Here is a 57,478-nt window from a genome sequence, read left to right on the forward strand (position 1 = left end):
CAAATCAACCAATTCATATAAAATAAACCGGTATCAACAAACTTGGCACACTATTGAGTTCTCAAACAACAGACACACCCGGCACCACCACAACCAACCAAACGGTCGCGGATCGCTCCGGAGCAACTTTTCAAACTTACCGGATCCCGTGGATCTTTGCAAATCAACGTTTCCGCGATTTTCGATCCAACAGGAAGGTCCCCGCCCATCCGCGGCGCGCCTATCAGCGTGCCATTTTTGGGCTGTTTTCTAAGGGGTTGGTCGCTATTTTTCCGCTTCAGCGGCGGCGACTCGAATTACTTTACACACCCTGGGGGGCCAGCGCAAATTGGCTTCCGGACGCCCCCTCAGCCGTGGGATCAGCCGCCGAGCCAGTGCCCTCCGCCGCCCTCCTCCCCTGCCGGAGTCCTTTTGTAAAGACCAACTAGACAGAACGGTCTGTCTCACATAAATTTCAAGGACGATCTCCGTCCTCACGGGCAGCGGTCAGTTATCGCTGAAGCAGAACGGCGCATCAACGTGCACGCCATGAAAGAGCCAAAAATGACTGCAACACACTTTGACCGTTTCGTAGCCGAAGCCCTCACAACCGACCGGGAAACCGACACCGGCCTGAGCCCGGACGAGCTCTACGGCCTGTACACCAGCTGGAGCCTGATCAACAAGCACCAGCCCGAGACCCCGGAAGCCCTGCGGGCAGGGCTTCTGGCACTCGGCATCGATCCTGACAACAACGAACTGTCCATGACCGGGCCGGCAGCAGCGGACTACATCCTCGCCAGCGCGCCCAGCCTCATTTAGCCCGCCGCACAGCGGAAGCGCCGCCGCAATGGCTCTTGCCGCTGTGCTTTGCATGCAATCCTGCAGTTACAGCCTCCCTGGCTACCGAGGCCATACGCTTGGGTACTGCCCGTGCCAGCTGAGGGGCAGGGGGCCAACCCGCTCCCGCTGCCAGGTTCATACGAAAATACGCGCGACGCCCGTCTGGCCCGCGCAGGAAACGCAAGGTATTAAATGGACGACCTGTCCGCCATTTCCGCAGGCACCTTACTGGGCGGCAGATACCGCGTCGTGGAGCAGATTGGCTCCGGGGCCATGGCCAATGTCTACCGCGCCACCGATGAATCCCTCGGCCGGGATGTGGCCGTCAAGATAGTCATCAAATCCACGCCGGCTGTAGCACTGCAAGACACCGTCGGGGCGCTGCAGGACGACGACGCCGAAGTGACCGTCCTTGCCCGGCTGAATCACCACAGCCTGGTCACGCTCCTTGACGCCGGGGTGGACAGGAGTGAACCAGGGCGGCCCCGCATTTACCTCGTCATGGAGCTGGTGGAGGGTCCGGACCTCAAGCGCCGGCTGGAGGAAGGCCTTCTCTCGCCCCGCCATACGGCGCAGATTGGCTACGACCTCGCCGACGCGCTGACGTACATCCATGACAATGGCGTGGTGCACCGCGACGTCAAGCCCGGCAACATTCTCGTCTTCGACTACAGCCATGATGCCGCCCGGATGCGCGCCAAACTGACGGACTTCGGCATCGCCCTGATGTCCGACGCACAGCAATACGGCACGGGCGGCGTCCTGGGAACCGCGGCCTACCTCAGCCCGGAGCAGGCTAAGTCCGAACCGGCGGGTCCTGCCAGCGACGTGTACTCCCTCGGCTTGGTGCTGCTTGAGTGCCTCACTGGTGAACCCGTGTTCCGGGGCGACCCGCTGCAGAGCGCCTTGGCGCGGCTGATCGATGATCCTCCCATTCCAGACGATCTCGACCCTGAGTGGCAACAGCTTCTGGCGGCCATGACGGCGCGGGAGCCGCAGCATAGGCCCTCCACGCGAGAGGTTGCCCAGGCGCTCGAGGACCTGGCCGTCAACATCCGCGGCAGACACAAGGTGGAAACCACCCCCAATTAGCGCCCCCGCAGGACCAGTTTTTCCCCAGCATCCGCCGCGAGGATGGGCGCAGTCCGCAAGCGCGTTTCTTTGGGGGGGACATGAGTTTCACGGCCAGCACTCTTTCCGACCGGCATGACGACCGGAATGACCACCGCGATGCCCACCGGGGCCTGTCGTGAGCCCCCTGAACGTCTACGTGAACGAGGGCTTCGTTCCCATGGTGGACGGGGCCCTGGTGTACCACCGGGGATTTGGTGACCGGCTGACCCGCAGGGAAGACCCGAAGCCGGCACTGGCTATTAGCCCGCGGGTGTTCACGGCCGCCGGCCAGGTGGTTGCCAGCCGGAGCTATCCCCTTGCCGCACCGGTTCCTCCCCGCGGCCGGCCCGCCCCGCTGCGGCCGGACCCCGCTTTCCAGCGGCAGTATCTGGCCAGGCGCGCGTACTGGGCCAGTTTCTTCCCGGACCGGACGCTCATCGCCGAAACCGGCAGCACCATCAGCATCCTGCTGCACAACAATCTGCCGCAGCCCCATGAACTGCGGTTCCACGGCGCCGGGCAGGCGGGAGCGGACGTGACGAGCGGGACCGTCGCCCCGGGGAAGTCAAAACTCCTGGAGTTCCCTGCCCCGTTGCCCGGCACGTACCTTTTTACCGATCCCGGCAACCAGCCTGTGGAGAGGACCCTGGGCCTGTACGGAGCGCTGGTGGTCATCGACCCCGGCTACGCATGGCGGCTCGCCCCGGGCGGAGCAGAGTTCGAACGCCAGTGGCTCTGGCTGTGCCACGACGTGGAGTCGAACTGGGCCCGCATCGCCTCCAGGGGGCAGACGGTCAACCCGATCACCACCCCGGCCGTGCCCCGGTACTTCACCCTCAACGGCCATGCCGGATTCCAGTCACTGGCGGTCAGCACCAATGAGGAACTCAATTTACAGCGCAAGCAGGACACGCTTCCTTCGGGCCATCCGAGGGAAACCGATATGCGGAACTTCAGCGCCTCCCCCGCCCCGGGCGCCGTGCGGACCGGCCAGCTGGTGAGGATGGTCAACGCCGGCATCGCGGACCACCAGTTGCACTACCACGGCAATCACGTGTGGACAGTGCGCGCCAACGGCATTGACTTCCCCAGGTCAAACGGAAGGGTCAGCCCCCAGGGGGACGTCATTCTCCAGCAGTGGGAGGACACTGTTCAGCTGCAGCCGCTGGAACGCAAGGAAGCGATGCTTCCGGTCCGGCGCCCGCCCGAAGTGGTGGATCCCGTCTGGGACGCCCGGACCGAGGACTGGACGTATCCGATGCATTGCCATGCGGAGCCGTCGCAGACTGCCGCCGGCGGCATGTACCCCGGCGGCCTGGTGGCCGACTGGGTGCTGGCGGCGGCACCAGCCCCCGAATCGGGCTTGCCCCCCACGGCGGAGGACCAGGCCCACCACACGTTTCGAAGCCAGGTGGACTTCGCCTCCGACCAGCCCCACGAGGGCAGCCCCGAGACTGAGTTTCGCCAGCGGCCAGACGTCTCGGTCGAGCTCGATTTCTTCAACAGGGAACTCCGATTCCCAGACGGCTCGGAGCACGATGTGTGGAGCTTCGAAGACGAGAGGTCCGGACGCGGGCTACCGGGTCCGCTGGTCCGGATGACGGAGGGCCAGCTGTTCCACGCCACCATAAAGCCGAGCAAGCGTGTCCACACCATCCACTGGCACGGCATCGAACCGGATCCCCGCAACGACGGCGTGGGCCACACCTCGTTCGAGGTGTCAGGTGAGTACACCTACCAGTGGCGGCCGGATGTTGCCGAACGAGGCAATCCCAACCGGGGCTCCGCCGGCACGTACTTCTACCACTGCCACGTCAATACGCCCCTTCACGTCCAGATGGGCATGTTCGGGGCAATCATCATCGATCCGCGGGCGGATCCCGCGGCCCCGGTCCCGGCAGGGACCCGGCGACATTCCTTGGAAGGTCCGCTGTACGACATCGCCACCGAGACGCTGATCGCACCGTATTCGATCGATCCGCGGTGGCATGACATGAACCACGCCGCAGGACTGTCCGGTGAGGACGCGGGACTGAACCGCTTCGAGCCCAAGCACTTCTTTCTCCTGGGCGGCGCGATCGCCAGCAGGCCAAGGGGCGACAGAGTGTGGGCCGTCTCGGCCATGAAGGCAAATGTTGTGGCAGGCACCAAAAAACCCACCCTGGTGCGCATGGTGAACGTGGACTACTTTCCCACACTCACACGGTTCATGGATGCGGCGGGACGGCCGGCGCGCATCGCCGAACTGATCGCGCACGACGGCAGGCCGTTCTGGAACACACCCACCCCGACAGGCCCGGCCGTTCAGCCCTCGGTGGCCGGCCAGCCGCTGCTGACCAGCGTCATCAAGTCCGGGGCGGCCGAGAAGTTCGACTTCCTGCTCCGCCTGCCGGCGCCCGGAAAATACACCATCGCCATCGATTTCCTGCACTGGATCACGGGCGCCGTTCTAGCAACGCGGACGGTGACAGTGACTGCCAGCTGACCTGGGCTGCCGCGGCTGCTAGTGTGACGAAATGGAAGCAATCATGGTTCGGCCCAGGAACGGCAAGATGATCGCCGGAGTCTGCGCAGCCCTCGCGGCACGCTTCGGGGTTCCCAAGGCACTCGTCCGCATCGGTTTCGTACTTTTCGGCCTGTTTGGCGTGGGGGAACTGGCCTACATCGCGCTGTGGATCATCATTCCCAAGGAGAAATAGCCGAGCTGGCTAGGAACCGGCCGCACCAGGGGCGGCCGGAGGCAGGGACTACTTACGACGCCGGCCCTGCGGCTTGTGGCCGATCGTCACCGCCGGAGCGTCCCACAGGTCCGCAACGCTGCCAATCCGCCGCATGCGGGCAATGGCCAGCACCAGCTTGGCGCAGGCCAGCGCGTTCGTAATCGGGTCTGGGTGCTCGACGGGCGGCAGCTTCAAGGCCGCCAGCACGTCGTTGACGCTGTGCTTGGGCAGATCCAGCTCATGCTGGGCGAGCCAGAGGGCACAGTAAAAATCCTTGGCCGGCAGGTCCAGTCTCAGCCGGTCGCTCGCCTTCAGCATCACGTCGGCGTTGTAGGTGGCGTTGTAGGCGACCATGTGGTCCTCGCCCGTGAAGTGCAGGATTCCCTCAACGGACATTTCCCAGTCGGCGGCGGCGGAGACGTCCCCCGCGGAGATGCCGTGGAAGTCGGTGTGCAAGGAGTCGAAGTGCTCCAGGCCGGGCGGGGGTTTGATCAGCCAGGAGGCCCTGTCTTCGATGCGTCCGTTGCGGACCTTCACCAGGCCGACGCCGCACACCGACGCGCGATCGCGGTTCGCCGTGGCAAAGTCAACGGCGGTAAAGCTGATTCCTGGCACTACTGGCCTCCCCCGGGCACGCCAGTGGGATCGAGGCGCCGCTGCTTGGCCTTCCCACTACGGGAACATCTTCGCAGATCAGATGCGGGATTTCCTTGCGAACGCGATTGTGAACCGGACAGGATCGTGAACAGCCGGGTCAGCGCTCCAGCAGGTTCTTAAGGTTTCGGACGAAGACCTTGTTCCGCCGCGGCACCATGAAAGCCATGGCCGGTGCCATCAGCAGGGCCAGCCCGCCCGGCGGCATCTCCACGCTGCGGGTGAAGCGGGTCCCTTCCGGCGCCGATTCCACGGTGTAGGTGACCAGGGGGTGGAGCCCGGCCAGCTCTGCGCGGTAGACCAGGCGCTCCCCCTGCGTCACGTCCAGTGCAGTCACAGTGCCCTCAGTCTTGCCCATGAACGGCTTGAAATGCAGGGGGTAGGTCTTACCGACCGCGGGGACGGGATCGGTGGCCGGATCCACCGACTCAACGTCCACGTGCCAGTTGGGTTCGTTGCGAAGATCCGCGACGTACGCGAAGACTTCCTCCGGCGGCCGCCGGATGACCACACTTTCAACCGACCTGACCACGGATCCTCCTCCGCCCGTCAATCCCGCCGTTTTCTGGCTCCAAGTTTACGCTCGTGCGCGCTCCGGATGCAGCGCCCTGCTCCAGAGCACGGCACCGGTGGCGTTGCGGAGACTCACCGTGAAGACGTCATCCTCGTCGAGGTCCACATGGCCAAAGAACTGGCTTTCGCCGGTGCGCGGGGACTGGTTGGCGTAGGCTCCGGCTTTGAAGAACGCCACCTCCGGGCCAAAGGTGCCGTCCATCTGGCTGGGCCCGAAAGTTCCGGCGTTGATGGGACCGGCCACGAATTCCCAGAAGGGATCGAAGTCCTGGAACGCGGCCCGCTCCGGCGAGTAGTGGTGGGCGGCGCAGTAGTGTACGTCGGCCGTGAGCCAGACCACGTTTTTAACCCGGTTGCGCTTGAACGCGGACAGCACTCCGGCGATCTCGAGTTCCTTCCCCAAGGGGGCGCCGGCGTCGCGGTTGGCGAGGGACTCCTGGTTGACCGGACCGTCCGGCACGATGATGCCGAGCGGAAGGTCGGCGGAGATCACCTTCCAGGTGGCCGTGGACCTGCTGACTTCCTTGATCAGCCAGCGGGCCTGCTCCTCGCCGAGGATGTGGGTGAGGCTGGTTTCCTTGCCGTCCGTGTTGGGGTCTTTGAAGGTGCGCATGTCCAGACAGAAGATGTCCAGCTGCGGGCCGCGGGAGATTTTGCGGTAGACGCGGGCCGGTTCAAAGCCGGTGCTGCCGTCGCTCAGCTGGGCGATGGGCTGGTATTCCTGCCAGGCCTGGCGGCCGCGGGCGGCGAGGACATCAACGCGGCGTTCGGTGTAGCGGGGGTCTGTGAGGATCTCCCCCGGGTACCAGTTGTTGGTGGTTTCGTGGTCGTCCCACTGGGCGATCACCGGAACGTCCGCGTACATGTCCCGGACGTTGCGGTCCATCATGTTGTAGCGGTGCCGGCCCCGGAACTCGTTGAGCGTCTCAGCGACCTTGGACACCTCCTCGGTGACGAGGTTGCGCCAGATCCGCCCGTCCGGTTCGGTGACCTGGGCGGCGATGGGGCCGTCGGCGTAGATGGTGTCGCCGGAGTGGATGAAGAAGTCAGGCCTGGTGGCGTGCATGGCCGCGTAGCCGCGCATGCCGCCGATCTCCTCGTTGATGCCCCAGCCCTGGCCGGCGGTGTCGCCGCTCCACACGAAACTCTGCCGGCGGGGTGCGCGGCCGCTGCTGAGCAGCCCGGTTCCGGGCGCGGTGGTGAACGAGCCGCGTGCGGTTTCTCCGGCGTGGCCGTCGCGGTCCTCGAAGTGCATGGTGAGGGCGAAGCGCGTGCCGGCGGGGAGGTGCCGGGCGTTGATCTTGGAGGTGAAGTCGGTGGCCTCGCTGGCGGCCGTCCCGCGGAGCACCCGCTGGAAGGCGCGGGAGCCTCGGAGCGGGGACCCGCCGTCGTCGACCGCCAACAGGCTGGCCACCAGTCGGCCGGGTCCGGACGCGCGGGACCACAGGACGCCGGAATCAGAGGTGACATCGCCGGTGGCGATGCCGGATGGAAGGGTCAGCCGGTTGCGGACCAGCGCGACGCCGGACGGGCTTGCATGCGCGGCGGTGGACGAGCTTGTCGAAACCGCGGGGGCGACGGCGGCAGCACCGGCAGCGGCGAGGGCACCTTTGAGGATATTGCGGCGGGTGAAAGGAGTCATGGGGCCATGGTCGACGGCGCGCATGAACCGTCGGGGACGGCGATGTGAACGCCTGAATGCTGCAGGGTTACCCCCCACTGTGAGGGCAGGCTGCGCCGAGGCTATTTAATAGACTGCTATTGAATATCTATTTCTCTTCCCAAGAGATCGAAACAGAGGCTAATAACCTGCACCTAGGCATTAATCGAAGTCGAAAATGCCGACAGCTGACGCTTAGTTAGTAAGTGACAATGAGTGGATTAGTGCATCGCACTGGGGTACAGAATTGAGGTGACCGTCACCGGTAAATCCGGAGTTAATGAGCTGCCCGGCGGTGCGACCATCATCACCGCGCGGACAGGAAGTGACCCTGACGAACATCCGCACCGGGGAAAGCGTCACCTACGTGATGACCGGTCCCACAAATAGACGGGAGGCTGGCATTTCTGCCAGCCACCCGCCGTCGTCCGTTCCCGCCTCTAAAAGGAAGACGTCAGCGTGTCCGGACGTCATCCACAAAGGGCACCTGGGCGACGTATTGCTGGTAGAGCTTCAATGCCTCGTCGATAGCGATGTGGCCAAAGCTCAGGGTCGTCTGCAGGCCTTCCAGCTGCGCATTTGCTGCCTCGGCCGCGCTCACCTTCTCGGCGAGCGCGTGGGAATTGGCGAAGTTCGTGGCCAGAGCCGCGGCGACGGAGAAAATCACCGCGGCCAGGCAGAGGAACCGCCACACTATGGAGTCGTCGTCCAGCGAGAAGATCCCGCGGACCGCCTCCGTGAACCCCGTGCCGCCGACTGCCGGGCCGGCGGTGAGCACGGCGGCCAGCGCGCTCCCTACAATGCTGATGTTGGAGAGCTTGTTGCGGCGGGGCCGCTCCCGCCCCAGATAGGAGCGGATGGTCTGTTGCTTCTGGTCGATGCGGTCGGACAGCCTTTGCCGCGTATCCGCTGATTCATCCATGGTCTGGTACAGCCTTTCTCCCCCCGTCGACATTTTGCGTTCAGGATCCCACCGCCCCGATATCCGGTCCAGAGCCCGAGAGGTTCGGTGCCGCCCAACCCGCCCCTGAAGGTCGACCCCGACGTCGCCGGAAACCGTCGAGTTCGCCGGAAACTTCCCGCGAACTGGCAGGCTTCCGGCGACCTCGCCGAGCACAGCAAGGAGCCAAGCCACGCCGGACAGGCTTGTCTCACTGTCCGGGGAGCCTGCCCTTGTGTAGTTTTAGTTTTCAAGTGACGGGACTGCAACGGAGCAGGACCGCCAGGCCTGACGCGAGCACCGGACGAGAGGCGACAAATATGGCAAAGACATCGGGTGTGGCACCACGGCTGGCCAAGGCGCTGGCCATCGTCCTGGGCACGGAGGAGATTCCCATCCGGCTGCGGGCGTGGGACGGATCGGAAGCGGGGCCGGCCGATGCGCCGGTCATCGAGTTCCGGTCGAGGCGGGCGCTGCGCCGGATGCTGTGGTCGCCCGGGCAGCTGGGCCTGAGCCGGGCGTATGTGGCGGGGGAAATTGAGGCCCATGGCGACATCTTCGCCGCTTTCGCCGCGCTGAGTTCCGCGGGCAAGTTCGCCGAGCCCGGCCCCTTCCGCAAGCCGACGGCACGGGAACTCGGGACGCTGCTCACCACCGCTGTCGGCCTCGGCGCAGTGGGTCCGAATCCCGCGCCGCCTCCCGAGGAGGCAAAGGTGGAAAAGCACGGACGGCGGCACTCGAAGAACCGCGACGCTGCGGCGATCTCCCACCATTACGACGTCGGCAACGACTTCTACCGCTTGGTCCTCGGCCCGACGATGGTGTACTCCTGCGCGGTCTACGACAGGGAGGACTCCAGCCTCGAGGCGGCCCAGGAAGCCAAGCTCGACCTGGTCTGCCGGAAGCTGGGGCTGCAGCCGGGCATGCGCGTGCTGGACGTCGGCTGCGGCTGGGGCAGCTTTGCCCTGCATGCCGCCGAGCGCTACGGGGTGAATGTTGTTGGCGTCACCATCTCCACCGAGCAGGCGGAGCTGGTCCGGAAGCGCGTGGCAGATGCAGGACTGACCGAGCGCGTGGACATCCGGATCCAGGACTACCGCGACATTGACGACGGGCCGTTCGACGCCATCAGCTCCATCGGCATGTCGGAGCATGTGGGCCGCGAGCAGCTCCCCCGTTACGTCTCGCAGCTGCACAGCCTGCTCCGCACCGGCGGCCGGCTGCTCAACCACGCCATCTCCTGGAACGCCGGTCCCGCCGACGATGACCCGGACTCCTTCATTCCCCGCTACGTCTTCCCCGACGGCGAGATGCTGAGCCTTTCCGAGGTGGTCGTGGAGCTGGAGGCCGGCGGCTTCGAGGTGCTCGACGTCGAGGCACTGCGCCGGCACTACGCCCTGACGCTCCGGGCCTGGGTGCGGAACATCGAGGAACACTGGGATGAGGCGGTGCGGCTCACCTCTGCCGGCCGGGCGCGCGTGTGGCGGCTGTACATGGCGTCCAGCGCGCTGGGGTTCGAGAACGGTCTGACCGGCGTCAACCAGGTGCTGCTGCAAAAGCCCGGAGGCGCCGAGCCGCCGCTGCGGCTGCGGGAGTGGACCGGCGGCTGACCCCGTAGCTGCTCCCCCGGTTGAGCTTGTCGACCCCCTGCACCGCCGGGTGAGCTTGTCGAAACCAAGGAACAACAGAACATAAGGAGAATCCCATGGCCACCATCCTGATGGTCGTATCCGCCGCCGACTCGCTGACCATGAAGGACGGCAGCCAGCACCCCACCGGGTTCTGGGCGGAGGAGCTGGTGGTGGCACACCGCACCCTGATGCAGGACGGCCATATGGTTGACTTCGCCACGCCCGGCGGCATCAAGCCGACGGTGGACAAGGTCAGCCTGCAGGCGGAGGCCGCGGGCAGTGAGGAGAGGGCGGAGGACTTCCGCACCTATCTGGACATGATCGACGTCGACCTGTTCGCGCCGCTGGTGCTGGCCGACGTCGACACCTCCGCGTACGACGCGCTGGTCCTGCCGGGCGGGCACGGCCCCATGGCCGACCTGTTCAAGGACAGGGACCTGGGCCGGATCCTTGTCGAGGCCAACGGGGCGGGCAAGATCATCGCCCCGTTCTGCCACGGCCCCGCAGGCCTGCTGAGTGCCACGGCCGACGACGGCGCGTTCGCCTTCGCTGGCCGCCGCCTGACTGTGTTCAGCAACTCCGAAGAACTGGGCGGCGGCACCGGCCACAACACGCCATGGCTGGTGGAGACGGCGCTGCGCGAGAAGGGCGCCGCCGTGGAGACCGGCCCGGACTGGGCCAGCTTCGTGGTGCGTGACGGCAACCTGATCACCGGCCAAAACCCGCAGTCCAGCGAGGACGTGGCCAGGGAGGTTCTCAAGGCCCTCAACGGGGGTTGAGTCTGTCGAGACCAACGGCGCGGGGCCCTCGATCTCGACAGGCTCGATCAGCGGGCCCCGGTGGTTGAGCCTGTGAACCCAGGCGAGCTCAGTCGCCCATGCCGGGATGGACCGGCACGAAGTCGATCTTGTTTCCGGGGCTTGTCTTCTTTTTCGGCGACCGCGAGAACCCCTTTGCGTCCAGGTGGTTCTGCGCCCGGTACTCGGCCAGGGCGTCGTCGTAGGCCTTGTTGAGCCGCCGGCCGGACACCTGCTCCGCTGTGCCGTCGGCAAAGGTGATGGAGATCTGGACGCTGTCGGGAAAGTGCCGGTTCATCCGGATGAAGCCTTCGGCATCCTGCTGGAGATTGATCATTGTTGTCCGCCCTAAGTAGTTGTGGCTTCCAGTCTCCCGCACTTTTCACCGTCATGGACGAGGCCCCGCAGGCATGCGCGACTCGCCTTTTTCGTGCCGCACGGAGAGGGCGTCGGCGGCGAAGAGCATTTTGCGGCCCATGGCATCATCTGGCCATACCCAGACCACGGAGCCATCGGGCATGACGTCATCAATAACGCCCGCCCCTGCGATTCCACCTGCTTCAAAGACCACTCGTTCGCCCACCGTGTAGCCACGTGCTTGCCTGGGGCCTGCGTCTGGATCCGTTTCTCTGCCGGCACGAAGGCCGTCGATCGCCGAAACCGGGACTGCGTCTGCTGTGTTGATAACCCCGCCCTTGAGGCGGTTGCTGTCCGTAACGGAACTTGAAGATTCTACTGACATATTGGATTTAGCCTCATTGAGTGTGTGCGGGAACGGCGGCAGCCGGAGCGGAACTCCCCCGGTTAGGCGATGGCTGGGCCTAAAGGACAACGCTGTCTTGCCCACTCTTGGAAGAATGGCTCAACAACCATCATACGGATTGTCAACAATCGACGATAGAGGCTATTGAAATTATTGTGCGAGGTGCAGGCCTCGTCTGCGACGCCTGCATGGCGTGTTAACTGATGGGTGCCTCTGCGCATAGTGTCCAGTGTGCGGGCCTGCCGTTTACCGCAGGCATCACGTCACCCTCGGCGATGAATCTCGCGTCGAGGTCTTATCCGCTGACCACCAGCCTGTCTGCGGGCAATGATGACCAGTCAGGGAGGCCACGCGGGCGTCAGAGGTCGCCAACGAGGCCAAAGGTCTTTTCTTCATGTTGTTCCTTCGGTGGGTATTGATAGAAACAAGCGGTCAGAACGTGTCTGCGTCGATGACGAAGCGATAGCGCACATCACTGGCCAGGACGCGTTCATAGGCGTCGTTGATTTTGCTAGCCGGAATGACCTCCACCTCGGCCCCGAGCCCGTGGGCGGCACAGAATTTGAGCATCTCCTGGGTCTGCCGTATCCCGCCCATCTTGGATCCGGCGATGCTGCGTCGGAAGCTGACAAGTGACCAGGCGCGTTGCGTCAGCGGTTTCGATGGCAGCCCCACGAGGACCATGGTGCCGTCCAAAGCAAGCAGCGAAAGGTACTCGTCGACGTCGATATCAGCGGAGACCGTGTTGATGATCAGATCAAAATGACCCCTCAGAATTTCGAAGGTGGAGGGGTCGGACGTGGCGTAGTAACGCTCCGCCCCAAGCCGGAGCGCGTCCTCCTGCTTCTTGAGCGACTGGCTGAGTACTGTGACCTCCGCGCCCATGGCTGCGGCGATCATTACACCCATATGGCCGAGCCCGCCCATGCCGATGATGGCCACGCGCTTGCCCGGTCCGGCATCCCAGGTGCGCAGCGGTGAGTACATGGTGATGCCGGCGCACAGCAGGGGTGCGGCGGCGTCAAGCGGAATGCCGTCAGGAATCCGCAGGACATAGTCCTCGTCCACCACAATGCTGGTGCTGTAGCCGCCGGCTGTGGGCAGGCCGTCCCGGCCCACAGAGTTGTAGGTGCTCGTCGCCCCCGCCAGGCAGTACTGTTCCTCGCCGTCACGGCAGTTGGCGCAGTCACGGCAGGAATCCACAAAGCAGCCCACGCCCACACGGTCCCCCACTGCATGTCGCGTCACCCTGGCTCCAACGGCCTCCACGACGCCGGCAATCTCATGCCCCACGACCACCGGGTAATTCACGCTCGCCCAATCGCCCCGGGCCGTGTGGATGTCGGAGTGACAGATGCCTACAAACTTGATCGCGATCTGCACTTCGAACTCACCGGGCTCGCGGCGTTCGATGGTGCCTGGCTGGAGGGGCGCCGTTGCTGAAGAGGCGATATATGCCTTGGCGAAAGTGGGCATCGTGGTTCCTTTGCTACAGGTTCATTTCTACAGTGGCAGCGGGCCCGCGACGCACGCCTGAGGGTTTGCCAGGTGCTCAGGACGGAGAATCTCGTTGAGTTCTTCGGCCGTCAGTAGGCCGCGTTCGAGGACGAGGGAGGTGACGCTGCGTCCAGTGAGAGTGCCTCGCGGGCAATCGACGTTGCAGCGTCGTACCCGATGAGCGGGATTTCTCGGTCATGTCTCAATCCTTGTGTCGATTGCTCCGTACGTGCCCTTTTGGACGCTCAAAACGGCACCTACGGAGCAATCGATGGGTTAGTTGGTTGGGGAGGGTTCAGGAAACGGAGACGAACCCGAGGTTCTTGTCCACGACGTTCTGCAGTGGCTGGCCCTTGCAGTAGCGTCTCAGGTTGTCCACGAACAGTTTGGAGAGATCATCGAGATAGTCTTCGGTGTCACCGCTCATGTGCGGGGTGATGATGACGTTCTCCATGCTCCACAGTGCGTGGCCGGCAGGGAGAGGTTCGGGATGCACAACATCAAGGGCAGCTCCGGCAATGGAGCCGGAGGCCAAGGCTTCAGTCAGGGCCTCCGTATCAACGAGTTCCCCGCGCCCTACATTGATGAGACGCGCAGACGGCTTCATGGCAGCCAGGACGTCGGCGTTGACCAGTCCCCGGGTCTCAGTGGTCAGCGGTGCGGCGAGTACGACGTAGTCGTAGTCGTGGACAGTGCTGGCCAGGTCCGGGGAGGAGTAGATCCGGCCAAAATCAGCATCACCGGTCCGGCTCGTGCGGCCGGCACCGCTCACCTCCACGCCCACGGCGCGGAACAGCCGTGCGATCTCACGGCCAATGGACCCGGTGCCCACCACCAACGCGCTTTGACCCTGGATCTTGCGGGTGACCCGGTGCTGCCAGCGCTGTTGCTGCTGCAGCCTGAACGAACCCTGAGAGTCCTTGGCCATGTCGAGCACAAAGCCAAGCGCAAACTCAGCGATGGCCCTGCTGAGGACCCCGCGGGAGTTCGTGTAGGTCACATCGCTGCGGATCAGCTCGTCGAAAAGCAGCTGGCTGACGCCCGCCGCAGAGACATGGACCCACTGCAGGGACGATGCCGCATCCCAGTTCTCGCGTAGAGCCGGCGAGAACGAGTGCCATTGGTACAGCACGTCCGCGCCGTCCAGCGCCTCGGCAAGACCGTCCGCTTTGGTCAACCGGACCTCGGCCAGCTGCTCGATCTCGGAAAGCCGGGGCGGCAGCGCCTCCCGGTAAAGGGCCGCGACGACGGGCCGCTCGCGTTCCGCGGCGGCGGTCATGACGCCGTTGCCGCGGTAGCGTTGGCCGGCTGCTCCGCGGCCAGGGCGAGGGTGTTGATCGCAGTCAGGACGGCTGCCGTGAATTCCGACGTCGACGACGTGCCGCCGACGTCGCGGGTGCCGAAGCCGTCGCGCAGGGCTGACTCGAAGGCGGCCTGGAGGTGCGCTGCTGCCTCGGGGTGGCCGAGGTGCTCCAGCATCATGGCTCCGGACCAGATCTGCCCCACCGGGTTGGCCAGGCCCTTGCCGGCGATGTCCGGCGCCGATCCGTGAACCGGCTCGAAAAGGGACGGGAAGTCGCCCTCCGGGTTCAGGTTTGCGCTGGGCGCCAGGCCGATGGAGCCCGTCACAGAGCTGCCAAGGTCGGACAGGATGTCGCCGAAAAGGTTGGAGGCCACGATGACGTCAAAGGTCCAGGGTTTCAGGACCAGGTGTGCCGCCAAGGCGTCTACCAGCTCGCTGGTAAGGGTGACCTCCGGGTACTCGCGGACCGTTTCGGCCACGACCTCGTCCCAGAACGGCATGGTGTGCACGATGCCGTTGCTCTTGGTGGCCGAGGTGAGCTGTCCGCGTCTCGTCGCCGCCAGCCGTGCCGCATAGTGCGCTGCCCGCAGGACGCCCAGACGGGTGAAGACGGTGGTCTGCATGGCGCTTTCCTCGGGCAGGCCACGGTACATCCGGCCGCCGATTTCGGAATATTCGCCTTCGTTGTTTTCCCGGACGATGAGGAGATCGATGGGGTTCTTTACCGCTAGCGGTGACGCGACGCCGTCGAGCGTTTTGACCGGACGGAGGTTGATGTACTGCTGGAACTCACGGCGGATGGGGATCAGCAGCCCCCAGAGCGATTCCGCATCGGGGACCTCTGGTGAGCCCACCGCGCCAAGGAAGATGGCGTCGTGCGCGGCGAGCTGCTCCAGTCCGTCCTCGGCCATCATCCGACCGTGCCGGGCATAGTATTCGCATCCCCAGTCGAAATACGTGAACTCCAGGTCCAGCGCGTGGAGTTCCGCGATGCGCTCGAGGCAGTCGATGGCGGCGGGGACTACTTCGTTCCCGATGCCGTCACCGGGGATAACAGCGATCTTGTGTGTGCTCATGACATTTTCCGCTCTGGCAGGACGCCCGGCAGCTGTTGCCAGCGGGCACCGGATCCTCGAAGGTTGACGATGGTGCTTTTAGGCTCTGTCATCTCGTGGACGGCATACCTGACGCCTTCGCGCCCCACTCCGGACTTCTTAAATCCGCCAAAGGGCATCGAGTCGATCCGGACGTCGCTGGTCTCATTGATCACCACGGCGCCCACGTGCAGCTTCTCCGCGATGTCCAGTGCCTGGTCAATGGACTGGGTGAACACGCCGGCCTGAAGGCCGTAGTCGGAGCTGTTGGCGGCGTGGACAGCGTCCGCGATACTGATGAAGGGCAGGATGCTGACGACGGGGCCGAACACTTCGTCCCGGATCACCTTGCAGTCCGCGGGCACATCGGTCAGGACGGTCGGCTCGTAGTAGGCGTTCCGCCGTGTCCCTCCCGCATGGACGGTCGCCCCGGCGGCCTTGGCCTCTTCCACCCATTCCTCGACGCGCCGTGCTTCGGCCTCGGAGATGAGCGGTCCCACGTCGGTGCTGCGGTCGAGCTTCGGCCCGGTTTTGAGGGCCTCTGTGCCGCGAGTGACGTGTTCCAGGACTTCCTCGAACAGCGAGATGTGCACGTACACGCGCTGGACCGAGAGGCAGTTCTGCCCGGCCACGCCGAAGGCTCCGGCCACGATGGCATCCGCCGCCTGGATCGCATCCGCGTCGGCGCAGACGATCGTGGCGTTGTTCCCGCCGAGCTCGGAGAGGATCTTCTTCGCCCCGGCCGCGGCAGCGATGCGCTCCGCCGTCGCAGGGCCGCCGGTGAAGGAAATCAAGTCCACCCGGTCATCCGTGACCAGCGCTTCGGCAACTCCCGGCCCGCTTACGATCGCCGCGATGCGTCCGGACGGGACGCCCGCTTCGAGCAGCAGCTGGACAAGGGCCAGCGCGATCAGCGGAGTGCGGGCTGATGGCTTAAGTACGACGCCGTTGCCTCCGATGAGGGCCGGGCCCAGCTTGTGAGCCACCAGGTTCAGCGGGTCGTTGAACGGCGTGATGGCCGCAACGATCCCCACCGGCTTGCGGCTGTACCAGCCGATCTTGTTGGCACCGGCCATGCTGTCGTCAAAGCCCAGCGTCTCCCCGGTCAGCTCGCCGGACGCTGCGGCCGAGAGCCTGAAGGTCTCAATGCAGCGGCGGACCTCGCGCTCGGCTTCGGTGATGGTTTTGCTGCTCTCCGAAGCAATGATGTTGGCGAACCTCTCAGCCTGTTCCGCCAGCAGCTGAGTTGCCTTTTCCAGCGCCTGACGGCGGGAACGCAGCGGCCACTCCTCACCCTGGAGGTGCCGGTGAAGGTGCGCTACTGCCCGGCGCACGTCCTCCGCCGTCGAGGTGCATACGCTCCCCAGCAAGACACCGTCTTCAGGGTCCCTGACTTCAAGGGTCATGTCGGCGGTTTGCCACTGGCCCTCGAAGAACGCTCCTCCTGGGAGATTCGCAAACTTTGTGCGCCTGTAGGCGGTTTCTTCGGCTGATTCTGGGCGTGCGTCAGCCACTGTTGTTGATGCGAGCATGGGAACCCTTAATTTGCCTATTTGACTCGGTCGATAATTTTTGCGGCTGCGCCGATGAACGGCAGGAACCACGGCGGGCCGAAGTGGCCTGGGACGGGCGGATTCTTCAGGTCTTCCCACACGTTGGCGCTCTTGTCTCCGGCCATGTAGTGAGCCATCCGCTTGCCCATGTGCGCTGCCATCTGCACGCCGTGTCCGCTGTAGCAGAGCGAGTAGAAGAGGCCGTCATGCTGGCCCGCGTGAACCATCTGGTCCATCGAGAGGTCCACCAGGCCGCCCCAGATGTAGTCCACCTTGGCGTTGGAGAGGTATGGGAAGAGTTCGAGCATGGCCTTGCGGAGGATCTCGGCGCTCTTGACGTCCGAGTCCGGGCTGGACAGTGCGAAACGGGCCCGGCCGCCGAACAGCAGCCTGTTGTCCGGGGTGATGCGGAAGTAGTAGGTCAGCATCTTGCTGTCCGAGGCCTGGCGGCGGTTGGGCAGTATCCGGTTGACCACGTCTTCGGGCAGCGGGTCAGTGACAATGATGAAGCTGCCTACCGGGATCACGCGGCGCTGCAGCCACGGTGTGACGTTGCCGGTGTAGCCGCTGGTGGCGACCAGGACCTGCTTGGCCCTGGTGATGCCCCGGGTGGTGTGCACGTCGTGCACGGTGCCGGAGACCTTCTTCAGCTCGGTCACTGCAGCGTTCTCGCAGATATCGGCTCCGGCGGCAACAGCCACTCCGGCCAGGCCATGGACGAACTTGCCCACGTGCAGACCTGCGCCGAGGGGGTCAACCATCGCGCCCTGGTAGAAGTCGGTGCCGATTTCGCTGTGGATCTCGGATTTCGGGATGACGGTGACGTGGTGATCGGCCAGGGTGGCCAGCTTCTCCTGCGACTTCAGGAAGCCCTCGTAGTGGGACTTGTGGAAGGCCAGCGAGAGCTTTCCGAAGCGGTTGTAGTCGCAGTCGATGCCATTGTCGTGCACCAGCTTCTCGATGGTGTCGATGGCGTCGTTGTATTCCTGGAACATCTCCACGGCACGCGTGGCACCGTAGCGCTTGACCGCGGTGCTGAAGCTGATGGCCAACCCGGTAGTCGCCATTCCCCCATTACGGCCGGACGCGCCCCACCCCACGGTGTGGCGTTCGAAAACGGCAACGCTAGCGCCTTGCTTGGCAAATTCCAGGGCCGCGGACAGCCCCGTAAATCCGGCGCCGATGATTGCCACATCGACATTCTCCGGTACCGGAGTCTGCCGGTAGTCTCCGGATGCTTCGGCTGTGTCCAGCCAGTAAGGAATGAGTTTCACGGTTTGACCTTTCGCCTCGAATTCGGTTTAGAGACCGAGGTGCTTGTTGATCTCGTCCAGGGACTTGACAGTGTTGAGGTCGTAGCCCGGGCCGATGGGGTCATAGCCACGGTCCAGCATCCAGAGGTTCCGGAAGCCCATGTCGTGCATCGGATGCATGTCGTAGCGGGTGTGCGAGGAGACGTGCAGGAAGTCCTCCGGCTTGGCGTTCAAAGTGTCCAGCATGTACTCGAACGCCTGGTAGCGCGGCTTGTATGCCTGGGCCTGCTCGGCGGTCAACACGGCGTGGAAGTCTGCACCGAGCTTGGGAATGCTGATGTCCAGGAAGCTGGTGTCCGCGTTGGACAGTGCCACCAGTTTGTAGTTGTCGCCCATGAGCTTCAGCGGAGCCGGCACGTCCTCGTGGGCAACCCAGCCGCGTACAGCCTCAGCGAACGCTGCGCCGGCGCCTTCGGTCGGGCCAATGCCCCAGCGCTTGCACACGCGGTCAAAGGAATCCTGAAGGATCTGCTCGTAGGGCTTGTAGTCGCCGCAGACCTCGTCGAACCGGTACCCGCGGAACTGCTTCTTGAAGGCAGGCCACTGCTCTTCTGAGATGCGGCCATCGAGCAGGCGACGCGTGGTGGGATCAATGTCGAAGTTAATGAGAGTGCCGTAGATATCAAAAGAGATGTACTTCGGCCGGAAGTTCGTGTCTGCCATGAGTCGTCCGTTTCTTGAAGTCGTGTCGAAGGCCCGGATGCCGAGCCTCCTTATGGTTTCAGGGCATGTACAGAGCGAGGTGGATTCTTCCCCGTGGCAGGGGTCTCTGCTGCCCGATACATCGACTGTAGAACCGAAAATTGTAAATTGTCAACAGTTGGGCGCCATCCCTCCGGGAGTCATTAACCCACCATTTTTCTTTTCGTCAATTGTTGACAATCTGCACCTGAGGGGGTTGCATTGGGTTAGATGCGGAACGAGATCAGGATCACAACTCCGCATGAAGCAAGACACGTCTGTACCGACCCAGCACCTTAAAGTCAGGGATGCCGACCGGTCGGTCCCGCGAAATATGCACCCGTTTTGGCGGATCCAATTCAGCCAAAACCATTCGAAGGGAAGCACCATGAAGACCATAAACAAAGTTCAGACCGCAGCAGCCGCCCTCGCCACGCTCCTGGCACTGAGCGCCTGCGGCGGGACTGCCAACAGCGACACCTCCGCGGGCGGCTCGAAGACATCGAATACGGCTGATATCTCGGAGGGCATCCAGCCTGACGAGGCCGCGGTCAAGCTGCTGCCGCAGTCCTACAAGGACAAGGGCGAGCTCACGGTAGCCATGGACCTGCACTACCCGCCGACCACCTTCCTTGCCGATGACAACGTGACCCCGATCGGCCTGAACCCGGACATCGCCCGCCTGGTGGCGAAGAAGCTTGGGCTCAAACTGAAGTTCGAGAACACCGCGTTTGACACGATCATTCCCGGTATCGACGGTGGCCGCTATGACTTTACTGTCACCACCATGTCCCCCACGGAAGAGCGGCTGAAGGTGATGGACATGGTGACCTATGTCAGCACCGGAGTCTCGGTAGCCGTGGCTCACGGCAACCCGCTGAACATCAGCAACGACGACATGTGCGGCAAGAACATCGCCGTGACTAAGGGCTCGAACGCCCAGCTGAAGCACCTGCCGAACGTCTCGAAATGGACCTGCGAGGAAAAGGGCAAGCCGGCCATCAACGGCGTCACGCTTCCCAATATCCAGGAAGCCCTGACGCAGCTGGCGTCCAAGCGTGTTGACGGCGTCGTCTACGACACCCCCGCGCTGGTCTGGGCAAACGAGCAGCAGCCGAACACCTTTGAGGTTCTGACTCCGAAGCTGGATACCCGCACGGAGCACGTGAACGCCATGGGCCTGAAGAAGGGCTCCCCGCTGACGCCGGCCATTCAGGCAGCCACGCAGTCCATCCTTGAGAGCCCGGAATACAAGAAGTCGCTCGACACGTGGGGCCTCAGCGGCGCAGGCATCCCCACGGCCAACCTTAAGTAGCAGGCGGCGTCCATGCAGCAAATAACGATTGAAAGAAGTGAACCCATGAGTGGGAAGGACTCAGCGCTCAAGCCACGGCTCAAGCGGCGGAGCACCTTTGAGTATGTTGCCTGGGTTGTGTGCAGCCTGATCGGCATCGGCATCCTGATCTCGGTTTCGACCAACCCCAACTTCAAGTGGGACGTGGTTGCCAAGTACATCACGCATGAAACCATCGTCCGCGGCCTGATGCTCACCATCTTCCTCACCTTCGCCAGCATGGCCCTGGGAACGCTCCTGGGCCTGGGGCTGGCGATCATGAGGGGCTCAAGCATCAAACCGATTGCGGCCACCGCGGGCGCCTACATCACCATTTTCCGCGGCACCCCGGTCCTGGTGCAGCTGATCTTCTGGTTCAACGTCTCCGCGCTCTACCCGAACCTGACCATCGGTATCCCGTTCACCGACATCGGCACCGCGGTCGACATGAACGCCCTGATGGCACCCATCACGGCTGCCCTGGTTGGCCTGACGCTCAATGAGGCTGCCTACATGGCCGAGATCATCCGTGGCGGGTTCTCCTCGGTCGGCAAGGGCCAGATCGAGGCCGCAGACTCCCTCGGCATGAGCGGGGCGATGAAGATGCGCAAGGTCATCATCCCCCAGGCCATGCCCTCGATCATCCCGGCGACGGGTAACCAGGTGATCGGCATGTTCAAGGGAACCTCCCTGGTGAGCGTGCTCGGTGTTGCCGAGCTGCTCCAAAGCGCCCAGCTCATCTATGCCCGCACGTACGAGACCATCCCGCTGCTGATCGTGGCCAGCCTCTGGTACCTCGTGATGACCCTGCTGCTGAGCTACCCGCAGTCCAAGCTCGAGCAAAAATACTCCCGTGCAACCTCCAGGCTTCCCCGGAAAGCGAAAAAGGTTGTGCTGACAGACCCGGAAGGTATTGCCAGATGAGCACCGACGGCACCATTCACGCCCGCGGAATCCGAAAGTCCTTCGGACCCAAGACAGTCCTGAAGGACATCAATCTGGACATCGCCAGCGGAGAGATCTGCTGCATCATCGGCCCCAGCGGCTCCGGCAAGTCCACTGTCCTGCGCTGCATCAACGGCCTGGAGACCGTCGACAGCGGTGTTCTGAAGGTCAACGGCGAGAACTTCGGATACTACGAGACCGACACCGCCTACCATGCCCTCAGCCCCAAGAAACTCGCTGAGCAGCGCACCAAGGTCGGCATGGTCTTCCAGCAGTTCAACCTCTTCCCCAACATGACTGCCCAGGAAAACATCATGGCCGGTCCAGTGCTGGTCAAAGGCGCCGACAAAAAAGAGTCGGCCAAGCGGGCCCACGAACTGCTGGCCAGCGTCGGCCTGAGCGGTTTCGGCGACTACTACCCGGCCCAGCTCTCCGGCGGGCAGCAGCAGCGCGTGGCGATCGCGCGGTCCCTGGCGATGGACCCCGAGATCATGCTCTTCGATGAACCCACGTCCGCCCTGGACCCCGAAAAGGTCGGCGAAGTCCTCATGGTCATGCAGGACCTGGCCAAGAAGGGTATGACGATGGTGGTGGTCACCCACGAAATGGGCTTCGCCCGCGAAGTGGCTGACTCCCTGATCTTCATGGACGACGGCTACGTCGTCGAACGCGGCGACGCCCGGGAAGTCCTTCGCAACCCCAAGGAACCCCGCACCCAGGCCTTCCTGGAAAAGGTGATCTAAATGACCGATGGCAAGCTGGCCGTTATCGGCCTGGGCAGCATCGGAAGCATGGCGTTGTGGCAGGCCTCCCGCCTGACGGACTCAGTGGTCGGATTCGAGGCACAGTCCCCGGCCCATGCCCGAAGCGCCGTTGGCGGTGACACGCGCCTGTTCCGCATGCTGTATCGCGGAACACCCAGCTACTACCCCATCCTGCAACGTTCCCGCAGCCTCTGGGCCGAACTCGAGGCGGAATCGGGCCAGGACATCCTGACCCGCTGCGGAGGCCTGTCAATTGGAACAGTTGGCGGCCCCTATATTCCCAGCCTGCTGGAAACGACGCGGCTCAACGGCGCTGACCACGAAATCCTGAGCCGCGAGGCCATGGCGGAACGCTACCCGCAGCACAACCTCCGGCCCGACGACATCGCCGTGTACGACCCCCACGCCGGAGCCCTGCGCACCGACCGTGCGGTGACGGCGGCAGTCTCAGCAGCCCAGGCCAACGGGGCAACGATCCACACGAACACGCCGATCGACAGCATCACCGAAACGGGGGACGGCGTCGTCATCACCTCCGGCGAGAAGTCCTGGACCTTCGAGAATGTCATCGTCTCCTCCGGCGGCTGGTCCCAGCGGCTGATGCCCGACTACCTGAAGGCCGCAACCCAGACCAAACGGATCTTCCTCTCCTGGTTCGTCGCGAGGGACGCGGCGGAATTCTCACCCGACAGGTTCCCCATCTTCATCCGGATTTCCGGTGACCGCTCGATGTACGGAGCACCCACTGTCGACGGCGTGACGGTAAAAGCAACCCTCGATGGCCGCGGAGCGCCAACACCGAAGGCCGATTCAGTCCCCCGGGACCTCACGCCCGCGGAAATCGCTGAAACCACCGAGACCGTCACCGAGTTCTTCCCCGGCCTGTTCCCCAACATTGTCCGCTCGGATGCGTTCCCGGACCTCTTCACGAAGGACGGGCATGCACTGCTTGGCCACCTCGGGGAAAGCAGCAGAATCTACTGCGCCACCGGGTTCTCCGGCGGTGGTTTCAAAATGGCTTCGGGCTATGGCGAGATAGCGGCACACGAGGCTTTGGGTAAGCGCTCCTTTGAGGGCCTGGAGTTCCTCAGGCCCGAACGGTATAAGACCCACTGACACCAGCGGTGACATGGGGTGATTCACCCAGCATCGCCTATTGTTGACAATTTACAGTTCCTAAGAAAGTATGAAGCCATGGCAACTCTCAGTCCCCTCCTGAAGCAGGCAACTCCGGTGGTCGTTGACTACGCCGCCGGCAGCTGGATCCATGCGACAGACGGCAAAAAGTACCTCGATTTCACCACCGGAATCGGCGTTACCAGCACGGGCCACTGCCACCCCGACGTCGTAGCGGCAGCCCGCGAACAGGTGGGCAAGATTGTCCATGCCCAGTACACCACCGTGATGCACAAGCCCTTGCTTGAGCTCACCGAAAAACTGGGAGACTTCCTGCCCTCTGGGCTGGACAGCGTTTTCTACGCCACGTCCGGCTCCGAGGCCGTGGAGGCTTCCATCCGCCTCGCGCGCATGGCCACGGGACGGCCCAACATCATCTCCTTCCACGGCGGCTTCCACGGCAGGACCGTGGGTGCCGCTTCGCTGACCACGGCCGGCACGAAGTTCCGTTCAGGCTTCTCCCCCCTCATGGGTGGAGTGCACATCGCGCCTTTCCCGCATTCCTACCGGTACGGCTGGGACGAGGAAACTGCAGTCAACTTCGCCCTGAAGGAACTGGACCACCTCCTCCTGAGCATCAGCAGCCCCGCAGACACGGCGGGTTTCATCATCGAACCCGTTCTGGGCGACGGCGGGTACATTCCCACTCCGCCTGCGTTCCTGCAGGGATTGCGGGAACGCGCTGACCGTCACGGCATCGTGCTCATCCTGGACGAGGTCCAGGCGGGCGTAGGCCGGACCGGAAAGTTCTGGGGCCACGACTGGGCAGGTATCACCCCTGACGTGGTGATCACCGCGAAGGGACTCGCCAGCGGCTTCCCCATCTCTGCCATCGCCGCGTCAGCAGAGCTGATGGGCAAGGCCTGGCCGGGTTCCCAGGGCGGTACCTATGGTGGAAACGCCGTAGCGGCCGCAGCCGGCGTGGCAACCCTGGGCGTCATCGAGCGCGAGAACCTGGTCGAGAATGCCCTGCTTCGGGGCGATGAACTGCGGGCAGGGCTTGACCAGCTCAAGACAGAATTTGCAGGAATCGGAAATGTCCGCGGCCGCGGCCTGATGCAAGGTGTGGAATTCACGTCTGCGGACAACCTGCCTGATGCGGATACGGCACTGGCCGTTCAGCAAGCAGCCATCAAGGAAGAGCTTCTCCTCCTCACCTGCGGACCGAACGGAAACGTCGTCCGCATCATCCCGGCGCTCAACGTCAGCAGCGACGAGATCCAGGCTGGGCTGACCAGGTTCACCCAGGCGCTGAAGACAGCCACCTCCTAATCTCTCCTACGACCCTTGAAAGCGTGACATGAGCTCTTCATTTGACCCCAATACGCTCCACACTGACCTGTTCATAGATGGCGCTTGGCAGAAGGCCGCCAGTGGCGCCACTTTCCCGGTGGAAAATCCGGCCACCCATGAGATCATCGCCCACGTAGCCGACGGCGGCCCCGAAGAAGCCAGCGCAGCCATCGAAGCCGCCGGCCGCGCTCAGGCGGAGTGGGGCAAATCCACACCCCGCCAGCGGGCGGACATCCTCCGGCGCGCCTTTGAGCTGGTCATTGCCAACACTGACCGTCTGGCAGCGATCATGACCGCCGAGATGGGCAAGCCCCTTGCCGAGGCAAAGGGCGAAGTGGCCTACGGCGCCGAAATGCTTCGCTGGTTCTCGGAAGAAGCCGTCCGCATCGGCGGCGATCACGCCACCTCCGTTGACGGCAACACCCGGATCATGATCACCAAGGAACCGGTCGGTCCGTGCGTGCTGGTCACGCCGTGGAACTTTCCGCTGGCCATGGGCGCCCGCAAGATCGCCCCTGCCGTCGCCGCGGGCTGCACCATGGTCTTCAAGCCCGCCGAGCTGACGCCGCTGACATCCCTTGCCCTGGTGGACATTTTCAAGCAGGCCGGCCTCCCTGACGGCGTCCTGAACGTGGTCACGACCTCCAGCGCCGCCGGCGTGGTTGGGACTTGGACCAGCAGCGGCATTGCACGGAAGATCAGCTTCACCGGCTCCACCGGGGTGGGCAAGATCCTGCTGCGCCAGGCCGCCGACAACGTCATGCGCTCCTCGATGGAACTGGGTGGAAATGCCCCGTTCATCGTCCTGGCCGACGCGGACATCGAGAAGGCCGTCGACGGCGCCATGAAGGCGAAGATGCGGAACATGGGCGAGGCCTGCACCGCCGCGAATCGTTTCTTCGTGCACCGCTCCGTGGTGGAGGAATTCAGCGAGAAGTTCGCCAAGAAGATCTCCGAACTGCGGGTAGGCAACGGCGCCGTGGAAGGCACCGAGGTCGGACCCCTGATCGAACAGAAGGGCCTGGACAAGGTCGAGAGCCTCGTGGCCGACGCGGTCGCCAAGGGGGCACGCGTCCTGACCGGAGGAAGCCGCCCGGAGGGTCCGGGATACTTCTACACCCCCACCGTCCTGACCGACGTGCCCCTGACCGCGGAACTGATGAGCACCGAAATCTTCGGCCCGGTAGCAGCCATCACGGCGTTCGACAGCGAGGACGAAGTGCTTCGCCTCGCCAACGACACGGAGTGGGGTCTCGTTGGCTACGTCTTTACTGAGAACATGGACAAGGCCCTTCGCTTCTCCGCAGAACTGGAGGTGGGCATGGTCGGACTGAACACCGGCCTGGTTTCCAATCCTGCAGCACCGTTCGGAGGCGTCAAGCAGTCCGGGCTGGGACGCGAAGGCGGCAAGATTGGCATCGAGGAATTTCTTGAGACCAAATACACCGCAATAGCGGTCTAGAGAGCTCAGTAAGCCGAAGAATGGAATGAAGGGGGATGCTAATGGCGGCACCAGAAGGACTGTTTGTCCTGGAAGGAAGGCCCACGGCGCAGCTGATCGCTGATCAGCTGCGGGAACAGATTGTCCAGGGGACTTTCCGCCCGGGACAGCAGATCAATGAATCTGCAGTGGCCGCGCAGTTGCGCACGTCCAGAGGCCCACTCAGGGAAGCACTTCAGCGCCTGTGCCAAGAGGGTCTCCTGATCAGCCACCGCAACCGTGGGGTCTTCGTCCTGGAGCTTTCGACCGCCGACATCAAGGAGATCTACGCCGTCCGCGAGGCGGTGGAACTGGCCGCGTCCAACACCTTGATGGATGCCGGGCAGGACCAGATCAACGACACCTGCCGGGTGCTGAAGGAAATCATCGGGGACATGGCGAAGCACGTCGCTGTATCCGACTGGCAGGCGATTGCACGGCTGGACATGCAATTCCACACCACCTTCGTTGCAGGCACGGGCAATACCCGGCTGATCCGGATTTACGAGACACTGGCAGCGGAATCGAGAATGTGCATTCTCAGCCTGGAAGTTGCCTACCCCCGCCTGGATGTGCTGGTCCAGGAACACCAGAACCTTTTGGACCTGCTCGAAGCAGGCGACCGAAAAGGGTTGCAGCAGGCCGTCAAACGCCACCTGCAAAAGGCTGTTGAAGATCTCACCGTCACAAGGCAAGACAACGAAATCACCGCCTAGGGCGGTCCTCGAGCAGGATCCACAGTCAAGAGGTGGCCAGGTCCCATGGACCTGGCCACCTCTTCCCTTTTGCCCTGTGGGATGCCCGCCACGTGCATAGGCGGGACGAAAAGATGCCCACAAAAACTTTCTGTAAATTGTCGATGATCTGCGATTCGGGTGGTTCCATTAGTAGGTAGGAACGTTAGCGGCGGTCCGATCAGGAGTTCCTTCCGCCTCCAGGGAAGCAGCGATGAAGACCAGAAGCAAAGTCCAGCGTGCAGTTGCAGGATTGGCGGTTATGTTGGCCCTCGGCGCGTGCGGCGCCGGTGGCAGCAGTGATCCGGCACGGGAGGGCCCGAACACATTAAATACGACGGACATCTCCGAGGGTGTCCAGCCCGACGAGGCGGCGGTCAAGCTCTTGCCGCAGCCCTACAAGGACAAGGGTGAACTCACGGTGGCCATGGACCTTCACTACCCGCCCACCACGTTCCTCGCCGATGACAACGTCACCCCGATCGGTTTGAACCCGGACATGGCACGGCTGATTGCCAAGAAGCTTGGACTGAAGCTGAAGTTCGAGAATACCGCGTTCGACACGATCATTCCCGGTCTTGACGGTGGCCGCTATGACTTCACCGCCACCACGATGTCCCCCACCGCCGAACGGCTGGAGGTGCTGGACATGATCGACTACTTCAATGGAGGGCTTTCTGTTGCCGTGGCCCACGGCAACCCCCTGAACATCAGCAATGACGATATGTGCGGCAGGAACATCGCTGTCACCAAGGGCTCCAACGCCCAACTGAAGCACCTGCCGAACATCTCCGAATGGACCTGCACCTCCAAGGGCAAGCCAGCCATCAACGGCGTCACACTTCCCAACGTCCAGGAAGCACTCACGCAGCTGGCGTCCAAGAGGGTCGACGGCGTCTGCTACGACACTGTTTCGCTCGTGTGGGCAGACAAGCAACAGCCGAACACCTTCACGATCCTTTCTCCGCAGGTGGACACTCGATCCGACCATGTGGTTGCCATTGCCCTGAAAAAGGGATCGACGTTGACACCCGCGCTGCAGGCAGCTGTTCAGTCCGCACTGGATAGCCCCGAATACAAGAAGTCGCTCGCCAATTGGGGCCTCGAGGCGGGCGCCATCACCGAAGCAAAGCTCAACTAGGGGACGCTGTGCTGAAATTCAATGGCCGCGGAGGTGGAACCAATATGACTCCGGTGGACCCGGCGCTCAAGCCGAGGCTCCGGCGTCGAAGTGCCTTTGAATACTTCGCCTGGATCATATGTTGCCTGCTGGCCGTGGGCGTGCTCTTTTCGGTATCGACTAATCCAAACTTCAAGTGGAATGTGGTCGCCAGATACTTCACCCATGAAACCATCATCCGCGGCCTGATGCTCACCATCTTCCTCACGGTTGCCAGCATGGTCCTCGGAACTCTCCTGGGCCTGGTGCTGGCGATCATGAGGTCCTCCAGGATCAAACCGATCGCGGCCACGGCGGGTGTCTACATCACGCTGTTCCGCGGGACCCCGGTGCTGGTGCAGCTCATCTTCTGGTTCAACATCGCCGCACTGTACCCGAACCTGACCATCGGAATTCCCTTCACCGACATCAGCACCGCCGTCGACATCAATGCCCTGATGGCGCCCATCACCGCGGCCTTGATCGGCCTGACCCTCAACGAGGCCGCCTACATGGCGGAGATCATCCGCGGCGGATTCTCCGCCGTCGGAAAGGGCCAGATCGAAGCTGCCGACTCGCTGGGAATGAGCGCAGCAACGAAAATGCGCAAGGTCATCATCCCCCAGGCCATGCCTTCGATCATTCCAGCCACCGGCAACCAGGTCATCGGCATGTTCAAGGAAACCTCCCTCGTCAGCGTGCTCGGCGTCGCCGAGTTGCTCCAAAGCGCCCAGCTCATCTACGCGCGCACCTACGAGACCATCCCGCTGCTCATCGTCGCCAGCCTCTGGTACCTCGTGATGACCCTCCTCCTGAGCTATCCGCAATCCCAGCTTGAGAAAAAGTACTCCCGTGCATCCTCCAGGCTTCCCCGGAAAGCGAAAAAGGTTGCGCTGACAGAACCGGAAGGTATCGCCCGATGAGTCGTCGTCGAATCCTTTACTGTGTAGAAAAAACGTAGTTTGACCAAGAGTGAGATGAGGGAAATCAATGGCGGCACCGGAAGGACTGTTTGTCCTGGAGGGAAGGCCCACGGCGCAGCTGATCGCCGATCAGCTGCGGGAACTAATCGTCCAAGGGACATTCCGTCCAGGACAGCAGATCAATGAGTCGGCCCTGGCCAGTCAGCTGAATACGTCCAGGGGTCCTCTCCGGGAAGCACTGCAGCGCTTAAGCCAGGAGGGGATCCTGGTTAGCCACCGCAACCGCGGGGTGTTCGTCCTGGAGCTTTCGACCGATGACATCAAAGAGATCTACGCCGTCCGCGAGGCAGTGGAATCAGCCGCCGCAAACATACTGATGGATGCCGGGCAGGAGAAGATCAATGACACCTGCGACGTGCTGAAGGGAATCATCAAGGACATGGCGAAGCAGGTTGCCGTGTCCGACTGGCAGGCAATTGCACGGCTGGACATGCAGTTCCACACTTCGTTCGTGGCCGGAACGGGAAATTCCCGCCTCTTCCGGATTTACGAGACACTGGCAGCCGAATCGAGAATGTGCATACTCAACCTGGAAGTTTCCTACCCCCGCCTGGACGCGCTGGTCCAGGAGCATCAGATCCTCCTGGATCTACTGGAGGCAGGTAACAGAAAGGGACTCCAGCACGCCATCAAGAAGCACCTGCGACAGGCCGTTGAGGATCTCACCGCCACCATGGCATAACACGGCGATTCTGCTGTAACCATACCGGGCCGACACAAGCAGGCATGTTTTTCATCCTAGCAATTGTCAACAATCGACGATAGACTGTGAGGTGAAATTCTGTAGGTGGGTACGGGGCTTGACCGGCAGGCACGCGTGCGCCTGGACGTGGACCAGAAAGGCGGATAGTGCAATGGTTAGTCTGATCGTGCTCATCGCAGCAGGGCTCCTGACCAGCTCAAGCGCGGTGTCGCGCTTTCCCTGGTCCGCTGCAGACGCAAGGAGTCCGAGAAGGTTCGGAATCAGCTCCCTGGTGCAGATCTGCGCTGGCATCCTTGCCTTGGGTTCGATCCTTCTTGCTGTTCATGTTCAACGAGGCGGCTTCCAGTGACTGAACTGATCTTCCACGATCCGCTTGCGAATTCAGGGCCCGAACAGCAAGCAGACCGCTCCCGCGTCGCTGACATGTATGTTCACGGTTCACCCCAATCGAAACGCGTCGAAAGGAAACGCCTGAACAAGAAGAGGCCCGCTACACGAGCCGATGCGATCGAAGCTGTTTCACGGGAACTCGAACTCCTCGCTCGGAGGAGGCGACAGCCGTGAGTCACACGGAAAGCGGACACATCGTGCCACTGATTCCGTTCTCGCCGACGAACTCCTTGCGTACCTGGAAGCGACTCCCGAGCGCACGACGGCCGAACGGCTGCTCATCACGAGCGGCGGAATGCAGGGCCTGGACCTTGCGGCCAAGCTGTTCGTTGACCCAGGAGACCTCGTCATTGTCGAGGCACCGACCTACACCAACGGAAGCGCCACGCTCCTGGCGTACGGTGCGGACATCCTTGAGGCGCCCATCGACGATCAGGGCCTGATCGTTGAAGCATTGCCGGACCTGGTTCACCAAGCGGGCCGTGTGCCCAAGGCAATTTACGTCATTCCGAATTTCCAGAACCCCACCGGGACGGCAATGTCCCTGGAGCGCCGCCATCTCCTGCTGGACCTCGCCAGGAAATGGGGAACCATCATCATCGACGACGACCCCTATGGGATGTTGCGTTTCGGCGGAGATCACATCCCGGGATTCCGCGAGCTGGGCGGCGGGGATTCGCTCGTCTTCTCCGTCCGCACTTTTTCCAAGATCCTCGCTCCAGGGCTCCGTGTCGGCTGGGTGGACGCAGACCCTGCCATCGTGGCGAAACTCATCGATGCAAAACAGACGATGGACACCTGCACCAACGTTCCCAACCAACTTCTGGCAGCCGAGTTCCTTCGCCGCGGTGGCCTTGAGCCACATCTGCGGCGGCTCCGCAGCGAATATCAGAGGCGGATGATGGCGATGCAGACGTCGCTGGAGCGCCACTTCAGCGAACAGGCGGCATGGACGAATCCCCAGGGCGGATTCTTCCTGTGGCTCACATTCGGTGAACATGTCGACACTTCGAAGCTCTTTGATTTGGGTGTCCCCAACGGTGTGGCGTTTATCCCCGGACGGGCGTTTTCCGTGACAGGGAGGTTCGGCAACGCTCTGCGGCTGTGCTTTGCTTCGCAGACGCCTGAGCGGACGGAGCTCGGCATTTCCCGGCTGGCGGATACGCTCAGGTCCCTCTGAGCATCCGACGGCGGAGCTCTGGCCTGCGGGGGCAAGCAAGAGTAGCGTCGGTGAAAGACATGGCGATGGCGGCGGCCTGGCCACAAGGTCCGGGCGCGCCGGCGTTGGTTTCTTGAAGGGGCCCGTGATGGCTGGATGGAACGCTGACACTGCTGCCGGACCTGTGGGGGCAGGGACGATCACCCTGGTGGAAGGCACATCGTTCTGCATCTCGCTGCCGAACGGGGACATCCATCCCGAATATCCTCACGGAGTTTTCTTCCAGGACACTCGCATCCTGTCCCGCTGGAGCCTGACGGTTAACGGCCAGGCTCTGGAGCCGCTGGCCGCAGAGACGAAGGAACCGTATCGCGCGCTGTTTGCCGGCCGCGCCACCCGCTCGGACGGGTATGCAGACAGTCCCCTGATCGTGGAGCGGCTGCGCGAAGTGGGCGCCGGCATCCAGGAGCAGGTCACCCTTCGCAACTACTCCCCGGATGCGGCCGAATGCACCCTTTCCGTGAGGGCCGACGCGGATTTCGCGGACCTTTTCGAGGTTAAAGAGGCACGGATCGAGGGGCGCTGGAAAGAAACCCGGCACGTGGACGGTGATACCTTGACCATCCGGGCTGCGTGGCAGGATGTCCGGAAAGGACTGCTGGTCCAGGCCCCGGGGGCCGACGTCACCGAGGAAGCCGTGACATACCGGGTGTCCCTCGCGCCGCACAGCCAATGGAGTACGGTGCTCACAGCGGTGCCCAACGCCGAGGCAGCAAGTCCTCCCCCGCCGTCGTTCATCCATTCTGACGGGGAGGAACTGTCCCCGCGAGACCGCCGCAGGCAGGAGTGGGTGGCAAAAATTCCCAAGCTGCATATGGGCAACCACTCCATCGAACGGACCCTGCGGCGCAGCTACGACGATTTGGGCGCGCTCCGCATCGAGGATCCGAACCACCCGGAGCGGGTTGTGGTGGCCGCGGGTGCGCCGTGGTTCATGACCCTTTTCGGCCGCGACTCGCTGTGGGCATCGGAGATGGCGATGCCCGTGGATCCCTCCCTGGCCCTGGGCACGCTGCAGACCCTGGCGGACCGCCAAGGCCAAGTGGTGGATCCGATGAGCGAGGAGGAACCTGGAAAAATCCTGCATGAGGTCAGGCTGGATGTCTCCAGCGGGCTTTCCTTGGGCGGAAAGTCCATCTACTACGGCAGCATCGATGCCACCCCGCTGTTCGTGACGGTACTTGGATCGGTGAGCCGCTGGGGCTTCGCCAAGGAGACCATCGCCGCGCTGCTGCCCCACGCGGACCGTGCGCTGGACTGGATCCGGGACTATGGCGACAGGGACGGCGACGGGTTCGTCGAATACGAGCGCCTGAACCCCCGGGGGCTTATCAATCAAGGCTGGAAGGACTCCTGGGACGGCATCAACTTCGCCAACGGCCGGCTGGCCGAGCCCCCTATCGCACTGTGCGAAGTGCAGGCCTACGTCTACGACGCTTACATGGCGCGCGCCTGGATAGCGTACGACGCCGGTGACACGCCTTTAGGTGATGAACTGGCCGACCGTGCGGCGCAACTGAAGAAACGGTTCAACGAGCAGTTCTGGATCCCCGACCGCGGCTACTACGCAATCGCCCTGGACGGCAAGAAGCGGCAGGTCGACGCGTGTGCCTCCAACATGGGCCACTGCCTGTGGGTCGGCCTGGTGGATGAGGACAAGGCGCCGAAGGTGGCCGAACACCTCATGTCGCCGGAGATGTTCAGCGGCTGGGGCGTCCGGACCCTGGCCAGCGACATGGGCGCCTACAACCCGGCGAGCTACCACAACGGCTCGGTGTGGCCCCACGACAACGCCGTCATCGCGGCAGGCCTGATGCGCTACGGATTCACGGCGGAAGCGCAACGCATCTCCACGGCGCTCCTGGAGGCCGCCGAATATTCCGACGGCCGGCTGCCGGAGCTGTTCTGCGGTTTCAGCCGGGACCAGTTCGCCGAGCCCGTCCCCTACCCGACGGCGTGTTCGCCGCAAGCCTGGGCAGCCACCACGCCGATCCAGCTCGTGACCACGCTGATGCGGTATGACGCCCATGTTTCCCGCGGCGGCTTTTGGATGGATCCCGTCCTCCCGGATTCCTACGGCGACCTGCACATCACCAACGCACCGATGGCCGGCGGCCGGATCACCATCGACATTGCCAAATCCGTACCCGCGGTCCAGGGGCTGCCCGAAGGAATGATTTTCCATCAGGGCCACCGGCCATGGCTTGCCGAACTCGTGAAAGAGGCCGGGCTGCACCGAAACGGATAGCAAGTACGACGGCGGGAGGCTGGCAGATCTGCCAGCCTCCCGCCGTCGTCGTCAATTCAGGTGCAGAAGCGCTAACCCGCCAGTCCGGCGAGGCCGAAGATGGTGGCGGCGATGGCGAAGCCCATGGTGCCGATCAGGGTTTCCATGACGGTCCAGGTCTTCAGCGTGGTCTTGACGTCCATGCCGAAGAAGCGGCCCACCAGCCAGAAGCCGGAGTCGTTGACGTGGGAGACCACCACGGAGCCGGCGGCCACCGCGATGACCAGGGCGGCGATCTGCATGCCGTTCAGTCCCGCCGTCGCCACGGCCGGGGCGATGAGGCCCGCAGTGGTGGTCAGGGCAACGGTGGCGGAGCCCTGGGCAATGCGCAGGATCGAGGAAATCAGGAAGCCTGCCAGGATGAGCGGGATGCCAAGGTTGCCCAGGACGTCGGCCAGGGCGTCGCCGATGCCTGACGCCCGCAGCACTCCGCCGAACATCCCGCCGGCGCCAGTGATCAGGATGACGGAACAGACCGGACCCAGCGAGGATTCAAGCAGCTTTTCCAGGACGCCGTTGTGGGTTCCGCGGCGGGCACCGAGGACGTACATGGCCACGAGGACGGAGATCAGCAGCGCCACAGGGGTTTCACCCAGGGTGCGCAGCAGCTGGAACCACTGTTCGTTCCTGACGGATTCCGGCAGCACGCCCGAAGCGGCGAAGGTATTGAGGCCCGTGTTGATGAAGATCAGCACCAGCGGCAGGAGCAGCAGGCCGATGATTGTACGGAAGCGCGGCGGGTGTGCTTCGGCTTCGGCGCTGGCGTGGCCGAGCAGTTCCGGAACCGGGAGCTCCATGCGCTTACCGGTCCACAGGCCGTACAGGTAGGCGGTGACGTACCAGGTGGGGATGGCAGTGAGGAGGCCGGCGATGGTGACCAAACCGACGTTCGCCTCGAAGAAGGCCGACGCCGAGACGGGACCCGGGTGCGGCGGCAGGAAGATGTGCATCACGGAGAACGCGCCGGCGGCGGGAAGGCCGTAGCGCAGCACACCCCCGCCGAGGCGGTGGGCCACAGCGAAGACCACCGGGAGCATGACCACGAGGCCGGCGTCGAAGAAGATCGGGAAGCCGAAGATCAGCGAGGCGAGGCCCAGGGCGAACGGCGCACGCTTTTCGCCGAAGATGCCGATCAGGTAGTCGGCCAGCACCTTCGCGCCACCGCTGGTTTCCACGATGCGGCCGAGCATCGCACCCAGGCCCACGAGCAGCGCCACCGTCCCAAGGGTTGTCCCGAAGCCGTCGATCAGCACGGGCACCACCTGGTTGGCAGGTATTCCCGTGGCGAAGGCGGTGACGAGGCTAACCACAATCAGTGCGAGCAGCGCGTGCATGCGCAGCCTGATGATGAGGAACAGCAGGACCCCGATCGCGGCCGCCGCGATGAGCAGCAGGGGGCCTGCGCCCAGCGTTTGAGTCCATCCTTCGATGACCATGGTTCTCCTTTGAAGCAAATGTTGGGGTTGAGAGAAAAAGAGTTAGTTCAGTGGGCGCAGCGCGCTCGGTCCGACGGCAGCTTGAGCGCGCCCAGGATGGCCTCGATGAGCTGCTCCGGGGAGCGGGAGATGTCCAGGCGAAGGCTTCCCTCGGCCAGTTCCTCCGGACTCAGGGGTTCCAGGGTGGCGAGCTGGCTGGGCAGCAGTGTGGGCGGCATGAAGTGGCCTTCCCGTCCCTGCATCCGCTCGCTGATGAGTGCGGCCTCGCCGTCGAGGTGGATAAAGAGGACGCGGCCTTCCGCGTCGGACAGGAGCCGGCGGTAGCTGCGCTTGAGGGCGGAGCACGTGAGCACGGTGCTGCGGCCGGCGCGGGCCTGCCCGGTCATCCAGTCCTGGATCTGCTGCAGCCAGGGCCAGCGGTCCTCGTCCTGCAGCGGAATGCCCTGGCTCATCTTGTCGATGTTGGACTGCGGGTGGAACTCGTCCGCTTCGGCGCATGCCCAGCCAAGCTGCCTGGACAGTGCGGCCGCGATGGTGGACTTGCCGGAACCGGCAACGCCCATGACCACCAGATGCGTGGCTGGATACTGCATGTTTACCTCCGAAGAAGACGTCTTTGGCTTGTGGAAGAAGCTCATTCTGCAGCCCGATGCGAACTGCGCTGGAGATAAGGTATCACCAATTGACGCCAAAGATACTATCTTTACGTGTCACAGGTCATACCTTTTGCTTCATCTTCCGGTACGCTGTGAGAGCGCTTGGGCGCAAAGGGAAGGCAGGATCATGTCGACGGCGACAGCAGACCACGCGGATGACGCGAACGACGGAGGGTCCCCCGCCATGCACGAACGCGTGCTGGACGCTATTGGCGTCGCCATCGCCGCAGGTGAGCTCCCCCCGGGAAGCCGCCTCACCCTCGAGGGGCTGCAGCAGGAGTACGGAGTGTCCCGCACCGTTGCACGGGACACGATGAAGGTCCTGGAATCCATGAACCTCGTGTATTCGCGGCGCCGGGTGGGCATCGTGGTGCAGCGCCGTGAGCTGTGGAACGTCTTTGACCCGAAGCTGGTACGGTGGCGTCTCGCGTCCGACCGCCGGGCCCAGCAGTACAGCAGCCTCACGGAACTCCGCATCGCCGTCGAACCCATTGCCGCAGCCGGTGCCGCGCGGAGGGCCAGCGCCGCCGAACGCAGCCAGCTGGTCGCTTTGGCCGCGGACTTGCGGCGCCACGGCGAAGCCGGCGAGCTTCAGGCCTTCCTGGCGGCTGACATCGCCTTCCACCGACTGCTCCTGACGAGCTGCGGCAACGAGATGTTCACGGCGCTCGAAGCGATGGTGGCGGAGGTGCTCACCAGCCGGACCCAGCACGGGCTCATGCCCTTCAAGCCCCGACCGGAAGCCCTCGACGCCCACGAGGAGGTGGCCGCGGCGGTGGCCGGCGGCGATGCCACCGCGGCCGAGAGCGCCATGCACCATATCCTGGACGAGGTGCGGAACGCGATGGGGCTGCACTAGCCGATCGGTGGTAGAGCCTGTCGAAACCCCGGTGGTAGAGCCTGTCGAAACCGAGCCCGCTGAAGCCGGCGCCGGCCCGAGCGGGCAGCGGCCGGATGGCTTCCCGGTTGCTCGATTCAGCGAGAATCAGCCATGGCACGGGCCAGCAACCTTTTAATTTATGTCTGGTGTGGATTTTGGGCGCGGCGCATAATTTTAAGCGCCGCTCCAATCTGCTGAATATCAGGCTCGCGAGCGGGTCGTTCATTCACCGGCCGGGCCCGTGGGCCCGCCGGCTTCGCGGCGAAGGTGGGCCGGGCTGCGGCCCACCCCTTCGCGCCCTTACCGGAAGATAACGGTCTCAGAGGGTTGGAAGACAATGTTGCATTGCACCAAAAAGGGACTCATGTCCATGCTCGCCGCTGGAGTCCTGGCGGCCGGATTCACCCCCGGCATCGCCTCCGCCCACGGCGGCGGGGATGATGACGACAAGGACCGGAAGCTGACTTCCCAGCAGCGCAAATTGGTTAATACGCTGAGGGACGTTACTGAAGAGTACCGCTCACTGGCTGAGGCAAAGGAGGACGGCTACAAGAAGGTCACCGCATGCGTCGAGAAGAAGGGCGTGGGCGCGATGGGCTTTCATTACGCCAAAAATTCCCTGATTGACGGCAAGACCGATGCCCGCAAACCAGAAGTGCTGGTGTACATGCCCGACAAGCAGGGACGGTACAAGCTGGTTGCCATCGAGTTCCTGTCTACGGCGAAGAAGAGGCCTGAAATTGCGGGCCTGAAGTTTGAGAACGGCCCGTTCCCCGGCACCTTTGCCCTGCACGCGTGGGTTTGGAAAGAGAATCCCGATGGGATGTTTGCCGCCTACAATCCAGATCTCCACTGCCCGAAGTAGTGCGCAACTCCTAGGCAGGGGAGATCCCGCCAAACCAGCACACCCGAGTTAACAAGAGCAGGGCCCGTCGGCGACGGGCCCTGCTCGGTTTCGAAGGAACCTTTCCGGTTCTCCTCGAGTGAACGGGTGCGGGCGGGGGGCTCAGCACCCATGTTCTCCCGCAGGCTTTTTCCAAGCTGGTTCCCTGATTGTCATAAGGCAACCATTTCTGCTGGGAATGCTGGGTCTCGGTATCGACCATCCACGGCGGAGGAAGACATGGCAACACGCAGGGACGCCCTTAAGTTCGGCATGTTTGGCGGGGCTGTTGCCCTGGCCGGAACAAATGTGGGCGCAGCACTAGCGGGCGTGCCGGCCAGCGGCTCCGATGATTCGACGACGCCCCCCACGGCCAGCCTGCTCGCACCGGAAAACATGCCGATTCCCTACGCGGCGACGTTTCGGCGTCCACCCGAGCTAATCCCCTACTCGACCGGGCGGGACCCGGACGGCCGGCCCTTCGCCAAGTACTCGCTGTCCCAGAAGCTGGGACAGGCGCAGATCGCCAGGGGATTGTCCACCACGATCGCCGGCTACAACGGGACGTTCCCCGGCCCGACGATCCGGGTTCCCCAAGGCACGCGGACCGAGGTGCGGATCAGCAACCGGCTGCCGGCCAAGGGCCTGCTGTACTCGGACCCGTTCAATACCGTCACGCACCTGCACGGCTCGGCCTCGCTGCCGCAGTATGACGGCTATGCCAACGACCGCACCGCACCGGGAAAGGTGAAGAACTACCACTACCCGAACTGGCAGGCGGCCCGGACCCTCTGGTACCACGACCACAACCACATGCTCACAGCGCAGGGCGTGTACTCGGGGCTCGCTGCCTTCTACCCGCTGTCGGACCTGCACGAACAGGCGCAGCTGCCCCAGGGCGAGTTTGACGTGCCGATCCTGGTCTCGGACGTGATGCTGAACGCCAACGGCTCGCTTGGCTACAACGACAACGGCCACGACGGACTCTGGGGCGACATCATCACTGTCAACGGGGTGCCGTGGCCCACCATGAAGGTAAAGCCGCGGATCTACCGGTTCCGGTTCCTGGTCGGATCCATCACCCGTTCCTACCGGTTCGCCCTGTCCACCGGGGACCCTTTCTACGTCGTGGGGACGGACGCCGGCATGACTGCGAGGGTCCAGGCCGTGTCGTCCTGGCGGCAGGGCACAGCGGAGCGGTACGAAGTGCTGATCGATTTCCGCAAGTACAAGCCCGGACAGACTGTTGAGCTGAGGAACCTGAGCAACAAGAACAACGTAAACTTCGCCAACACCGGCAAGGTCATGAAATTCCTGGTGGTGGCCGATTCGCCGTCCCCGGCCGGTTCCCGGAGCCTCAGCTCCATTCCTTCGATCTTGGATGTCGGCGAGCCGCCGTCCAAGGCCACCGGCGGCTTGGACACCATGAAACTGACCCCCGACATGGCCGTAGCCAAGCGGATCCTGCGGGTCCGCCGGGAGCACGGGGAATGGACCATCAACGGCGAGACCTGGGCGGACGTGGAGAAGTCCAACTTCACCCGCTTGTTCGGCAACCCGCAGCGGAACCAGGTGGAGCAGTGGACCATCATCAACGACTCCGGCGGCTGGTTCCACCCGGTCCACATCCACCTCGTCGACGGCAAGATCATCGCCCGGAACACCAACGGAGGAAAGCCCTTCGCCTGGGAGAACGGACCCAAGGACGTGTTCTATGCCGGGGAGAATGAGTCGATCACAGTCCTGATGCAGTTCGACACCGGCAAGCAGGAGGGCGGCCGCTACATGGTCCACTGCCACAACCTGGTGCACGAGGACCACGACATGATGGTCCAGTTCTCCGTGGGCGACCTCCGCATCAACGACCCCATCCGCTCCGACCCGCCCATCCTGGAAACAAAGTCAGAGGGGTTCTACGCCTCAACGTACAAGGCCGCCTATCCGGCGGGCACGTGACATGAATCGGGTCCTCGTAATCGCACCCGCGCTGCTGTTGTCCCTCGTCCTGGGCGGCTGCACCGGCGGCGCCGCGGTCACGCCGTCGTCCGCCCCGGCTGCCGCGTCCGCCGCAGCTTCCGGGGGAAGCCCCGCGAGCGGCACTGCGGAAGCGGCTCTGGCGCAGGCGGAAGAGGGCCAGGATCTGGGCAACGGCCGGCCTGTTGTCAGCTACGACGGTCTCATGGTCCGGCGCCGGGTGGTGATCGCGGTCCGCTCCAGCCTGACCGCTGACCTTCCGGGGATCCGCAAAGTCCTTGATGCCGCTGCGGCTGCCCGGGGAACCGTCCTGGCCGGCATCTCACCGAGTGTCCTGGAACCAGCCCTGCTGCAGCAACTTATGCCCGAACTGGTCGTCGCGCTGCCCTCAACGGGCACGCGTGACGACGGCCGGGCGTTGGCTAAGAAGGCCGAAGATGAGGGAGCGGAGAAACTGGGAGCCGAGCACTTCCACGTGCTTCAAACCCTGGTGCATGATCTGCGCTTCAGCATCCGCACCACGAGTCCAACCGCATTGTCGGCGGCGGTGGACCTGGAAGGAATCCTCTCGGACGCTCTGGGTAACTATGACACGACCGTCGGGGACGGTGTGCTCAGCATCGACTACACCGGGCCGCTGCTGGGCGATGAGATCGTGGAAAGCGTCCGGGCGGGCATCGCCCGCCAGGCCCGCACGGCACCATCCGCCGTCGAAGTAAAACCGCGCGCCGAAACCGGAACCGGCGTCGATATGGCCACCGAACCGCCGTGGGACCCTGTGGTGCCGGAGGCAATGCCTGACCACGCGCACGGCTGAGTCGATGGCGTTGGCCGGTTAACAAGAGCAGGGCCCGTCAAAGACGGACCCTGCTCGAAACCTTCCGGTTCCGGACTCAGAAGAGTTAGCTGAAAGCTAAGTCTTAGAGAGCCTGGATGTTTACGGCCTGGGGACCCTTGGGGCCCTGCTCGGTTTCGAAGGAGACCTTCTGGTTCTCTTCGAGGGAGCGGAAGCCGGAGGAGGCGATCGCGGAGTAGTGTGCGAAGACGTCCTGTGAGGAGTCATCGGGGGAAATGAAGCCGAAGCCCTTTTCAGCGTTAAACCATTTGACGGTACCAGTAGCCATTATTTTTGTCCTTCGTGAAGGTGGAGGAAAAGTCCCGACTTTCGGGTCCTCCGGTGTGGGGTGTTCAAAACCGCTACTTCAGAAGAACGCGGACTTTCGACCGCGCGTACTGCCTGAACTACCAAATACAAACACAACAACGATCACTACTCTACACGGGTTTCAGGGCAGGCCTGACCAATCGCGCTGAAACGCAATATGCTTCACGCATAGCCAGCCCGTCGAGCCCCATCCGTCCCGGAAGAAAAATCATGCAGATGCCCAAGCCGTCAGAGGCGGACAAGGAACATTTCCGCTCTGTCATGCCAACGGACCCGGACGTCGTGGTCAAGCCGATGTTCGGAAACCTCGGCGCCTTCGTGAACGGCAACATGTTCGCCGGCCTCTTCGGCCCCACCATCGGCGTGCGCCTCTCAGAGGCGGACCGCACAGAACTGGAGGCGTCGGAGCGCACCGTCCCCTTCGGGCCCGCGGAGCGCCCGATGGGCGGCTACACCGGACTGCCGGAGGTCTGGAACGCCGAGGGCGACGGCGATGAGGCCCGGGAAAAAGCCTGGGTGACGAAGGCCTACCACTACGTCGCCGGGCTGCCGCCCAAGGAGCCCAAGGAGCCGAAAGCCTCCAAGCCGCGGGCGAAAAAGTAGCCAGCGACGTCGTCGTCCCTTGATTGCCGAGCACTCCAACTCTAAAATTAGAGAACCTACTTTTAGAAGGTGTGCCATGAAAGCAGCACAAACGGGATCCGCGCCGAAGCGGCAGGCAGGCGGATGACATGGACTGGCAAGGCTGGGCACTGTTCGGTCTGCTCGCCACCGCGGCCCTGACCGTGGTGATGACGGCCTCCCAGATGGCCGGCTGGACCCGGCTCGATCTGCCCCTGGTCCTCGGCACCCTTGTCACCCCGGACCCCGACAGGGCACGCGTCGCCGGCTTCTTCATTCACCTCGCCGCGGGGCAGGCATTCGCGCTCGGATACGCGGCGGCCTTCGCACTGCTGGGCAGGGCCACGTGGTGGATCGGCGCACTGCTGGGGCTCCTGCACGTTGCCGTGGCGCTGACCGTCATCCTGCCGCTGCTGCCCGGCGTCCATCCGAGAATGGCCAGCACCAGGGCCGGTCCGTCGAGCCGGGCGGTGCTGGAACCGCCGGGCCTGCTGGGTTTGAACTACGGGATCCAGACGCCGGCCGTCGCCGTTGCAGCCCACGTGGTCTACGGCTCCATGCTGGGATTGCTCCTCACGGTCCATTGACGCCCCAGCCAGAAGGAAGGTGCACACCGATGAACGCTGCGAGCGGCAACACAGCCCGTTCCTCCCCTGCCCTGGCGGAATACGGGCTGCTCCGTGATACGCGCACGGCGGCCCTGGCCTCGGCCGACGGGAGTATCGACTGGCTCTGCGCGCCCACCTTCGACGGTGAACCCGTTTTCGGTGCCCTGCTCGGTGGTCCCGACGCAGGGGCCTTCCGGGCCGGCCCGGCGCTGCCCGCCCGGCCCCTCGTCCGCCGCTACCGGCCGCACACCGCCACCCTCGAGACGGTGTGGGCCACAGACGGAGGCACGCTGTCGCTGACTGAGGCCATGGTGGCGGAGGTATCGGGCCGGCTGCTGCCCACCACCCTTCTGATCCGGCGGCTGACGGCCGACGGCGCCCCGGCGGAGGCCGTCGTCGACCTTGACCCCCGCCTCGGCGAGCACCACCTCCGCCCCCGCGTCCGGTCCGGGCAGCCCCTGGTCTGCGAATGGGGCGCCCTCGCCATGTCGCTGGGCTGCAGCGGAGGGATCAGGGTGGAGCCGGGTACGACGACGGCAATCACCGTGAGCCCCGATCGCCCGGTTGTGCTGGTGCTCGCCCTGGCGTACGCGGAGCCACTGATCTGTGTGAATCCGGAAACCGCTTGGGGCCTGGTGGAAGCGGACGAGAAACGCTGGCGGGACTGGTCGTCAGGCATCAGCCAGGACATCCCGTTCCGGGAACCGGTGCTGCGGAGTCTGCTGACGCTGAAGCTGCTCACCTACTCCCCCTCGGGCGCGCCGGTCGCGGCACCCACCACGTCCCTGCCCGAGGATCCCGGCGGCGTGCGCAACTGGGACTACAGGTACGCCTGGCCCCGGGACGCCAGCATCGGCATCGGCGCCTTCCTCGGCGCGGGCAAAGACGACGAGGCCCTGAACTTCCTGAACTGGCTGCTGCACGCCAGCCGACTGGAGCGGCCGCGGCTGCCGGCCCTGCTGACGCTGACCGGAGGGCGTGTGCCCCGCGAGCGCACGCTGCGGAACTGGCCCGGCTACCTTGGCAGCACTCCGGTGAGGGTGGGCAACGGGGCCTCGCACCAGCACCAGCTCGACGGCTACGGCTGGGTCCTCGACGCCGCATGGAACCTCGTCCGGCAGGGGCACCGGCTGAACTCCGAGGCGTGGCGGGCAATGCGCGGCTTTGCGGACCTGGTGGCACGGCGCTGGCCGGGGCCGGACGCCGGCATCTGGGAGGTCCGCGCCGATGCGGCACACCACGTGCACTCCAAGGTGATGGGCTGGCTCGCCCTGGACCGCGCCCTGCGCATCGCCCGGACCCACCGCGTCAGCGCAAGGCTGAAGCGCCGGTGGGAAACGGCGAGAAATGACATCGCTGCCGAGATCAGGGAGAAGGGGTTCGACCCGTCCAGGAACACGTACACCCGCACCTACGGCTCCGGTGACCTGGACTCGGCCCTGCTGATCCTGCCTGTGACCGGCTTCGAGGAACCGGACTCAGCGCGTCTTCGGGGAACAGTGGACGCCGTCAGGACCGAACTGTCGGCAGGCTTCCCCTTCCTCTACCGCTACCCGCCGGGACAGGACGGGCTGCCCGGGACGGAAGGGGCGTTCCTGCCCTGCTCGTTCTGGCTTGCCCAGGCATGCGCCATGACAGGACGGGCAGCGGAGGCCACGGAGTTGGTTGAGGCTCTCCTGGCCATCGCCGGTCCGTTGGGCCTGTTCAGTGAGGAAATCGATCCTGCCACCGGCGCCTTTCTCGGAAACCATCCCCAGGCACTGAGCCATTCGGCACTGGTCCAGGCGGCCCTGGCACTCCGGGATGCCGCAGCGGCGAACGCAACGTCTCCACCGCCGGCGCCCGAACGTGCTGTTGGACGGCTAGGGCTGGACCACATTCACGAGTTCTGACCGGCTGCCTGTCTGCAGGTCCTCGGTGAGGACCAGCGAGGCGACCTCGGGGCAATAATACTTGTGCTCCCGCGCATTCTTCTCAAGCGGCGTCCAGTCGTAGACCTTGACGCAGTCGGTGTAAGTGCGGGATTTCGTGGCGACGGTCTGGCCGGTGGCGACGGTGTCCCGCATGTCCTCCGCATGGCCCACGTAAAATTCCTGCCGATAGGAATCGCCAACGCGCTGCTCGGACTTCATCCAGATGCCGGCTTTAGCGCCATCTTTCCCCTGGAGAAAGCTGCCTGAGTGGTGCAGCAGCATCCCATTCCAGTAGTTATTCACGTCCTCGCCGAAGTACCACACGTCACCGTTCTTGTGTTGCGCCAGGTAATCCCTGGTCTCCTCGACCAGCTGCCCATTCTTGTATTCCTTGTCCAGATAGACGACTGTCTCAACGCCGTCTACCACCAGGGTCTCAGGCAGGATTTCAATTTCGATCCGCTCGGTGACCTTTCCTTGCTCGGTGGTCTCGTACGTCAGCTTCTTGCCGACAGGGAGGGCGAAGTATTTGTTGGTTATGTTGGTGGAGAAATCGGCAGGGTTGATCTGCGGGTTGTACTCCGCGGCCCTGCTCCTTTTAGTGGTGTCGAAGAAAAAAAGCGCCGCCCCGCCAACAACCAGCACCAGGACGATGACACCAAAGAATATTTTGGTTCGTTGATTCATGGCCTTTCCCACTCCTTCCGAGTAGAAATTCCTATGCGTGTCAGATCTGTGGTCCTACTTCGCCCGGGTGAACGTCCCAAGCCCGGTTCTGTCGTAGAAGTCCAGGGTGACGCGTGGCGAGGAGCCGCCGCCTGTGCCTGCAAACAGTGCACCGGCCAGGCCGTTGGCGTTCTCTCCGATGGATTCGAAGCTAAAGGTGTTGCCGTCAAAGTGGGTGAGCGGGAAAGTCGTTGGCCGGCCAGGCGGGCCCATTCTCATGGCCAGTTTCCCGCCCTGCTCGAGAACCACAAGCGGGCCATAGTAGGAGTTCTCATAGGTGCCCGTGTAGGCACTGTTTCTCGCCGCAGGAGAAGCGGCGGCCGGAACCTTGGTGTAGTCGACCTCAGGTTTCTCGGACTCATCAACTTGTTTGAATACGGCAGCGGTGAATGCCAGCCAGTCGACCGTGGGCGATCCGTGCTGGGCTGTGTCCAGAAAGCCGGCGGTGATCGCCTCAGGAATCCCCTGGGGGCGCCCGTTGGTCAGGGCCACAATGGCCAGTTGCTCACCCGGAAGCATGGAGACGGCAGTGGCGGCGCCAAGATTGAACGCCCCGGAGTGTCCCAGCTGGACACGGGCCTGGTCGTCGTAGGAGACGTTCCAGCCCAGCCCATAAAACCGGGAGCGGGCAGCGGGGGCCGACGCCGGCCCGGAGACTGCGTGGGGAACGTGGGTCGTCTGTAGGGCAGCCGAATCTATAACGGGCTTGCCCCCGTAACTGCCGTTGCCCAGCTGCAGCCGAAGCCACTGGGCCAGGTCCCGCACCGACGAACTCGCACCCCCGGCCGGGGCCTCGGAATCGGCGTCGCGACGGTATTTCGCGGCCCACTCCTTGTTCCCGAGCGGCACATGAATGGTTGCCCTATCGGACGCCTTCTCATAGTCCGCGTGGCGGTAACTGCTCGCGGACATGCCCAGCGGCCGGAACAGGACTTCATTGGCCAGATCCTCCCAGGACATTTTCATCGCCTCGGCTGCTGCCTGGCCGCCTTCCGTGTAGCCGAAATTGCTGTAGTTGTAGCTGGACCGGAACGCATCAAGGGGCTCCTGGTTGAGGTGGCCGAGGATGTATGCACGGTCGAAGCCAAGGTCCTCCAGCAGATCGCCCGACGCTGTTCTCAGCCCACTGCGGTGCGACATCAGATCAGCAAAGCTCGCATTCCGTGTGACGTAGTCATCCTTGAGCGCGAAGCGCTTGTTGTGTTCGATGACGGGGTCGGTCCACTTGATGACCTGCCGCCCCACCACCCCTGCCGCCACCGTGGATGCCAGGGGCTTGGACACGGAAGCCACCTGGAAGACCGTGTCAGGACCGATCCCCTCAGGCTTTCCGACCTCCCGCACGCCGAAGCCCTTGGAATACACCACCTCGTCCCGATACACCACGGCTACGGCCATACCGGGCAGCCCGGTGCGCTCCATGGCGTCCCGGATCTGTCCGTCGAGCTTGGCCAGGGCATCGGTGACTTTCTGCCGGTCCAGCAGCGGTTCGACCTGCCCCGGCGGGGCCGGAAGCAGTGATGCCGACGGCGACGGCACGGACTGCGCCGATTTGCCGGTGCAAGCGGACAGAAGGGGTATAGCGGCAACACCGGCCGCCCCAATCCCGGCCGCCTTCAGCAGCTCACGTCTGTTCGTGGAAACGGAACCGATGCTGTCCATGTGCGTCCCCTTGATCGGTCAGGCCGTGGGTGACCGGCGGCGCCAGCCTTCCGGCCTGTCTCTATAGTGGACCTCCGCGCAGCGCCAGTGAAGGTACGATCTGTTTCAGCGAGCGGGACACCGCCAGCTTCACTGTGCCGGAGTCTTATTGGGGGAGACCAATGCTTGAATTGAAGCGCATCTACTGGACGCGCCAAATACTCCGGTTGGCCTACGCCGCGGCAACAGTCTGGCTGTCCGCATCCGTCGTCCTGGCCCTGCTGCCCAACAGAGCCAGCGTCGACATCGGTCAGCGGGCCACCACGGCGAGCGCCATGCTCCGTCAAATGTTCGACGGCGTGCTAGCGGCCGTCGCGCTTCCCGGCGCTTTCATCGTCGCCCTGATCATCGTGGCCGTGGTCTTCCGCGCCCGGGACGTCCGGCGCCGTGACCCGGTCCGGCGCTTCAGCCGGCAGCAGCGCCGCGAAGGCATGGCACGGGCCGGCGGCGAGTGCGAGATGGAGGCGGGCTTCCGCCGTCGTTGTTCCCGGCCCGCTGAGCACGGCGACCATTTCTATCCGTGGTCCAAGGGCGGGTCCACCACCCTGCTGAACTTTGTCGCGGCGTGCAGCCGGTGCAACCGGGCGAAAGGCGCGCGGATCCCCTCCCCCGGCCAGCAGGAAAGGCTGGAACGGCGACGGCGGACGTACGTCACGCTCGATGCTCCAGTCAGCGTGGGCGAACGGCAGCCGCTCCCCTAGGCGTTCACTTCTCCGTCGTTGGCGGGAAACCGACCGTGGGTGTGGCCCTAAAGGCGTTGACAGCCCTATCTGCGATAACTTGGTCGTCACTTCCGGAATCAAGGATCGTATTCCGAGCTGATTCGGGATCGACTAGGACGGCCGTCACGGCGAGGCCGTCCGAAGTCTCAGTCGTCAACAGGGCGTCCACCTGGGCCTCGAAGCAGGAGTCACTTGACGTGGCGTGAACGTCCATCGCTACGACGTGATTGTTGGAGACGAAGTTGCCCACCCCCGCCATCAGCCGGATGATGACGGGCGTCGCACCTGTCGGCCGGATGCTCTGTGAGTCGATGATCTCGGAGAAGTGGTTGCCGATGACAGAGTTGTTGCTGCCGCTGACACAGAGAAGTCCGTTGAGGTCGTCCAGTCCGTTGTCCACTCCCAGGAAGGGCGTCCAGGGCTCATGGTCACGCAGGAAGTGATTCGTGGCCACGAGGTTTTCCGAGCTATCGGCTGCGAGAATCAGCATCCCAGGGTAGAACGAATGCAAACGGTTGTTGGTGACGCTTGAACGCGTGACGCCTTTGAGATGGACGCTGCTCGCACCCCGGGGGAACACGTTGTTCGCGGTGATCAGGAGGCCGCCGTGGTTCTCGGCGTAGATCGAGTAACCCTTCGGGCCTGCTCCCACCAGGTTGTCGGTGATCTTTGATGCCTGTCCCCACCCGCGCAGCTCGATACAGCTTCCGCATTCAGCGATGAAGTTGTCGTGAATGGAAAGCGCGTCCGCGTTGTAGATGGTGATCGCGTTCTCAAGGTAGACGAAGCCCATGCCGTTCACCCGGAATGAGTCATTGGCGTTCGCGACATAGATACCGGTCTTGCCGTTGACGTAAGTGTTCTCCGGAGGCATCCCCGAGCCATCCGAGGTGAAGTGCAACCCGTCGATGCAGAAGTTGGAGAACTCGACCGAGCTGATCCGCGGGCTCCCGCTTCGCTCAACGTAGAAGGCGGCGCCCTTGGATTCCTCTCCGTCTCCGTCGAGGGGAAGGTCGACGATTATGCGGCTCCCCCCGGGCCACAGCTCATGCAAGTCGGGCCATTCGTCCTCGGGAACGTTGAACCGGATGCTCGACGACGTAAAGCCGTGCCCCGACCCCTCGATTCGAAGGAAGCTGACGTCGATCACCACCTGCGTACGAAGGTGGTAGTCCCCGGGCGGAATGTAGATCACCGCGCCTGGCTTTCCCCCGTTGTTCACATCGGTTTGGGTCTGCCGGTCCTTGATGTCGGCGATGATGCTGTTGATGACTTCACCGACGTCCTTGGACGGGTTGCCGACGGGCCACGTGGTCACGTCGTAGTAGTTGTTGCTTGACATAGGTTCTTCCCTTTGTGTTCCGGTTTCGCAGCCCTTGGCGGTTAGGTGAGTGTTGAGACCGCGAGCTTCAGTATTGTCGCTGAGCCTCCCTCAGCCGATAGCCAGTTCTCCGGGTTTTCGGTTTCGGGGAAGATGAGATCAGTCAGGACGACCTTGCCACCCTGGGCGAAAACTTCGACCGAGCAGTGGTCCACGACGATGAGTAATTTGAGCACACCGTTTTCAAGGTCAACTGGTGCTGACTCGACCGAAGCGAATTTCCCGTGGAAGCCGGTGTTTCCTGATTGTCTGCGGTCAAGGATGAGTTGGGCGCTGGTTGTGTTGTAGCTAAGAATGGTGCCCTTGCTCCCGTCACTGCTTCTGAAGAGTCGGAAATCAACACGTTCGGTGCTTCCGGGCAGTATCTCCGCCTCGATGATTTGGGCGCTACCGGGTACGGCATCCGGCAATTGGTGGGCTGAATTTCGCAGCTCAAAGGTGTCTGCGTTCATTTGGTCCTGGGCCGTGGGCAGCTGTCCTCCTGCGCAAAGGTCGGCCAGGACCGGTTGCTGGATCAGGCGGGCGGAGCCGTTGATTGCTGTGAGGTGCACTTCGCGGGCGAGCGTCATCGAGGACCGCCAGGGGGCGGTGGGCAGCTCGTTGGCGTAGTCCCAGTTGTTCATCCAGCCGATGATGATGCGCCGCCCATCCGGGACATTGCTGAAGGATACAGAGGCGTAGCAGTCCCGTCCCCAGTCCAGCCACAGGCATTGCTGCAAGGCTGCAGCGGCCGCGACGGAGTCACCCAGGGCGCTGACCCCCGCCGACGCTGCAACTGAACCTTCGTCCGGGATGAACCGGACGCCGTCGAACTGCCCCACGAAGTACTGTCCTCCGGAACCTCCCGCCACCGCGCCGGGGTTGACGTTGACGATCAGGACCCATTTGACGTTGTCCGGGTCCCCGTCCACCGCCAGGGGAAAGAGGTCGGGGCACTCCCATTCGCCGGCGTCGGCGTTGGCCGGCCCGAAGTCGCTCAGGAAGTCCCAGGTCTTGAGGTCGTCCGAACGGTAGAAGACCACCTTTTGGTGCTGCGCCTCGACGGCGACCATGACCCAGCAGGCACCCTGGTCCCCGTGAAATCGGAAGACCTTGGGATCGCGGAAGTTCGCGGAATCTCTGGTGAGGACGGGGTTTCCTTCGTATTTTCGCCACGTCATTCCGGCGTCTGAGCTGTAGGCCAGAGACTGCGCCTGCGTGCCGCTGTGTTCGGACGCGGCCTTATAGGCACTGGTGTAAATGGCCACGAGGGCAGGTGCGTCCGCCGTGCCGAAACCGGACGTGTTGCCGTGGTCGACTACGACACTCCCCGAGAAGATGTCCTCTGTCTCGTCGCAGGCAATGGCAACAGGGTGTTCCGTCCAGTGCAGCAAATCACGGGAGGTGGCGTGGCCCCAGGACATGTTGCCCCAGACGCTGCCGTACGGGTTGTTCTGGAAGAACAAATGGTAGAGGCCGTCGTAGAAAACCAGGCCATTGGGATCGTTCAGCCAGGTATCCCTTGCCGTGAAGTGGATGGCAGGCCGGAACCTGGAGGTTCCGGCCTGGGCTGTTTCCGGGCGTACGGTATCAAGGCGACTGGACATGTCTGGCGGTCCTCTTGGGAAGTGGAAGGGGCTGGCTGGCTATTGCCGGGGAGCCGCGACGGAATCGCGGCGCACCAGCGGACAGCTCAGAATGGTCGGGTGCAGCGCCATGAGGGCAAGGTCGGTCTTCCCCTCGACGGCGTCAATCAGGTGCTCGGTGGCCCAAGCACCCATCTCGTAGTGAGGCAGGGCCACGGTGGTGAGCCCCGGATAAAGGTTGGCGGCGATCAGTTCCTGGTCATCGAAGCCCACGATTGAAAGGTCAGCGGGGATGCTGAGTCCCAGCTCCGCAGCGGCGCGGTAGGCTCCCATCGCCATCCGGTCGTTGTAGCAGAACAAACCGGTGGGCGGGTCCTCGCCCGCCAGGATCCGCCGGGCCGCTTCATAGCCGCCTTGCACCTCGGAGATCTCGGACTCGACAGGTGCCGCGTCGCCGTCGAGCCCTGCTTCGGTCAGCGTGGCCCGGAAGGCCTGGAGCCGCTGACGGGTTGCGGGGACATCATCGGTGTTGTTGATGAAGCCCACCCGGGTGTGGCCCGCTTCGAGGAGCGCGCCCACGGCGGCGCGTGCACCGCCTTCTTCGTCCGGGATCACGGCGGTGATGTTTCCGCCGGTGGCCACCGAGTCGACCAGGACGGAGGGGACGCTGCCAAGGTTGGCCGGCAGCTCCACGTTGCGGTGGTACATGGTGGCGTAGAGGATTCCGTCCACCCGGCGTTCCAGGAGGGTCTCGACGTCGGCCTGCCGGGACTCCGGGCTTGCCGAGCCCGAGGTGTTGATGATCATGAGGTTGTAGCCCCGGGCGCGCGCGGCCTCGTCCGCACCGAGAATGATCCGCCCCGCGTGGGGCGTTGTTGCTATTTCCTCGCTGACCAGTCCCAGCATGCCGGTCCTCTGGGTGCGAAGGGCCTGGGCAAGGCGGTTGGGGCCATAGCCCAGTTGCTCCGAAATGGCCCGTACCTTGTCCCTCGTTTCGGGGCTGATGCGGGCGTAGGAAACATCGTTGAGGACGTGGGAGACAGTTGTCACGGAGACGCCGGCGGCGACGGCCACGTCCTTAATACCGATGTTCTTGTTGCTCATCTGTCTCCCACGTCCTTATGGTCGGTGATGCTCTTGGGCATCACCAGTAGGCTACTCGTTGTTGGTGGTCTAGCCCTTGACGGCGCCGAGCGTCATGCCTGCGACGATCTTGCGCTGCAAGAGAAGGGTCAGAAGGATGACCGGGATGGAGTAGACGGCGGCCAGCGCCGTCATGGATCCCCAGTCCAGGCCGAACTGGGTCTGGAAGTTCGCGATCACCACGGGCGTTGTCTGGGAGCGGATCGCTGTCATCAGGAGTGCGAAGAGGAACTCGTTCCAGGAGGCCAGGAAGGCGAAGATCGCGGTGACGGCGATGCCGCCGGAGACCACCGGGATCACCACGCGCCACAGGGCTCCGAGTCTGCTGCAGCCATCCACTGTGGCAGCTTCCTCCAGGTCTTTCGGCACCGCCTCGAAGAAGCTGGACATCAGCCAGATCGAGAGCGGCAGCGAGATGGTGGTGTGGGCGATGGACAGGGCGATGGGAGTATCTGAAAGGCCAACGGCTGCCATCATCGAAGCCAGCGGAATACCGATCGCCACCGGCGGCACCATGCGGGTAACCAGGGCGGCCATGATGAAGATCCTGCCGCTGAGGGTTTGGTACCGGGTGATGCCGTAGGCCGCCGGTACCGCCAGCACGAGCGAAAGCACGGTGCTGATGATGGCCGTCTGGATGCTGTTGATGAAGGAGGCAAGGACTCCGCTGCGGCCCAGTGCATTGGTGTAGTTCTCCAGCGTCCATTCCCGCGGGAGGATGGTCGGCGGCACCGCGATGGTGTCGATCGGGGTTTTGAAGGATGTGAAGAGCAGGTACAGGAACGGGAATCCGTACAGCACCATGGCTGCCGCGAGGAGGACCCACAGCAGGGTTCTGGTGCTCCGCCGGCCCGCTTCCAGGCCTTCACGGTTGACGCCCCGGCGCTGGCGGCCGCTGCTCCCCGTGGTGGTTGGCACGGAAGTGCCGGCAACGACCGGTGGTGGCGTCCCGCCGTCGTGCGTTGTTCGTTCAGCGACGCGCATCAGTTGTCCTTTCCTGGCCGCCAGATGGTGGACACCGCGACGAACGCGACGGCGAGCATGGCCAGCAGGTAGACGGTTCCCATGGCGCTGGCCAGTCCGGGGTCACCGAAGCGGATCATGGTCCGGTAGATCAGCAGGCTCATGGTTTCGGAGGCGGATTGTGGGCCGCCGTTGGTTTGGATGAGGATGGTGTCGAACGCGCGGGCCGCATCGATGCCGCGGACCACCAGTGCCACCGCGATGACCGGCCGCAGGAGGGGCAGGATGATGCGGAACAGCATCGCCGGTGCGCGGGCGCCGTCCAGGCGTGCTGCTTCGATCAGGTCCCCGGGGATGTTCTGCAGCCCGGCGAAAAGCACCAGGCACATGAACGATGTGGTCAGCCAGATGTCAGGAATGGCCACGGAAAAGAGAACAATATCCGGGTCGGAGAGCCACCCGATCTGGTTGGGGTTGGACAGGATGCCGGCCTGGTGCAGGAGGGTCCCGATGAGGCCGAAGTTGTCGATCATCAGGAACTTCCAGAGGAGGCCTGCCACGATCGGCGCGATCATGAGTGGGTACATGAACACTGTCCGCCAGATTTGGGAGCTTCTCCCGAGGGTGGTGAACAGCAGCGCCATGCCAAGGCCGAGGGCGAATTCGAGGGTGACCACCACCAAGGTGTAGGCCAGGGTCCGCCATCCGGCACCCATGAAGGCTTCGGAGGCGAAGGCCCGGAAGTAGTTATCCAGACCCACGAAGTCGCGGGGGCCGCCGGCGATCGGCGAGATCTTGAAGAAGCTGTCCGCCACGAGGCGGAACAGCGGGAAGGCGACAAAAACTGCCAGGAACAGCGCCGCCGGAGTCATGAGGTACAGGGCAAAGCGGCGATCGGAGATACGCACGGTTTTCTCTTCCGCTGGTTGGGGACCGTGGCCGGCACTGGTGAGTCAGGTGCCGGCCACGGGGGTCTTACTTGAGGAGGTCCTCGATCTGCTTTTTAGCGTCGGCGAGGAGGGTGGCGGAGTCCCCGCCGGCCACGGCCTTCTGCAGCATGGGAACCAGTACCGTGTCCACGATCTGCTGCCACTTCTCGGTAGCCGGCCGGGTGGCCGTGGCTTTCCCGTTGAGGGTTTCGATCAGCGGCCCGAAGCTTTCGTAGCCTTCCTTGTCCTGGTACTTCTCAAAAGCTGAGATGCGCGAGGCCAGACCGAGGCTGGATTCAATGCCCATGCTGTTGTTGTCATAGGCACACTTGATGAACTTCTTGGCTGCATCAGCGTTCTTGGTTGCCTTCGGGACTGAGAGGTACCAGGGTCCCGGGACGCCGCCGATGCCGGCGGATCCGGCGATCATGGGAGCTGCTCCCACTTTGCCGGCGACCGGTGAGTCCGCGGGGATCTGCCGGTAAGCGTGGGCCCAGAAGCGGGTCATTGCGGTCTTGCCCTGGTTGAACAGGTTTTGGGCGGCAGCCCAGTCGACCTGCGCGGCACCGGACGGCGCGGACTTGGTGAGGCTGACGTAGAAGTCCAGGGCCTCCTTGTGCGCGGCGTTGTCGATGACCACCTTGTTGTTTTCGTCCAGGACCATGGGCGAGCCGGCCTGCAGGACGTGGGCCAGCCATTCGGTTTCTACACCGCCCTTGACGTCGGTGCCGTACATGCCGTCCCTGGTGAAGAATTCGGAGATGTCCTGGTACTGCTTCCAGGTGGTGGGTGCGGCGAGTTCGTACCCGTACTTGGCCTTGAAGTCGGCCTTGTTTTTGGCGTCCTCGAAGAGGTCTTTGCGGTAGAGGATGATTTCGGCGTTTGTCCAGGCGGGCAGGCCGATGAAGTGCCCGTCCACGTTCGCTTCCTTCACGAGGGCGGGGAAGATGTCCTTCTTGGCCTCGTCGGTGAAGATTTCATCGATGGGCTGGACGGCGTCCTTGAAGCTGGGCAGCCAGACGGAGTCCAGGGCTGCCACGTCAAAGGAAACGTTGCCGGAGGAGAACTCGCTGGAGAGCCGGTTGAACATGCCGTCGTAGGGCAGTTCGACAAAGTTCACGTCGATTCCGGCGTCCTTTTTGCACTGCTCGGCGACGCCCGTCAGCTCGGCGTGGCCTCCCGCTTCGACCAGGACGTTGACGGTGCTGGTGCCGGCGCTACCCGAGTTGGTCGGGCCCCCTGCGCCGCACCCGGCGGCCGCCAGGGCGACGGCGGTGCAGATGCCGCCGATGGTGGCGAACCTGTTGATGGTCTTTCGAGTGGACATCGCTGTCGACTCACTTTCTCTCGAACGGAAATGGCGAGACTGAATCTGGAGTGAAAAACCGTTTTGCTAAAACGACTTGGCACTCAGACTAAGACCACTTCCGAAGAAGTGTCAAGCGTCACTTTTTGGGCCGACATTCCACCTCTTGACGACCGGGGGCAGTAAGCCCTACCGTGAATCCAGAAAGGCGACAAATCGTTTTGGCAATTTTGGCAGATTCTGACGAATCCAGGCACGCTACAACGCCGCGTGACTTGTGCCGGCGACGGCTACCTGCAGGCAGCGAGCGGTGTGGTGCGTATCAACGCTGCAGCAGGTTTTCCGCCGACTCAGCCCTGAGCGGTTTCCACTCCGAAGGCACGGACTTATCTGGCTAATTGGTGACGATGCCCAACGAGACCGCGCTGCTCCCGCTGCGTGCATCCCCCGCAAGGGCCGCCGCGGTTCCAAGGTCCCCACAGGGTTTCTCAAGGTTCCCCGGTCAGTCTGGCTGGGCCTGAGGCTGAAACTCAGGGCCCTTGTCTTTCGTCCGCCAATCAATGGCGATTGAGAAAACTTGATAAGAGTCCCTTCTTTCATTGGTAGATCTGGGCCTACCGGCGGCCCTTCACCTCAACCACGCCAGCACCGTGCACGAACGGCAGGAGCATCATGACAGACAAGCTCAACGTCCCGGTCCGTCTAGACCTCAAGCGGGCCCGCGCCCAGGTGCCGCCGCTGGGCCGCTCAAGGACGAAACTTCGGGGTATGGGAGCGTCTGCCATGAGAATCGGAAGATTCCTGACGGTGGCTTTGGCCAGCGCGGCCCTGGTTCTCGGCGGATCGTTGGTCATCGGCCCCGGGACAGACGGTTCCAGCGCCTTGTCCACCGCGGCGGCCGCACCTATCCCCGCAGTGCCGGGCCAGCTGCGCGTCACGGCGGCGGGTGACTACTCGGCCACTGCCGAGGCAGATGGGGTCCTGACCCGGGTTGGTGCCATCAAGCCTGACCTGCATCTGGCTCTCGGTGATCTCTCCTACGGTGCCACAGGGGCGGAGCAGGCATGGTGCGATTTCGTGACCTCGCGCACGGGCCCTGGATTTCCATTCCAACTGGTCTCCGGAAACCATGAAAGCAACGGGCTCAACGGCAACATCAACGACTTCGCAGCCTGCCTGCCCAACCAGTTGCCCGGCGTGATCGGGACGTACGGCAGGCAGTATTACGTTGACGTGCCGGAGGAGAACCCGCTGGTTCGCTTCGTTTTCATCTCCCCCGGGATGCCGTTCTCCGACGGTGTTTGGGACTACTCCGCGGGAAGTGCCCGGTACAACTGGACGGCAGCCGCAATCGACGGCGCCCGTGCAGCATCTGTCCCATGGGTGGTGGTGGGCATGCACGCACCGTGCATCTCCGTGGGCATCTACGACTGCGTCGCCGGGCCCGCCCTTACCAACCTGCTCCTCAGTAAGAAGGTGGACCTGGTCCTGAACGGCCATGAGCACCACTACCAGCGGAGCAAGCAACTCGCCACGGCCGCCGGATGCACGGGGTTGCAGCCCAACGCCTATAACCCGTCTTGCGTGCGGGACCCGGACAATGCCCTAGACAAAGGTGCTGGCTCAGTCTTCGCCACTGTGGGCACCGGCGGAAGGCCGCTGCGCAACGTCAATGCCGTCGACGCGGAAGCGCCCTACTTCGCGGCATACTCCGGATTGAATTCCAACCCGAGCCACGGCCTGTTGGACCTCCAGTTCACTTCGACGTCAATGAATGCCGCGTTCGTGGCCACCAACGGAACCTACACGGATGCCTTCAGCATCGCGCCGGCAGGGAGCAACCCGCCGACGACCTCCTTCACCGCGAGCCCCACGTCCGGCACGGTTCCACTGACGGTGAACTTCACCGATACCTCTACCGGTTCACCCACTTCGTGGGCCTGGGATTTCGGTGACGGTGGTACGGCCACGACACAGAACCCGTCACACACCTACTCCACGGCCGGGACGTACACGGCAAGGCTGACCGCCACCAACGCCGCCGGGTCAACATCGAGCACCAGAACCATCACGGTCAACCCACCAGGCGGTCCGGCGGCCCCGGTCGCTTCCTTCACTGCTGCGCCCACGTCCGGCACAGTTCCCCTGACGGTGAACTTCACAGATACCTCCACGGGTTCGCCGACCTCATGGGCGTGGGATTTCGGCAACGGTGCTACGTCAACCACACAGAACCCTTCACACACGTACGCGACGGCCGGGACCTACACCGCGAGACTGACCGCCACGAACAGCGGAGGCTCAACGTCCGCCACCGCGACAATCACCGTCAATCCCGCCCCGCCGGCGTCGGGGATTACTGCCCGGAGTTCATCGACAGCGAATACATCCACGGCCACCACTACAGTGGCACTGGCCGCACCGGCTGGCCGGACTGCCGGCGATGTCTTGGTGGCGTCCTTCACCGCGGACCAGAATCCCACCGTGGCTGTCCCGGCGGGCTGGACGGCGATCGTCAACGGTCTGAGCATCGCCAGCTCGTCCACGGCGGGCGCACGGGTTTTCGCCTACTACCGCGTCGTCGGTTCGTCTGACCCCGCCACCTACACCTGGGCCCTGAGCAGGGCCGTCAAGTGGGGCGGCGGCATCACCGCCTACACCGGGGTCAACACCACCACACCGCTGGACAGTGCCGTGGCCACCGCCGTCAACACAAGCTACACGGCCACGAGCATCGCCGTCGGCAGTGTGACCACGGCGAGCAACGGCGCCATGCTGATCGGTGGTCTTGGATTCGACAGCTCCAACCCGGCAGCGACCCCGCCGACCGGATGGACGGAACGGTGGGAAGCCACCGGCGGCCAGATCGCCGAACAGGCCGACAGGACCCAGGCAACCGCCGGCGCCACCGGTACCGCCACCTGGACCTTCAGCTCCGCCAAAGCTGTCGGAGCATGGCGGACCGCGCTGAAGCCGGCCGGCTAACCCTGGGTTAGGAAAGTCCAGCCCGGGCCGGGTTTCCAGGTCCTGCCCCGGGGAGGCCGGCGGCTGCCGGGTAGGGTTTCCAGTCCTGCCCGGCACGGCGGCCGCTTTGGGGGATAGGCCGTCCGGGCCATCGGCCTGTCCGGAGCACCGTTGGAAGTCCACCTCGACGGTGGGCGTGTCCATCCAGTCGTACCCGTTTCCTCCGCTGTTGTCCTGTGGAGGACGGGCGCAGCCGCCGCTTCGGCAGTGGCCCCCACTTCATGAGCAACCAGCCCTCCGGCAGCAAGTTCCGGAGGGGCCGGTCAGCAGCCCGGGCTCCGAAATGAGAAGCAGGACCGGCA

General features: G+C 63.7%; 51 protein-coding genes. 27 read left to right on the forward strand and 24 right to left on the reverse strand.

Translation table 11 applies throughout. From position 1 onward, the window contains the following. Positions 1-543: 543 nt before the first annotated feature. From JYA52_RS12200 to JYA52_RS12215, 4 genes are all read left to right on the forward strand, one after another. A complete protein-coding gene (locus JYA52_RS12200; protein WP_205653454.1) occupies positions 544-801 on the forward strand; it encodes a hypothetical protein in 258 nt (85 codons plus the stop codon). 213 nt (positions 802-1,014) lie between these two features. Then, positions 1,015-1,914, forward strand: coding sequence for a serine/threonine-protein kinase (locus tag JYA52_RS12205; protein ID WP_205653455.1), 900 nt, complete (start codon positions 1,015-1,017; stop codon positions 1,912-1,914). A 157-nt stretch (positions 1,915-2,071) separates the two neighbouring features. Continuing rightward, positions 2,072-4,420 carry a multicopper oxidase domain-containing protein gene (locus JYA52_RS12210; RefSeq protein WP_205653456.1) on the forward strand — a complete coding sequence of 783 codons (2,349 nt, stop codon included), beginning with the start codon at positions 2,072-2,074 and terminating at the stop codon, positions 4,418-4,420. A gap of 31 nt (positions 4,421-4,451) precedes the next feature. Next, positions 4,452-4,634 carry a PspC domain-containing protein gene (locus JYA52_RS12215; protein ID WP_205653457.1) on the forward strand — a complete coding sequence of 61 codons (183 nt, stop codon included), beginning with the start codon at positions 4,452-4,454 and terminating at the stop codon, positions 4,632-4,634. A 48-nt stretch (positions 4,635-4,682) separates the two neighbouring features. Here JYA52_RS12215 and JYA52_RS12220 read toward each other — a convergent pair whose 3' ends face one another. From JYA52_RS12220 to JYA52_RS12235, 4 genes are all read right to left on the reverse strand, one after another. Further along, complete coding sequence (locus JYA52_RS12220) at positions 4,683-5,270, reverse strand: 3'-5' exonuclease family protein (RefSeq protein ID WP_205653458.1); 588 nt, start codon at positions 5,268-5,270, stop codon at positions 4,683-4,685. 139 nt (positions 5,271-5,409) lie between these two features. Next, positions 5,410-5,841 (reverse strand): SRPBCC family protein, encoded by a 432-nt coding sequence (locus JYA52_RS12225; RefSeq protein WP_205653459.1) that lies wholly within the window; start codon positions 5,839-5,841, stop codon positions 5,410-5,412. Between the two features lie 45 nt (positions 5,842-5,886). Further along, entirely contained in the window at positions 5,887-7,524 is a 1,638-nt protein-coding gene (locus JYA52_RS12230) for an alkaline phosphatase D family protein (protein ID WP_205653460.1), read from the reverse strand. Positions 7,525-7,996: 472 nt separating this feature from the next. Continuing rightward, the gene (locus JYA52_RS12235; RefSeq protein WP_205653461.1) at positions 7,997-8,464 is read right to left on the reverse strand and encodes a hypothetical protein; all 468 of its coding nucleotides are present in this window, start codon (positions 8,462-8,464) and stop codon (positions 7,997-7,999) included. A gap of 338 nt (positions 8,465-8,802) precedes the next feature. Between JYA52_RS12235 and JYA52_RS12240 the strand changes: the two genes are divergently transcribed. Then, complete coding sequence (locus tag JYA52_RS12240) at positions 8,803-10,092, forward strand: SAM-dependent methyltransferase (protein WP_205653462.1); 1,290 nt, start codon at positions 8,803-8,805, stop codon at positions 10,090-10,092. A 95-nt stretch (positions 10,093-10,187) separates the two neighbouring features. Then, positions 10,188-10,892, forward strand: coding sequence for a type 1 glutamine amidotransferase domain-containing protein (locus JYA52_RS12245; protein ID WP_205653463.1), 705 nt, complete (start codon positions 10,188-10,190; stop codon positions 10,890-10,892). 88 nt (positions 10,893-10,980) lie between these two features. Here the strand turns inward: JYA52_RS12245 and JYA52_RS12250 are convergent, their stop codons facing one another. The 9 genes from JYA52_RS12250 to JYA52_RS12285 all read right to left on the reverse strand — a co-directional run bounded on the left by JYA52_RS12250 (position 10,981) and on the right by JYA52_RS12285 (position 19,096). Further along, complete coding sequence (locus JYA52_RS12250; RefSeq protein ID WP_205653464.1) at positions 10,981-11,247, reverse strand: hypothetical protein; 267 nt, start codon at positions 11,245-11,247, stop codon at positions 10,981-10,983. A gap of 51 nt (positions 11,248-11,298) precedes the next feature. Further along, positions 11,299-11,652: a hypothetical protein gene (locus tag JYA52_RS12255; RefSeq protein WP_205653465.1), complete on the reverse strand. Its 354-nt coding sequence runs from the start codon at positions 11,650-11,652 to the stop codon at positions 11,299-11,301. A gap of 453 nt (positions 11,653-12,105) precedes the next feature. Further along, positions 12,106-13,149 carry an NAD(P)-dependent alcohol dehydrogenase gene (locus tag JYA52_RS12260; protein ID WP_205653466.1) on the reverse strand — a complete coding sequence of 348 codons (1,044 nt, stop codon included), beginning with the start codon at positions 13,147-13,149 and terminating at the stop codon, positions 12,106-12,108. 27 nt (positions 13,150-13,176) lie between these two features. Next, the gene (locus tag JYA52_RS23095) at positions 13,177-13,263 is read right to left on the reverse strand and encodes a hypothetical protein (protein ID WP_372433839.1); all 87 of its coding nucleotides are present in this window, start codon (positions 13,261-13,263) and stop codon (positions 13,177-13,179) included. 202 nt (positions 13,264-13,465) lie between these two features. After that, positions 13,466-14,449 carry a D-2-hydroxyacid dehydrogenase gene (locus JYA52_RS12265; RefSeq protein WP_205653467.1) on the reverse strand — a complete coding sequence of 328 codons (984 nt, stop codon included), beginning with the start codon at positions 14,447-14,449 and terminating at the stop codon, positions 13,466-13,468. Continuing rightward, positions 14,446-15,549: a tartrate dehydrogenase gene (locus JYA52_RS12270; RefSeq protein WP_205653468.1), complete on the reverse strand. Its 1,104-nt coding sequence runs from the start codon at positions 15,547-15,549 to the stop codon at positions 14,446-14,448. The genes JYA52_RS12265 and JYA52_RS12270 overlap by 4 nt, the downstream gene beginning before the upstream one ends. Beyond that, positions 15,546-16,973: an aldehyde dehydrogenase family protein gene (locus JYA52_RS12275; RefSeq protein WP_240460274.1), complete on the reverse strand. Its 1,428-nt coding sequence runs from the start codon at positions 16,971-16,973 to the stop codon at positions 15,546-15,548. Before JYA52_RS12275 ends, JYA52_RS12270 begins: the two co-directional genes overlap by 4 nt. 143 nt (positions 16,974-17,116) lie before the next feature. Further along, positions 17,117-18,394, reverse strand: a complete 1,278-nt coding sequence (locus tag JYA52_RS12280) for an NAD(P)/FAD-dependent oxidoreductase (protein ID WP_205653470.1) — start codon at positions 18,392-18,394, stop codon at positions 17,117-17,119. Positions 18,395-18,421: 27 nt separating this feature from the next. Beyond that, on the reverse strand, positions 18,422-19,096 hold the full coding sequence (locus JYA52_RS12285) for a haloacid dehalogenase type II (protein ID WP_205653471.1): 675 nt from the start codon (positions 19,094-19,096) through the stop codon (positions 18,422-18,424). Between the two features lie 406 nt (positions 19,097-19,502). Between JYA52_RS12285 and JYA52_RS12290 the strand changes: the two genes are divergently transcribed. The 12 genes from JYA52_RS12290 to JYA52_RS12345 all read left to right on the forward strand — a co-directional run bounded on the left by JYA52_RS12290 (position 19,503) and on the right by JYA52_RS12345 (position 33,541). Continuing rightward, complete coding sequence (locus JYA52_RS12290; protein WP_205653472.1) at positions 19,503-20,429, forward strand: ABC transporter substrate-binding protein; 927 nt, start codon at positions 19,503-19,505, stop codon at positions 20,427-20,429. 45 nt (positions 20,430-20,474) lie between these two features. Further along, positions 20,475-21,371: an amino acid ABC transporter permease gene (locus JYA52_RS12295; protein WP_205653473.1), complete on the forward strand. Its 897-nt coding sequence runs from the start codon at positions 20,475-20,477 to the stop codon at positions 21,369-21,371. Beyond that, positions 21,368-22,135, forward strand: a complete 768-nt coding sequence (locus JYA52_RS12300; RefSeq protein ID WP_205653474.1) for an amino acid ABC transporter ATP-binding protein — start codon at positions 21,368-21,370, stop codon at positions 22,133-22,135. The genes JYA52_RS12295 and JYA52_RS12300 overlap by 4 nt, the downstream gene beginning before the upstream one ends. Continuing rightward, positions 22,136-23,272 carry an N-methyl-L-tryptophan oxidase gene (gene solA / locus JYA52_RS12305; RefSeq protein WP_205653475.1) on the forward strand — a complete coding sequence of 379 codons (1,137 nt, stop codon included), beginning with the start codon at positions 22,136-22,138 and terminating at the stop codon, positions 23,270-23,272. It abuts the gene before it with no gap. A 78-nt stretch (positions 23,273-23,350) separates the two neighbouring features. Beyond that, positions 23,351-24,604, forward strand: coding sequence for an aspartate aminotransferase family protein (locus tag JYA52_RS12310; protein ID WP_205653476.1), 1,254 nt, complete (start codon positions 23,351-23,353; stop codon positions 24,602-24,604). Positions 24,605-24,632: 28 nt separating this feature from the next. Further along, positions 24,633-26,087, forward strand: a complete 1,455-nt coding sequence (locus tag JYA52_RS12315; protein WP_205653477.1) for an NAD-dependent succinate-semialdehyde dehydrogenase — start codon at positions 24,633-24,635, stop codon at positions 26,085-26,087. Between the two features lie 41 nt (positions 26,088-26,128). Next, the gene (locus JYA52_RS12320) at positions 26,129-26,821 is read left to right on the forward strand and encodes a GntR family transcriptional regulator (protein ID WP_240460275.1); all 693 of its coding nucleotides are present in this window, start codon (positions 26,129-26,131) and stop codon (positions 26,819-26,821) included. Between the two features lie 232 nt (positions 26,822-27,053). After that, positions 27,054-27,980 (forward strand): ABC transporter substrate-binding protein, encoded by a 927-nt coding sequence (locus JYA52_RS12325; RefSeq protein ID WP_205653479.1) that lies wholly within the window; start codon positions 27,054-27,056, stop codon positions 27,978-27,980. Between the two features lie 44 nt (positions 27,981-28,024). After that, positions 28,025-28,921 (forward strand): amino acid ABC transporter permease, encoded by an 897-nt coding sequence (locus tag JYA52_RS12330; protein ID WP_205653480.1) that lies wholly within the window; start codon positions 28,025-28,027, stop codon positions 28,919-28,921. Between the two features lie 67 nt (positions 28,922-28,988). Continuing rightward, positions 28,989-29,663: a GntR family transcriptional regulator gene (locus JYA52_RS12335; protein ID WP_205653481.1), complete on the forward strand. Its 675-nt coding sequence runs from the start codon at positions 28,989-28,991 to the stop codon at positions 29,661-29,663. A 523-nt stretch (positions 29,664-30,186) separates the two neighbouring features. After that, positions 30,187-31,254 (forward strand): aminotransferase-like domain-containing protein, encoded by a 1,068-nt coding sequence (locus JYA52_RS12340; protein ID WP_205653482.1) that lies wholly within the window; start codon positions 30,187-30,189, stop codon positions 31,252-31,254. 127 nt (positions 31,255-31,381) lie between these two features. Then, positions 31,382-33,541 carry an amylo-alpha-1,6-glucosidase gene (locus tag JYA52_RS12345; protein ID WP_205653483.1) on the forward strand — a complete coding sequence of 720 codons (2,160 nt, stop codon included), beginning with the start codon at positions 31,382-31,384 and terminating at the stop codon, positions 33,539-33,541. 71 nt (positions 33,542-33,612) lie between these two features. Here JYA52_RS12345 and JYA52_RS12350 read toward each other — a convergent pair whose 3' ends face one another. Together JYA52_RS12350 and JYA52_RS12355 are read right to left on the reverse strand one after the other, a co-directional pair. Next, positions 33,613-35,016 (reverse strand): GntP family permease, encoded by a 1,404-nt coding sequence (locus tag JYA52_RS12350; RefSeq protein ID WP_205653484.1) that lies wholly within the window; start codon positions 35,014-35,016, stop codon positions 33,613-33,615. 47 nt (positions 35,017-35,063) lie between these two features. Beyond that, the gene (locus JYA52_RS12355; protein WP_205653485.1) at positions 35,064-35,609 is read right to left on the reverse strand and encodes a gluconokinase; all 546 of its coding nucleotides are present in this window, start codon (positions 35,607-35,609) and stop codon (positions 35,064-35,066) included. A 190-nt stretch (positions 35,610-35,799) separates the two neighbouring features. Here JYA52_RS12355 and JYA52_RS12360 point away from each other — a divergent pair, with 190 nt between their 5' ends. From JYA52_RS12360 to JYA52_RS12375, 4 genes are all read left to right on the forward strand, one after another. After that, complete coding sequence (locus JYA52_RS12360; protein ID WP_205653486.1) at positions 35,800-36,531, forward strand: FadR/GntR family transcriptional regulator; 732 nt, start codon at positions 35,800-35,802, stop codon at positions 36,529-36,531. A 385-nt stretch (positions 36,532-36,916) separates the two neighbouring features. Next, positions 36,917-37,417: a hypothetical protein gene (locus JYA52_RS12365; protein ID WP_240460276.1), complete on the forward strand. Its 501-nt coding sequence runs from the start codon at positions 36,917-36,919 to the stop codon at positions 37,415-37,417. A 258-nt stretch (positions 37,418-37,675) separates the two neighbouring features. Continuing rightward, positions 37,676-39,391 (forward strand): multicopper oxidase family protein, encoded by a 1,716-nt coding sequence (locus tag JYA52_RS12370; RefSeq protein ID WP_205653488.1) that lies wholly within the window; start codon positions 37,676-37,678, stop codon positions 39,389-39,391. A 1-nt stretch (position 39,392) separates the two neighbouring features. Further along, entirely contained in the window at positions 39,393-40,226 is an 834-nt protein-coding gene (locus tag JYA52_RS12375) for a hypothetical protein (RefSeq protein ID WP_205653489.1), read from the forward strand. A 103-nt stretch (positions 40,227-40,329) separates the two neighbouring features. On the opposite strand, the gene JYA52_RS12380 is transcribed toward JYA52_RS12375, so the two are convergent. After that, positions 40,330-40,533 carry a cold-shock protein gene (locus JYA52_RS12380; RefSeq protein WP_024365339.1) on the reverse strand — a complete coding sequence of 68 codons (204 nt, stop codon included), beginning with the start codon at positions 40,531-40,533 and terminating at the stop codon, positions 40,330-40,332. Positions 40,534-40,784: 251 nt separating this feature from the next. Between JYA52_RS12380 and JYA52_RS12385 the strand changes: the two genes are divergently transcribed. The 3 genes from JYA52_RS12385 (at position 40,785) to JYA52_RS12395 (ending at position 43,695) form a co-directional block, all read left to right on the forward strand. Further along, positions 40,785-41,177 carry a TfoX/Sxy family protein gene (locus JYA52_RS12385; RefSeq protein WP_205653490.1) on the forward strand — a complete coding sequence of 131 codons (393 nt, stop codon included), beginning with the start codon at positions 40,785-40,787 and terminating at the stop codon, positions 41,175-41,177. A gap of 128 nt (positions 41,178-41,305) precedes the next feature. Then, positions 41,306-41,782: a hypothetical protein gene (locus JYA52_RS12390; protein ID WP_205653491.1), complete on the forward strand. Its 477-nt coding sequence runs from the start codon at positions 41,306-41,308 to the stop codon at positions 41,780-41,782. 29 nt (positions 41,783-41,811) lie between these two features. Beyond that, positions 41,812-43,695, forward strand: a complete 1,884-nt coding sequence (locus JYA52_RS12395; RefSeq protein ID WP_205653492.1) for a glycoside hydrolase family 15 protein — start codon at positions 41,812-41,814, stop codon at positions 43,693-43,695. On the opposite strand, the gene JYA52_RS12400 is transcribed toward JYA52_RS12395, so the two are convergent. Further along, the gene (locus JYA52_RS12400; RefSeq protein ID WP_205653493.1) at positions 43,666-44,403 is read right to left on the reverse strand and encodes a hypothetical protein; all 738 of its coding nucleotides are present in this window, start codon (positions 44,401-44,403) and stop codon (positions 43,666-43,668) included. The genes JYA52_RS12395 and JYA52_RS12400 overlap by 30 nt on opposite strands. A 54-nt stretch (positions 44,404-44,457) precedes the next feature. Then, the gene (locus JYA52_RS12405; protein WP_205653494.1) at positions 44,458-46,104 is read right to left on the reverse strand and encodes a serine hydrolase; all 1,647 of its coding nucleotides are present in this window, start codon (positions 46,102-46,104) and stop codon (positions 44,458-44,460) included. Positions 46,105-46,265: 161 nt separating this feature from the next. Between JYA52_RS12405 and JYA52_RS12410 the strand changes: the two genes are divergently transcribed. Then, positions 46,266-46,844, forward strand: coding sequence for an HNH endonuclease (locus JYA52_RS12410; protein ID WP_205653495.1), 579 nt, complete (start codon positions 46,266-46,268; stop codon positions 46,842-46,844). 4 nt (positions 46,845-46,848) lie between these two features. Here the strand turns inward: JYA52_RS12410 and JYA52_RS12415 are convergent, their stop codons facing one another. The 6 genes from JYA52_RS12415 to JYA52_RS12440 all read right to left on the reverse strand — a co-directional run bounded on the left by JYA52_RS12415 (position 46,849) and on the right by JYA52_RS12440 (position 54,173). Next, entirely contained in the window at positions 46,849-48,207 is a 1,359-nt protein-coding gene (locus JYA52_RS12415; protein WP_205653496.1) for a right-handed parallel beta-helix repeat-containing protein, read from the reverse strand. A gap of 41 nt (positions 48,208-48,248) precedes the next feature. Further along, on the reverse strand, positions 48,249-49,832 hold the full coding sequence (locus tag JYA52_RS12420) for a glycoside hydrolase family 32 protein (protein WP_205653497.1): 1,584 nt from the start codon (positions 49,830-49,832) through the stop codon (positions 48,249-48,251). Between the two features lie 39 nt (positions 49,833-49,871). Further along, on the reverse strand, positions 49,872-50,915 hold the full coding sequence (locus JYA52_RS12425; RefSeq protein ID WP_205653498.1) for a LacI family DNA-binding transcriptional regulator: 1,044 nt from the start codon (positions 50,913-50,915) through the stop codon (positions 49,872-49,874). A 69-nt stretch (positions 50,916-50,984) separates the two neighbouring features. Further along, positions 50,985-51,938: a carbohydrate ABC transporter permease gene (locus JYA52_RS12430; protein WP_205653499.1), complete on the reverse strand. Its 954-nt coding sequence runs from the start codon at positions 51,936-51,938 to the stop codon at positions 50,985-50,987. Then, positions 51,938-52,825 carry a carbohydrate ABC transporter permease gene (locus JYA52_RS12435; protein WP_205653500.1) on the reverse strand — a complete coding sequence of 296 codons (888 nt, stop codon included), beginning with the start codon at positions 52,823-52,825 and terminating at the stop codon, positions 51,938-51,940. The genes JYA52_RS12430 and JYA52_RS12435 overlap by 1 nt, the downstream gene beginning before the upstream one ends. A 67-nt stretch (positions 52,826-52,892) precedes the next feature. Beyond that, on the reverse strand, positions 52,893-54,173 hold the full coding sequence (locus JYA52_RS12440; RefSeq protein WP_205653501.1) for an ABC transporter substrate-binding protein: 1,281 nt from the start codon (positions 54,171-54,173) through the stop codon (positions 52,893-52,895). Between the two features lie 651 nt (positions 54,174-54,824). Between JYA52_RS12440 and JYA52_RS12445 the strand changes: the two genes are divergently transcribed. Next, positions 54,825-57,137, forward strand: a complete 2,313-nt coding sequence (locus tag JYA52_RS12445) for a PKD domain-containing protein (protein ID WP_205653502.1) — start codon at positions 54,825-54,827, stop codon at positions 57,135-57,137. The last annotated feature ends 341 nt before the right edge of the window (positions 57,138-57,478 follow it).

This window comes from Arthrobacter pascens (assembly GCF_017052465.1).
Lineage (GTDB): Bacteria > Actinomycetota > Actinomycetes > Actinomycetales > Micrococcaceae > Arthrobacter > Arthrobacter pascens.

Bases quoted from the DNA above. Each gene is read 5' to 3' on its own strand.
- JYA52_RS12245 (WP_205653463.1), top strand. From the start codon at position 10,188: ATGGCCACCATCCTGATGGTCGTATCCGCCGCCGACTCGCTGACCATG.
- JYA52_RS12290 (WP_205653472.1), top strand. From the start codon at position 19,503: ATGAAGACCATAAACAAAGTTCAGACCGCAGCAGCCGCCCTCGCCACG.
- JYA52_RS12200 (WP_205653454.1), top strand. From the start codon at position 544: ATGACTGCAACACACTTTGACCGTTTCGTAGCCGAAGCCCTCACAACC.
- JYA52_RS12410 (WP_205653495.1), top strand. From the start codon at position 46,266: ATGCTTGAATTGAAGCGCATCTACTGGACGCGCCAAATACTCCGGTTG.
- JYA52_RS12325 (WP_205653479.1), top strand. From the start codon at position 27,054: ATGAAGACCAGAAGCAAAGTCCAGCGTGCAGTTGCAGGATTGGCGGTT.
- JYA52_RS12390 (WP_205653491.1), top strand. From the start codon at position 41,306: ATGGACTGGCAAGGCTGGGCACTGTTCGGTCTGCTCGCCACCGCGGCC.
- JYA52_RS12365 (WP_240460276.1), top strand. From the start codon at position 36,917: ATGTCCATGCTCGCCGCTGGAGTCCTGGCGGCCGGATTCACCCCCGGC.
- JYA52_RS12345 (WP_205653483.1), top strand. From the start codon at position 31,382: ATGGCTGGATGGAACGCTGACACTGCTGCCGGACCTGTGGGGGCAGGG.
- JYA52_RS12415 (WP_205653496.1), bottom strand. From the start codon at position 48,207: ATGTCAAGCAACAACTACTACGACGTGACCACGTGGCCCGTCGGCAAC.
- JYA52_RS12285 (WP_205653471.1), bottom strand. From the start codon at position 19,096: ATGGCAGACACGAACTTCCGGCCGAAGTACATCTCTTTTGATATCTAC.
- JYA52_RS12300 (WP_205653474.1), top strand. From the start codon at position 21,368: ATGAGCACCGACGGCACCATTCACGCCCGCGGAATCCGAAAGTCCTTC.
- JYA52_RS12255 (WP_205653465.1), bottom strand. From the start codon at position 11,652: ATGTCAGTAGAATCTTCAAGTTCCGTTACGGACAGCAACCGCCTCAAG.
- JYA52_RS12350 (WP_205653484.1), bottom strand. From the start codon at position 35,016: ATGGTCATCGAAGGATGGACTCAAACGCTGGGCGCAGGCCCCCTGCTG.
- JYA52_RS12205 (WP_205653455.1), top strand. From the start codon at position 1,015: ATGGACGACCTGTCCGCCATTTCCGCAGGCACCTTACTGGGCGGCAGA.
- JYA52_RS12215 (WP_205653457.1), top strand. From the start codon at position 4,452: ATGGAAGCAATCATGGTTCGGCCCAGGAACGGCAAGATGATCGCCGGA.
- JYA52_RS12395 (WP_205653492.1), top strand. From the start codon at position 41,812: ATGAACGCTGCGAGCGGCAACACAGCCCGTTCCTCCCCTGCCCTGGCG.
- JYA52_RS12375 (WP_205653489.1), top strand. From the start codon at position 39,393: ATGAATCGGGTCCTCGTAATCGCACCCGCGCTGCTGTTGTCCCTCGTC.
- JYA52_RS12380 (WP_024365339.1), bottom strand. From the start codon at position 40,533: ATGGCTACTGGTACCGTCAAATGGTTTAACGCTGAAAAGGGCTTCGGC.
- JYA52_RS12315 (WP_205653477.1), top strand. From the start codon at position 24,633: ATGAGCTCTTCATTTGACCCCAATACGCTCCACACTGACCTGTTCATA.
- JYA52_RS12265 (WP_205653467.1), bottom strand. From the start codon at position 14,449: ATGACCGCCGCCGCGGAACGCGAGCGGCCCGTCGTCGCGGCCCTTTAC.
- JYA52_RS12260 (WP_205653466.1), bottom strand. From the start codon at position 13,149: ATGCCCACTTTCGCCAAGGCATATATCGCCTCTTCAGCAACGGCGCCC.
- JYA52_RS12275 (WP_240460274.1), bottom strand. From the start codon at position 16,973: ATGACCCTTGAAGTCAGGGACCCTGAAGACGGTGTCTTGCTGGGGAGC.
- JYA52_RS12445 (WP_205653502.1), top strand. From the start codon at position 54,825: ATGACAGACAAGCTCAACGTCCCGGTCCGTCTAGACCTCAAGCGGGCC.
- JYA52_RS12250 (WP_205653464.1), bottom strand. From the start codon at position 11,247: ATGATCAATCTCCAGCAGGATGCCGAAGGCTTCATCCGGATGAACCGG.
- JYA52_RS12310 (WP_205653476.1), top strand. From the start codon at position 23,351: ATGGCAACTCTCAGTCCCCTCCTGAAGCAGGCAACTCCGGTGGTCGTT.
- JYA52_RS12355 (WP_205653485.1), bottom strand. From the start codon at position 35,609: ATGCAGTATCCAGCCACGCATCTGGTGGTCATGGGCGTTGCCGGTTCC.
- JYA52_RS12240 (WP_205653462.1), top strand. From the start codon at position 8,803: ATGGCAAAGACATCGGGTGTGGCACCACGGCTGGCCAAGGCGCTGGCC.
- JYA52_RS12230 (WP_205653460.1), bottom strand. From the start codon at position 7,524: ATGACTCCTTTCACCCGCCGCAATATCCTCAAAGGTGCCCTCGCCGCT.
- JYA52_RS12295 (WP_205653473.1), top strand. From the start codon at position 20,475: ATGAGTGGGAAGGACTCAGCGCTCAAGCCACGGCTCAAGCGGCGGAGC.
- JYA52_RS12420 (WP_205653497.1), bottom strand. From the start codon at position 49,832: ATGTCCAGTCGCCTTGATACCGTACGCCCGGAAACAGCCCAGGCCGGA.
- JYA52_RS12370 (WP_205653488.1), top strand. From the start codon at position 37,676: ATGGCAACACGCAGGGACGCCCTTAAGTTCGGCATGTTTGGCGGGGCT.
- JYA52_RS12320 (WP_240460275.1), top strand. From the start codon at position 26,129: ATGGCGGCACCAGAAGGACTGTTTGTCCTGGAAGGAAGGCCCACGGCG.
- JYA52_RS12430 (WP_205653499.1), bottom strand. From the start codon at position 51,938: ATGCGCGTCGCTGAACGAACAACGCACGACGGCGGGACGCCACCACCG.
- JYA52_RS12385 (WP_205653490.1), top strand. From the start codon at position 40,785: ATGCAGATGCCCAAGCCGTCAGAGGCGGACAAGGAACATTTCCGCTCT.
- JYA52_RS12440 (WP_205653501.1), bottom strand. From the start codon at position 54,173: ATGTCCACTCGAAAGACCATCAACAGGTTCGCCACCATCGGCGGCATC.
- JYA52_RS12425 (WP_205653498.1), bottom strand. From the start codon at position 50,915: ATGAGCAACAAGAACATCGGTATTAAGGACGTGGCCGTCGCCGCCGGC.
- JYA52_RS12340 (WP_205653482.1), top strand. From the start codon at position 30,187: ATGCGATCGAAGCTGTTTCACGGGAACTCGAACTCCTCGCTCGGAGGA.
- JYA52_RS12270 (WP_205653468.1), bottom strand. From the start codon at position 15,549: ATGAGCACACACAAGATCGCTGTTATCCCCGGTGACGGCATCGGGAAC.
- JYA52_RS12400 (WP_205653493.1), bottom strand. From the start codon at position 44,403: ATGAATCAACGAACCAAAATATTCTTTGGTGTCATCGTCCTGGTGCTG.
- JYA52_RS12335 (WP_205653481.1), top strand. From the start codon at position 28,989: ATGGCGGCACCGGAAGGACTGTTTGTCCTGGAGGGAAGGCCCACGGCG.
- solA (WP_205653475.1), top strand. From the start codon at position 22,136: ATGACCGATGGCAAGCTGGCCGTTATCGGCCTGGGCAGCATCGGAAGC.
- JYA52_RS12235 (WP_205653461.1), bottom strand. From the start codon at position 8,464: ATGGATGAATCAGCGGATACGCGGCAAAGGCTGTCCGACCGCATCGAC.
- JYA52_RS12360 (WP_205653486.1), top strand. From the start codon at position 35,800: ATGTCGACGGCGACAGCAGACCACGCGGATGACGCGAACGACGGAGGG.
- JYA52_RS12405 (WP_205653494.1), bottom strand. From the start codon at position 46,104: ATGGACAGCATCGGTTCCGTTTCCACGAACAGACGTGAGCTGCTGAAG.
- JYA52_RS12330 (WP_205653480.1), top strand. From the start codon at position 28,025: ATGACTCCGGTGGACCCGGCGCTCAAGCCGAGGCTCCGGCGTCGAAGT.